Source organism: Cupriavidus basilensis, from assembly GCF_000876015.1.
Classification (GTDB): domain Bacteria; phylum Pseudomonadota; class Gammaproteobacteria; order Burkholderiales; family Burkholderiaceae; genus Cupriavidus; species Cupriavidus basilensis_B.
Genome location: NZ_BBQM01000030.1, coordinates 55,927 through 109,315, shown reverse-complemented (window position 1 = coordinate 109,315; position 53,389 = coordinate 55,927). Strand labels below are relative to the sequence as shown.

62 protein-coding genes and 3 tRNA genes (1 of these 65 cut by a window edge) are annotated in these 53,389 nt (G+C 65.8%); 48 read left to right on the top strand and 17 right to left on the bottom strand.

All coding sequences use genetic code 11. The features are described from left to right. Positions 1-76: 76 nt before the first annotated feature. The 5 genes from plsX to acpP all read left to right on the top strand — a co-directional run bounded on the left by plsX (position 77) and on the right by acpP (position 4,380). Complete coding sequence (gene plsX / locus KF708C_RS31130) at positions 77-1,153, top strand: phosphate acyltransferase PlsX (RefSeq protein ID WP_029044050.1); 1,077 nt, start codon at positions 77-79, stop codon at positions 1,151-1,153. Positions 1,154-1,212: 59 nt separating this feature from the next. Beyond that, on the top strand, positions 1,213-2,193 hold the full coding sequence (locus KF708C_RS31125) for a beta-ketoacyl-ACP synthase III (RefSeq protein WP_020205104.1): 981 nt from the start codon (positions 1,213-1,215) through the stop codon (positions 2,191-2,193). A gap of 71 nt (positions 2,194-2,264) precedes the next feature. Continuing rightward, on the top strand, positions 2,265-3,200 hold the full coding sequence (fabD, locus tag KF708C_RS31120) for an ACP S-malonyltransferase (protein ID WP_020423891.1): 936 nt from the start codon (positions 2,265-2,267) through the stop codon (positions 3,198-3,200). Positions 3,201-3,220: 20 nt separating this feature from the next. Next, a complete protein-coding gene (gene fabG, locus KF708C_RS31115; RefSeq protein WP_020205106.1) occupies positions 3,221-3,970 on the top strand; it encodes a 3-oxoacyl-ACP reductase FabG in 750 nt (249 codons plus the stop codon). 170 nt (positions 3,971-4,140) lie between these two features. Then, positions 4,141-4,380: an acyl carrier protein gene (acpP, locus tag KF708C_RS31110; RefSeq protein ID WP_008644813.1), complete on the top strand. Its 240-nt coding sequence runs from the start codon at positions 4,141-4,143 to the stop codon at positions 4,378-4,380. Here acpP and KF708C_RS36825 read toward each other — a convergent pair. Continuing rightward, a complete protein-coding gene (locus KF708C_RS36825) occupies positions 4,370-4,711 on the bottom strand; it encodes a hypothetical protein (protein WP_231586647.1) in 342 nt (113 codons plus the stop codon). The two genes, acpP and KF708C_RS36825, sit on opposite strands and share 11 nt — an antisense overlap. Here KF708C_RS36825 and fabF point away from each other — a divergent pair. The 16 genes from fabF to nagZ all read left to right on the top strand — a co-directional run bounded on the left by fabF (position 4,622) and on the right by nagZ (position 19,137). Next, on the top strand, positions 4,622-5,815 hold the full coding sequence (gene fabF, locus KF708C_RS31105; protein WP_231401673.1) for a beta-ketoacyl-ACP synthase II: 1,194 nt from the start codon (positions 4,622-4,624) through the stop codon (positions 5,813-5,815). The two genes, KF708C_RS36825 and fabF, sit on opposite strands and share 90 nt — an antisense overlap. Positions 5,816-5,879: 64 nt before the next feature. Next, on the top strand, positions 5,880-6,338 hold the full coding sequence (locus KF708C_RS31100) for a hypothetical protein (protein ID WP_059415485.1): 459 nt from the start codon (positions 5,880-5,882) through the stop codon (positions 6,336-6,338). 129 nt (positions 6,339-6,467) lie between these two features. Continuing rightward, positions 6,468-7,067, top strand: coding sequence for an RNA polymerase sigma factor RpoE (gene rpoE, locus KF708C_RS31095; RefSeq protein WP_020205109.1), 600 nt, complete (start codon positions 6,468-6,470; stop codon positions 7,065-7,067). Between the two features lie 165 nt (positions 7,068-7,232). Continuing rightward, the gene (locus tag KF708C_RS31090; RefSeq protein ID WP_043367076.1) at positions 7,233-7,862 is read left to right on the top strand and encodes a sigma-E factor negative regulatory protein; all 630 of its coding nucleotides are present in this window, start codon (positions 7,233-7,235) and stop codon (positions 7,860-7,862) included. Between the two features lie 8 nt (positions 7,863-7,870). Next, positions 7,871-8,947 carry a MucB/RseB C-terminal domain-containing protein gene (locus KF708C_RS31085; protein ID WP_029044052.1) on the top strand — a complete coding sequence of 359 codons (1,077 nt, stop codon included), beginning with the start codon at positions 7,871-7,873 and terminating at the stop codon, positions 8,945-8,947. Positions 8,948-9,102: 155 nt separating this feature from the next. Then, positions 9,103-10,563: a DegQ family serine endoprotease gene (locus tag KF708C_RS31080; protein ID WP_370552885.1), complete on the top strand. Its 1,461-nt coding sequence runs from the start codon at positions 9,103-9,105 to the stop codon at positions 10,561-10,563. Positions 10,564-10,572: 9 nt separating this feature from the next. After that, positions 10,573-10,851, top strand: coding sequence for a glutaredoxin family protein (locus KF708C_RS31075; RefSeq protein WP_059415483.1), 279 nt, complete (start codon positions 10,573-10,575; stop codon positions 10,849-10,851). 169 nt (positions 10,852-11,020) lie between these two features. Continuing rightward, complete coding sequence (gene lepA / locus KF708C_RS31070) at positions 11,021-12,814, top strand: translation elongation factor 4 (protein WP_020205114.1); 1,794 nt, start codon at positions 11,021-11,023, stop codon at positions 12,812-12,814. 99 nt (positions 12,815-12,913) lie between these two features. Then, a complete protein-coding gene (lepB, locus tag KF708C_RS31065; RefSeq protein WP_059415482.1) occupies positions 12,914-13,813 on the top strand; it encodes a signal peptidase I in 900 nt (299 codons plus the stop codon). Between the two features lie 50 nt (positions 13,814-13,863). Beyond that, positions 13,864-14,271, top strand: coding sequence for a DUF4845 domain-containing protein (locus tag KF708C_RS31060; protein WP_059415480.1), 408 nt, complete (start codon positions 13,864-13,866; stop codon positions 14,269-14,271). Between the two features lies 1 nt (position 14,272). After that, positions 14,273-15,043 (top strand): ribonuclease III, encoded by a 771-nt coding sequence (gene rnc / locus KF708C_RS31055; RefSeq protein ID WP_020205117.1) that lies wholly within the window; start codon positions 14,273-14,275, stop codon positions 15,041-15,043. Continuing rightward, complete coding sequence (gene era / locus KF708C_RS31050) at positions 15,040-15,975, top strand: GTPase Era (protein WP_020205118.1); 936 nt, start codon at positions 15,040-15,042, stop codon at positions 15,973-15,975. Before rnc ends, era begins: the two co-directional genes overlap by 4 nt. Next, positions 15,968-16,846, top strand: a complete 879-nt coding sequence (gene recO, locus KF708C_RS31045; protein WP_059415478.1) for a DNA repair protein RecO — start codon at positions 15,968-15,970, stop codon at positions 16,844-16,846. The genes era and recO overlap by 8 nt, the downstream gene beginning before the upstream one ends. 10 nt (positions 16,847-16,856) lie before the next feature. Then, positions 16,857-17,639 carry a pyridoxine 5'-phosphate synthase gene (pdxJ, locus tag KF708C_RS31040; protein ID WP_059415476.1) on the top strand — a complete coding sequence of 261 codons (783 nt, stop codon included), beginning with the start codon at positions 16,857-16,859 and terminating at the stop codon, positions 17,637-17,639. Continuing rightward, positions 17,636-18,088, top strand: coding sequence for a holo-ACP synthase (acpS, locus tag KF708C_RS31035; protein ID WP_059415474.1), 453 nt, complete (start codon positions 17,636-17,638; stop codon positions 18,086-18,088). Before pdxJ ends, acpS begins: the two co-directional genes overlap by 4 nt. Further along, entirely contained in the window at positions 18,085-19,137 is a 1,053-nt protein-coding gene (nagZ, locus tag KF708C_RS31030) for a beta-N-acetylhexosaminidase (RefSeq protein ID WP_059415471.1), read from the top strand. The genes acpS and nagZ overlap by 4 nt, the downstream gene beginning before the upstream one ends. Positions 19,138-19,236: 99 nt before the next feature. Here nagZ and efp read toward each other — a convergent pair whose 3' ends face one another. Together efp and earP are read right to left on the bottom strand one after the other, a co-directional pair. Next, entirely contained in the window at positions 19,237-19,797 is a 561-nt protein-coding gene (gene efp, locus KF708C_RS31025; protein WP_020205123.1) for an elongation factor P, read from the bottom strand. 217 nt (positions 19,798-20,014) lie between these two features. After that, positions 20,015-21,280 (bottom strand): elongation factor P maturation arginine rhamnosyltransferase EarP, encoded by a 1,266-nt coding sequence (gene earP / locus KF708C_RS31020; RefSeq protein ID WP_059415469.1) that lies wholly within the window; start codon positions 21,278-21,280, stop codon positions 20,015-20,017. Between the two features lie 129 nt (positions 21,281-21,409). Here earP and uvrC point away from each other — a divergent pair, with 129 nt between their 5' ends. The 6 genes from uvrC (at position 21,410) to ybaL (ending at position 26,582) form a co-directional block, all read left to right on the top strand. Then, a complete protein-coding gene (uvrC, locus tag KF708C_RS31015) occupies positions 21,410-23,440 on the top strand; it encodes an excinuclease ABC subunit UvrC (protein WP_059415468.1) in 2,031 nt (676 codons plus the stop codon). Between the two features lie 94 nt (positions 23,441-23,534). Beyond that, complete coding sequence (pgsA, locus tag KF708C_RS31010; RefSeq protein ID WP_020205126.1) at positions 23,535-24,137, top strand: CDP-diacylglycerol--glycerol-3-phosphate 3-phosphatidyltransferase; 603 nt, start codon at positions 23,535-23,537, stop codon at positions 24,135-24,137. 165 nt (positions 24,138-24,302) lie between these two features. After that, positions 24,303-24,378: transfer RNA gene (locus KF708C_RS31005), tRNA-Gly, on the top strand. A gap of 86 nt (positions 24,379-24,464) precedes the next feature. Next, positions 24,465-24,540: transfer RNA gene (locus KF708C_RS31000), tRNA-Gly, on the top strand. Positions 24,541-24,647: 107 nt separating this feature from the next. Continuing rightward, positions 24,648-24,721: transfer RNA gene (locus KF708C_RS30995), tRNA-Cys, on the top strand. Positions 24,722-25,346: 625 nt separating this feature from the next. Further along, a complete protein-coding gene (gene ybaL / locus KF708C_RS30990) occupies positions 25,347-26,582 on the top strand; it encodes a YbaL family putative K(+) efflux transporter (protein WP_020202254.1) in 1,236 nt (411 codons plus the stop codon). An 87-nt stretch (positions 26,583-26,669) separates the two neighbouring features. On the opposite strand, the gene KF708C_RS30985 is transcribed toward ybaL, so the two are convergent. Then, entirely contained in the window at positions 26,670-27,584 is a 915-nt protein-coding gene (locus KF708C_RS30985) for a LysR family transcriptional regulator (RefSeq protein WP_059415466.1), read from the bottom strand. Positions 27,585-27,713: 129 nt separating this feature from the next. On the opposite strand from KF708C_RS30985, the gene KF708C_RS30980 reads away from it, so the two are divergent. The 8 genes from KF708C_RS30980 to KF708C_RS35210 all read left to right on the top strand — a co-directional run bounded on the left by KF708C_RS30980 (position 27,714) and on the right by KF708C_RS35210 (position 34,045). Beyond that, on the top strand, positions 27,714-28,805 hold the full coding sequence (locus KF708C_RS30980; RefSeq protein WP_059415463.1) for a YeiH family protein: 1,092 nt from the start codon (positions 27,714-27,716) through the stop codon (positions 28,803-28,805). 247 nt (positions 28,806-29,052) lie between these two features. Further along, positions 29,053-30,255, top strand: coding sequence for a tyrosine-type recombinase/integrase (locus tag KF708C_RS30975; protein WP_011805818.1), 1,203 nt, complete (start codon positions 29,053-29,055; stop codon positions 30,253-30,255). A 139-nt stretch (positions 30,256-30,394) separates the two neighbouring features. Continuing rightward, positions 30,395-30,778: a type II toxin-antitoxin system RelE/ParE family toxin gene (locus KF708C_RS30970; protein ID WP_011805819.1), complete on the top strand. Its 384-nt coding sequence runs from the start codon at positions 30,395-30,397 to the stop codon at positions 30,776-30,778. Next, positions 30,762-31,064 (top strand): helix-turn-helix domain-containing protein, encoded by a 303-nt coding sequence (locus KF708C_RS30965; protein ID WP_011805820.1) that lies wholly within the window; start codon positions 30,762-30,764, stop codon positions 31,062-31,064. Before KF708C_RS30970 ends, KF708C_RS30965 begins: the two co-directional genes overlap by 17 nt. An 88-nt stretch (positions 31,065-31,152) precedes the next feature. Then, complete coding sequence (locus tag KF708C_RS30960; RefSeq protein ID WP_013721787.1) at positions 31,153-31,620, top strand: TIR domain-containing protein; 468 nt, start codon at positions 31,153-31,155, stop codon at positions 31,618-31,620. Further along, entirely contained in the window at positions 31,620-32,246 is a 627-nt protein-coding gene (locus KF708C_RS35220; protein WP_011805822.1) for a hypothetical protein, read from the top strand. Before KF708C_RS30960 ends, KF708C_RS35220 begins: the two co-directional genes overlap by 1 nt. Before the next feature lie 3 nt (positions 32,247-32,249). After that, entirely contained in the window at positions 32,250-33,386 is a 1,137-nt protein-coding gene (locus KF708C_RS35215) for a nucleoside triphosphate pyrophosphohydrolase family protein (protein ID WP_015014842.1), read from the top strand. After that, positions 33,383-34,045, top strand: coding sequence for a uracil-DNA glycosylase (locus KF708C_RS35210; RefSeq protein ID WP_011805824.1), 663 nt, complete (start codon positions 33,383-33,385; stop codon positions 34,043-34,045). Before KF708C_RS35215 ends, KF708C_RS35210 begins: the two co-directional genes overlap by 4 nt. Before the next feature lie 16 nt (positions 34,046-34,061). Here the strand turns inward: KF708C_RS35210 and KF708C_RS35205 are convergent, their stop codons facing one another. Genes KF708C_RS35205 through KF708C_RS35195 form a run of 3 tightly spaced genes read right to left on the bottom strand, consistent with a single transcriptional unit; the run spans position 34,062 to position 36,322 of the window. Next, positions 34,062-34,547, bottom strand: coding sequence for a TIR domain-containing protein (locus tag KF708C_RS35205; protein WP_011805825.1), 486 nt, complete (start codon positions 34,545-34,547; stop codon positions 34,062-34,064). Between the two features lie 41 nt (positions 34,548-34,588). Further along, the gene (locus tag KF708C_RS35200; protein ID WP_043565517.1) at positions 34,589-35,176 is read right to left on the bottom strand and encodes a hypothetical protein; all 588 of its coding nucleotides are present in this window, start codon (positions 35,174-35,176) and stop codon (positions 34,589-34,591) included. Positions 35,177-35,179: 3 nt separating this feature from the next. Further along, a complete protein-coding gene (locus KF708C_RS35195; RefSeq protein WP_013721785.1) occupies positions 35,180-36,322 on the bottom strand; it encodes a toll/interleukin-1 receptor domain-containing protein in 1,143 nt (380 codons plus the stop codon). A 412-nt stretch (positions 36,323-36,734) separates the two neighbouring features. On the opposite strand from KF708C_RS35195, the gene radC reads away from it, so the two are divergent. Together radC and KF708C_RS30945 are read left to right on the top strand one after the other, a co-directional pair. Continuing rightward, the gene (radC, locus tag KF708C_RS30950) at positions 36,735-37,241 is read left to right on the top strand and encodes a RadC family protein (protein WP_013721784.1); all 507 of its coding nucleotides are present in this window, start codon (positions 36,735-36,737) and stop codon (positions 37,239-37,241) included. Positions 37,242-37,522: 281 nt separating this feature from the next. Beyond that, positions 37,523-37,873: a DUF2958 domain-containing protein gene (locus KF708C_RS30945; protein ID WP_013721783.1), complete on the top strand. Its 351-nt coding sequence runs from the start codon at positions 37,523-37,525 to the stop codon at positions 37,871-37,873. Between the two features lie 30 nt (positions 37,874-37,903). On the opposite strand, the gene KF708C_RS30940 is transcribed toward KF708C_RS30945, so the two are convergent. Continuing rightward, a complete protein-coding gene (locus tag KF708C_RS30940; RefSeq protein ID WP_013721782.1) occupies positions 37,904-38,572 on the bottom strand; it encodes a DUF6988 family protein in 669 nt (222 codons plus the stop codon). Between the two features lie 527 nt (positions 38,573-39,099). Here KF708C_RS30940 and KF708C_RS30935 point away from each other — a divergent pair. Beyond that, entirely contained in the window at positions 39,100-39,924 is an 825-nt protein-coding gene (locus KF708C_RS30935) for a DUF932 domain-containing protein (protein ID WP_015014844.1), read from the top strand. Between the two features lie 78 nt (positions 39,925-40,002). After that, positions 40,003-42,063, top strand: coding sequence for a ParB/RepB/Spo0J family partition protein (locus tag KF708C_RS30930; protein ID WP_059415459.1), 2,061 nt, complete (start codon positions 40,003-40,005; stop codon positions 42,061-42,063). A 207-nt stretch (positions 42,064-42,270) separates the two neighbouring features. Here KF708C_RS30930 and KF708C_RS30925 read toward each other — a convergent pair whose 3' ends face one another. The 8 genes from KF708C_RS30925 to KF708C_RS30890 form a co-directional block, all read right to left on the bottom strand. Then, positions 42,271-42,789, bottom strand: coding sequence for a GNAT family N-acetyltransferase (locus KF708C_RS30925; protein WP_023980163.1), 519 nt, complete (start codon positions 42,787-42,789; stop codon positions 42,271-42,273). A gap of 17 nt (positions 42,790-42,806) precedes the next feature. Continuing rightward, complete coding sequence (gene chrA, locus KF708C_RS30920; protein ID WP_003107233.1) at positions 42,807-44,036, bottom strand: chromate efflux transporter; 1,230 nt, start codon at positions 44,034-44,036, stop codon at positions 42,807-42,809. Continuing rightward, positions 44,033-44,335: a PadR family transcriptional regulator gene (locus KF708C_RS30915; protein WP_003107234.1), complete on the bottom strand. Its 303-nt coding sequence runs from the start codon at positions 44,333-44,335 to the stop codon at positions 44,033-44,035. Before KF708C_RS30915 ends, chrA begins: the two co-directional genes overlap by 4 nt. Positions 44,336-44,433: 98 nt before the next feature. Then, a complete protein-coding gene (arsC, locus tag KF708C_RS30910; protein WP_013721779.1) occupies positions 44,434-44,856 on the bottom strand; it encodes an arsenate reductase (glutaredoxin) in 423 nt (140 codons plus the stop codon). Positions 44,857-44,873: 17 nt separating this feature from the next. Then, a complete protein-coding gene (gene arsB, locus KF708C_RS30905) occupies positions 44,874-45,959 on the bottom strand; it encodes an ACR3 family arsenite efflux transporter (RefSeq protein WP_013721778.1) in 1,086 nt (361 codons plus the stop codon). A gap of 10 nt (positions 45,960-45,969) precedes the next feature. Next, positions 45,970-46,467 (bottom strand): arsenate reductase ArsC, encoded by a 498-nt coding sequence (locus KF708C_RS30900; protein ID WP_013721777.1) that lies wholly within the window; start codon positions 46,465-46,467, stop codon positions 45,970-45,972. A gap of 12 nt (positions 46,468-46,479) precedes the next feature. Further along, the gene (locus tag KF708C_RS30895; RefSeq protein ID WP_003107243.1) at positions 46,480-46,950 is read right to left on the bottom strand and encodes an ArsI/CadI family heavy metal resistance metalloenzyme; all 471 of its coding nucleotides are present in this window, start codon (positions 46,948-46,950) and stop codon (positions 46,480-46,482) included. Between the two features lie 13 nt (positions 46,951-46,963). Further along, positions 46,964-47,311, bottom strand: coding sequence for an ArsR/SmtB family transcription factor (locus KF708C_RS30890; protein ID WP_003107245.1), 348 nt, complete (start codon positions 47,309-47,311; stop codon positions 46,964-46,966). A 767-nt stretch (positions 47,312-48,078) separates the two neighbouring features. On the opposite strand from KF708C_RS30890, the gene KF708C_RS30885 reads away from it, so the two are divergent. Continuing rightward, entirely contained in the window at positions 48,079-48,393 is a 315-nt protein-coding gene (locus KF708C_RS30885) for a DUF736 domain-containing protein (RefSeq protein ID WP_015014848.1), read from the top strand. 63 nt (positions 48,394-48,456) lie between these two features. On the opposite strand, the gene KF708C_RS30880 is transcribed toward KF708C_RS30885, so the two are convergent. After that, positions 48,457-48,762, bottom strand: coding sequence for a helix-turn-helix domain-containing protein (locus KF708C_RS30880; protein WP_013721774.1), 306 nt, complete (start codon positions 48,760-48,762; stop codon positions 48,457-48,459). A 240-nt stretch (positions 48,763-49,002) separates the two neighbouring features. Between KF708C_RS30880 and KF708C_RS30875 the strand changes: the two genes are divergently transcribed. Then, a complete protein-coding gene (locus KF708C_RS30875; RefSeq protein ID WP_015014849.1) occupies positions 49,003-49,353 on the top strand; it encodes a DUF2958 domain-containing protein in 351 nt (116 codons plus the stop codon). A 309-nt stretch (positions 49,354-49,662) separates the two neighbouring features. Then, complete coding sequence (locus tag KF708C_RS30870) at positions 49,663-50,436, top strand: DUF2285 domain-containing protein (protein ID WP_013721772.1); 774 nt, start codon at positions 49,663-49,665, stop codon at positions 50,434-50,436. Between the two features lie 84 nt (positions 50,437-50,520). Beyond that, complete coding sequence (locus tag KF708C_RS30865) at positions 50,521-50,802, top strand: helix-turn-helix transcriptional regulator (protein ID WP_013721771.1); 282 nt, start codon at positions 50,521-50,523, stop codon at positions 50,800-50,802. A 26-nt stretch (positions 50,803-50,828) separates the two neighbouring features. Next, a complete protein-coding gene (locus tag KF708C_RS30860) occupies positions 50,829-51,686 on the top strand; it encodes a replication initiator protein A (RefSeq protein WP_015014850.1) in 858 nt (285 codons plus the stop codon). Positions 51,687-51,939: 253 nt separating this feature from the next. Next, positions 51,940-52,578: a ParA family partition ATPase gene (parA, locus tag KF708C_RS30855; protein ID WP_015014851.1), complete on the top strand. Its 639-nt coding sequence runs from the start codon at positions 51,940-51,942 to the stop codon at positions 52,576-52,578. Further along, the gene (locus tag KF708C_RS30850) at positions 52,575-52,859 is read left to right on the top strand and encodes a hypothetical protein (protein WP_015014852.1); all 285 of its coding nucleotides are present in this window, start codon (positions 52,575-52,577) and stop codon (positions 52,857-52,859) included. The genes parA and KF708C_RS30850 overlap by 4 nt, the downstream gene beginning before the upstream one ends. Further along, on the top strand, positions 52,856-53,389 hold the full coding sequence (locus KF708C_RS30845) for a DUF2840 domain-containing protein (RefSeq protein ID WP_015014853.1): 534 nt from the start codon (positions 52,856-52,858) through the stop codon (positions 53,387-53,389). Before KF708C_RS30850 ends, KF708C_RS30845 begins: the two co-directional genes overlap by 4 nt. Beyond that, positions 53,386-53,389: the 5' portion of a S26 family signal peptidase gene (locus tag KF708C_RS30840; protein WP_043565518.1), read on the top strand. The gene runs 593 nt beyond the window's last position; the window shows 4 of its 597 coding nt (coding positions 1-4); the start codon lies at positions 53,386-53,388; the stop codon falls past the right edge of the window. The genes KF708C_RS30845 and KF708C_RS30840 overlap by 4 nt, the downstream gene beginning before the upstream one ends.

The window sequence follows — 53,389 nt, the reverse complement described above, 5'->3', positions numbered from 1 at the left end:
GCGCGCTCGCAGCGCACCGCAGTGCAGGCTTCCGGCCTTCAAGTCATGCCGATAGGCGCTTGTGCACCAGGAAACAATGACGATCAAACTAGCTATCGACTGCATGGGTGGCGATCACGGCGTTGACGTGACGATCCCGGCAGCGATCAGTTTTCTCTCCAGCCACAGCGACGCCGAGGTGGTGCTGGTGGGCCTGCGCGACAGCATCGAGGCGCAGCTCGCCAAGCTGCAAGCGCTCGATCATCCGCGCGTGCGCGTCGTGGCCGCGACCGAAGTCATTACGATGGACGACCCGGTCGAGGTGGCGCTGCGCAGGAAGAAGGATTCCTCGATGCGCGTGGCCGTGACCCAGGTCAAGGAGGGTCTGGCCGACGCCTGCATCTCGGCGGGTAACACCGGCGCGCTGATGGCGGTGTCGCGCTACGTGCTCAAGACGCTCGAAGGCATCGAGCGCCCGGCGATCGCCACTTCCATTCCCAACGAGCAGGGCTGGGGCACCACGGTGCTCGACCTCGGCGCCAACGCCGACTGCGGGCCCGAGCACCTGCTGCAGTTCGCGCGCATGGCCGAGGCGATGGTCGCGGTGGTGGACCACAAGGAACGCCCCAGCGTCGGCCTGCTCAACATCGGCGAGGAAGTGATCAAGGGCAACGACGTGGTCAAGCGCGCCGGCGAGCTGCTGCGCGCTTCCGAGCTCAATTTCTACGGCAACGTGGAAGGCAACGACATCTTCAAGGGCACCACCGACATCGTGGTGTGCGACGGTTTCGTCGGCAACGTCGCGCTCAAGAGCAGCGAAGGCCTGGCCAAGATGATCGGCAACATGATCAAGGAAGAATTCACGCGCTCGTGGTTCACCCGGCTGCTGGCGGGCCTGGCCATGCCGGTGCTCAAGCGCCTGTCCCGGCGGCTCGACCCCGCGCGCTACAACGGCGCATCGCTGCTGGGCCTGCGCGGGCTGGTGATCAAGAGCCACGGCTCGGCCGACGCGCACGCTTTTGAGTGGGCCATCAAACGCGGGTATGATGCGGCCAGTAATGGTGTGATCGCTCGCACCATTCAGGCTTTCGCCAACAAGTCAGGTAACAGCACTCCGGCTTCCGGCCCGCAGTCAGGTGCCCAGGATCCTAGTCCAAGCCCGTACGCCGCCTGAGGTTCTGATGCAGATGCCGCGGGCGACGACCCGTGGCCACACGATCGATCCGACACTACATGACAAGCTACGCAAAAATCATCGGGACCGGGAGCTATCTGCCTCCGCGGCGTGTCACCAATCAAGAACTCGCGGCGCAACTGGCTGAGAAGGGCATCGAGACCAGCGACGAATGGATCTTCTCGCGCAGCGGCATCTCGGCGCGCCACTGGGCCGAGCCGGACGTCACCAGCAGCGACCTGGCCGTCAAGGCCGCCGAGCGCGCGCTGGAAGCCGCCGGCATCGACCGCCAGAGCATCGACCTGATCATCGTGGCGACGTCCACGCCGGATTTCGTGTTCCCGAGCGCCGCCTGCCTGGTGCAGCAGAAGCTCGGCATCACCAACGGCTGCGCCGCGTTCGACATGCAGGCCGTGTGCTCGGGGTTCGTCTACGCGCTGTCCACGGCCGAGAAATTCATCCGCAGCGGCTCGCACCGCAACGCGCTGGTGATCGGCGCGGAAGTGTTCTCGCGCATCCTCGACTTCAATGACCGCACCACCTGCGTGCTGTTCGGCGACGGCGCCGGCGCGGTGGTCCTGTCGGCGTCCGAGGAACCCGGCATCCTGTCCGCGGCGATGCATGCCGACGGCAGCCACGTCGACATCCTGTGCGTGCCGGGCAACGTGTCGGGCGGCAGCATCACCGGCAATGCGTTCCTGCACATGGACGGCCAGGCGGTGTTCAAGCTCGCGGTCACGGTGCTCGACAAGGTTGCCCGCGAGGCGCTCGCCGGCGCGCAGTTCCCGGCCGAGAAGATCGACTGGCTGGTGCCGCACCAGGCCAACATCCGCATCATGCAGAGCACCGGCAGGAAGCTCGGCCTGCCGCCCGAGCGCATGGTGGCGACCGTGCACGAGCACGGCAACACCTCGGCCGCCTCGATCCCGCTGGCGCTGGACGTGGCGGTGCGCGACGGCCGCATCCGCCCGGGCCATCACGTGCTGATGGAAGGCGTGGGCGGCGGCTTCACCTGGGGCGCGGTGCTGGCGCGCATGTGACATCCGGCGGCGCCGCTGCGCCGCCACGCCGCTGCGTTTTTCGCGGTGTTCCTCTTTAAGATTCGATTGCGATGAAATTTTCCTTTGTATTCCCCGGCCAGGGCTCGCAGGCGGTCGGCATGCTCAATGCGTTCGCCGACAACGCCGTCGTGCGCGCCACGCTGGAAGAAGCCTCGGCCGCGCTCGGGCAGGACCTGGGCCGTCTGATCGCCGAAGGCCCGGCCGAGGAACTGAACCTCACTACCAATACCCAGCCGGTCATGCTGACCGCGGCCGTGGCGATCTACCGCGCGTGGATCGACGCGGGCGGCGCGGCGCCGGCGCTGGTGGCCGGCCACAGCCTCGGCGAGTATTCCGCGCTGGTGGCCGCCGGCGTGATCCCGTTCGCCGAGGCGGTGCCGCTGGTGCGCTTCCGCGCGCAGGCGATGCAGGAAGCCGTGCCGGTGGGCGAGGGCGGCATGGCCGCCATTCTCGGCCTGTCCGACGACGACGTGCGCGCCGCCTGCGCCGAGGCTTCGGCCGCGGGCGTCGGCGTGGTGGAAGCGGTGAATTTCAACGCGCCGTCGCAGGTGGTGATCGCCGGCAACAAGGCGGCCGTGGAGAAGGCCTGCGAACTGGCCAAGGCGCGCGGCGCCAAGCGCGCGCTGCCGCTGCCGGTGTCGGCGCCGTTCCACTCGTCGCTGCTCAAGCCGGCGTCGGACCGCCTGCGCGAGCGCATGGCCGGCATGGCCTTCGGCGCGCCCGCCATTCCCCTGGTCAACAACGTGGACGTGGCCATCGTCAGCGACCCGCAGGCGATCAAGGACGCGCTGGTGCGCCAGGCCGCGGCGCCGGTGCGCTGGGTCGAGTGCGTGCAGAAGATGGCCGCCGAGGGCGTCACCCACGTGATCGAGTGCGGCCCCGGCAAGGTGCTGGCGGGCATGACCAAGCGCATCGACGGCAACCTGACCGGCGGCGCGATCTTCGATCCGGCCTCGCTGCAGGACACGCTGGCGCTGCTCAAGTAAGGCAAGAAAGGACCAACGCTATGACGAAAACTCTGGAAAACCAGGTCGCGCTGGTAACGGGCGCCTCGCGCGGCATCGGCCGCGCCATCGCGCTCGAGCTGGCTGCCCAGGGCGCCACCGTGATCGGCACCGCCACCAGCGAGGCGGGTGCGGCCGCCATCGGCGAATACCTGGCCGCGGCCGGCGGCACGGGCCGCGGCGCGGTGCTCAACGTCAACGACGCCGCGGCGTCCGAGGCGTTGATCGACGGACTGGTCAAGGCGCACGGCGGCCTCGGCATCCTCGTCAACAACGCGGGCATCACGCAGGACCAGCTCGCCATGCGCATGAAGGACGAGGACTGGAGCGCGGTGATCGAGACCAACCTGACCGCGGTGTTCCGCCTGTCGCGCGCGGTGCTGCGCCCGATGATGAAGGCGCGCGGCGGCCGTATCATCAATATCACCTCGGTGGTCGGCTCGACCGGCAACCCGGGCCAGATGAACTACGCCGCCGCCAAGGCCGGCGTGGAAGGCATGAGCCGCGCGCTGGCGCGCGAGATCGGCAGCCGCAACGTGACCGTGAACTGCGTGGCGCCGGGCTTCATCGACACCGACATGACCAAGGTCCTGTCGGATGAGCAGCACGCGGCACTGAAGACCCAGATCCCGCTGGGCCGCCTCGGCCAGCCGGAAGACATCGCGCATGCGGTGGCTTTCCTGGCTGGCCCCCAGGCAGCCTACATTACCGGTACGACGCTCCATGTGAATGGTGGCATGTACATGAATTGATCACGTTTCACGGCGGACGGTTTCGAGGGAGAAGCCGGTAGATGCCGTGTGAAGTGGTTGTTTTTTGAACTGAACGGGCGCGGTTCTTGCAATGGAAGGCGGGTGGGATTTTTATGGTCCAAACCTGCTAAAATGCGCCCACTTTTTGTCGAACTTCCCTGGAGGGTTACATGGACAATATCGAACAACGCGTCAAGAAAATCGTGGCAGAGCAACTCGGCGTGGCCGAGGCTGACATCAAGAACGAATCCTCGTTCGTGAACGATCTCGGTGCGGATTCGCTGGACACGGTTGAGCTCGTGATGGCGTTGGAAGATGAATTCGGCATGGAAATTCCCGATGAGGAAGCCGAAAAGATCACGACCGTGCAACAGGCCATCGATTACGCCACCGCACACGTCAAGGCCTGAGCCTGTCGTATCTGGATTCCGAGCCACAGAAAACAGGCGGACTGGCCGCAGGGTCGTCCGCGCTGTTTTCTGTGGCTTTCGTCTGTTCGAAGAAGCACAATCGGATATGCCGCGCCGTGACCGGCGTGGCCTGGCGCAAGGCTGTCATGGCCGGCGCCGGTCGTCGTTCCGGTTCTGCTTCACGTACCCGTAGGAAATCATAGTGAGCCGTCGTCGCGTCGTCGTCACTGGGCTTGGCCTTGTGTCTCCGGTCGGAAACACGGTTGCCGAGGGCTGGGCCAATCTGGTTGCCGGTCAGTCTGGCATCGCCACCATCACCAAATTCGATCATTCCGCGCTAGCCGTGCACTTCGCCGGCGAAGTGAAGGGTTTCAAGGCCGAGGACTACATCCCCGCCAAGGAAGCCCGCCACATGGATACGTTCATCCACTATGGCATCGCAGCGGGGACGCAGGCGCTGAAGGACAGCGGCTACGTGGTGTCCGAAGCCAATGCCGACCGCGTCGGCGTGCTGGTCGGCTCGGGCATCGGCGGCCTGCCGATGATCGAGGATACCCACGCCGAGCTGACCAACCGCGGTCCGCGCCGGATCTCGCCGTTCTTCGTGCCGGGTTCGATCATCAACATGATCTCGGGCCACCTGTCCATCTATCACGGACTCAAGGGCCCGAACCTGGCCGTGGTGACGGCCTGCACCACCGGCCTGCACAGCATCGGCCTGGCGGCCCGCCTGATCCAGGCCGGCGATGCCGATGCCATGCTCGCGGGCGGCGCCGAATCGACCGTGTCGCCGCTGGGCATCGGCGGTTTCGCCGCCGCGCGCGCGCTGTCGACCCGCAACGACGATCCCGCCGCCGCCTCCCGTCCGTGGGACAAGGACCGCGACGGTTTCGTGCTGGGCGAAGGCGCCGGCGTGATGATGATCGAGGAGTACGAGTCGGCCAAGGCGCGCGGCGCCAGGATCTACGCGGAACTGATCGGCTTCGGCATGAGCGGGGACGCCTACCACATGACCGCGCCCAACATGGACGGCCCGCGCCGCTGCATGGTCAACGCGCTCAAGGACGCCCGCATCAACGCGGACGAGGTGGGCTACCTGAACGCGCACGGCACGTCGACCCCGCTGGGCGACAAGAACGAAAGCGAAGCCATCAAGCTGGCCTTCGGCGACCACGCCTACAAGATGGCCGTGAATTCGACCAAGTCGATGACCGGCCACCTGCTGGGCGGCGCCGGCGGCCTCGAATCCGTCTTCACCGTGCTGGCGCTGCACCACCAGGTCTCGCCGCCGACCATCAACATCTTCAGCCAGGATCCCGAATGCGACCTGGACTACGTGGCCAACACGGCACGCGACCTGAAGATCGACGTCGCGGTGAAGAACAACTTCGGTTTCGGCGGCACCAACGGCACGCTTGTCTTCCGCCGCGTCTGAACCCGGCAGCCGCCGGGTGACGCTCCTCCGGACTTCGCTCGGGACCCATCGCCTGCGGTGGGTCTTGGCGCTGTTCCTGGCTGGCGAACTGGCGGCGCTTGCGCTGCTCGCGCGCGAGGCCGCGTGGAGCCTGGCGCGTTCTCCCGAAGGCTGGGGCCTGGCGCAGTGGCTGCCGGCGCTGGCCGCGGCGGCAGCCGGCGGCTGGCTCCTGAGCCACTGGCCCGCGCTCTGGCGGGCCGCCGGCTGCACCTATGCCGGACTGGCGCCGGGGCACGGCGGTGCCGCGGGACGGCCCGCCATCCTGGTCCGCCTGCATACCGGCGCCGATGCGGTGGCGCGGGTCGCCGGCAGTTGGGACCTGGGCGGCCTGGCGCTCGTGCTGGCGCTGGAGCCGGCCAGCGGCACGCCGCCACGGACATTGATCATCGGCCCGGGAGCCGCGGCTTCCGATTCCCTGCGGGCACTGAGGCGCGCACTCGGCGCGGCGCGGCGCGAACAGGCGCCGGCGCGCGAGGCAGCATGAGCGGCGCCGCGCTGCAACCATTCGTCACAAAATGCGTTGCAACGCACTGACCGTGCGCCGGCTACGTAGGTAAAATACAACGTTTGTCGTGAAGACGATACCAAGAGATACACTGCAGGTGAACCATTCGTGAGCGAACGCGAAGCCGATCAGCTCCTCGTTGAACGCGTCCAGAAGGGCGATAAGCGGGCCTTTGAACTGCTGGTGGCCAAATACCACCGCAAGATCATCAGGCTCATTTCGCGCTTGGTGCGGGATTCGGCGGAAGTGGAGGATGTGGCACAGGACGCCTTCATCAAGGCGTATCGTGCCTTGCCGCAATTCCGCGGCGAGTCGGCGTTCTACACCTGGTTGTACCGGATTGCGGTGAACACGGCAAAGAACTACCTGGCAACCCAGGGGCGCAGGCCGGAAGCCACCAGCGACATCGATGCCGAAGAGGCTGAAACTTTTGCGGATGGCGAGCAACTAAGAGATATCAATACGCCGGAGTCGATGCTCCATACCCGACAGGTGGCCGAAACGGTCAACCGGGCGATGGAAGCCCTGCCGGAAGAACTGCGCACGGCAATCACGCTTCGCGAAATCGAGGGCCTCAGCTATGAGGAGATTTCCGAGGCGATGGGGTGTCCGATCGGAACGGTCCGATCACGCATCTTCCGGGCGCGCGAGGCGATCGCCGAGAAATTGCGTCCGCTGCTGGGAACGGCAGAGGGCAAGCGGTGGTAAGCGGTAAATCGGCGGCAAGTCAGTGGTAAACGGTAAGTAGCAAGACGGCGGTAAGTGGTAAGAAAATGTCGTGCGGCCAGCGTTGCAGCCTATTCCTGCATCGATAAACGACAAAAGCAGTCAGACGGGATTGTCGGTGTTCAATGGTTTTTCTAGGGGTGGGAAATGGGTCAGGCTCATAAGCAGTCGGTTCATGTAGTGGAAGCAGCGGAGCAGATCTCCGCGCTGATGGATGGCGAGCTGGCGCCGCACGAAGTCAACGCCGTACTGGATCTCGCCAAGGGCGAGGACGGCATGGCAAGCTGGACCACGTTCCAGCTGATCGGCGATGCCCTGCGTTCGGAAGAACTGACGCATGCCGGCTCGACCGACGATTTCCTCTCCCGTTTTTCCGCGCGTCTCGACAGCGAACCGCACGTGCTGGTGCCCGCCGTGGCCCAGCAGGCGGCGGCGCATCGCATGCTGTTCAAGCCTTCGTGGGTGCGCCGGGTGATGCCGGGCACGGCCATCGCCGCCGCCGTGGCGGCCGTGAGCTGGGTCGTGGTGCCGCAGATGCGCGGCACCGGCGACGTGGGCGCGCCCGATGCCGTGGTGGCGCGTGCCGAGCAGCCCGCCGTGCCCAAGGCCGGTGGCATCGTGACCGTTTCCGCCGACAGCGCGCAGATGATCCGCGATCCGCGCCTTGACGAATACCTGCGTGCCCACCGGGTGTCGGTGGCCACCGACGCGGTCGTCCCGACCATGCGCACCGTTGTCAACAGTGCAAACTTTTCTCAGGACAATTCGCAGGAATAATGCCGGACATGCATAAAGGATGGTCGCCCGCCAACGTAGCGGGCGCACGCAGAATAAGGGCCCTTCGCAGGTCCTTTTTTCTGGCCTTGTGTCTGACTGCGGCTGCGGCAGGCGCGCAGCCGGCGGACAATACCCTGGCCCGGCGGGATGCGACGGCCTGGCTCAACAAGATCCACCGCGCGGCCCAGCGCGAGAATTATGTCGGCACGCTGATCTATCAGCGTGGCAGCGTGATGCATGCCTCGCGCATCCAGCACTACAGCGACCTGGTCAACAACGAATACGAACGGCTGGAAACGCTGGACGGCAAGCCGCGCGAAGTGCTGCGCCAGAACGACGTCGTGCACAGCCTGATCCCCGAGGCCAAGCTGGTGGTGGTGGAAAAGCAGGAAGCGAAGGACCGCTTCCCGGCCCTGCTGGCGACCAACAAAAGCGATGTCCTCGACATCTACGAGATGCGCAAGCTGCCCGGCGAGCGCGTCGCCGGGGTCGAATGCGAAGTGTTCTCGCTCGATCCGCACGATGCCGCGCGTTATGCCGTGCGGCTGTGGGCCGAGAAGAACTCCGGGCTGCTGATGCGCGCCCAGACCGTGGGCGAGGGCGGCAAGGTGCTCGAGCAGGTCGCGTTCTCGCAGGTCGAGATCGGCGTGCCCTCGGAAAAGCAGCGCATTCTCACCGCCATCAAGAACGCCAGTTCCTGGAATCACTACGAAGTCACCAACCAGCCGGCCAACATCGCCGACGAGGGCTGGAGCATCGGGATTCCGGTCAAGGGCTTCATGAAGATCCGCGAGGTCCGCCGCCCGCTCGGCGAACTGCGCTCGCCGCAGGCCAACCCGCGCGGGCAGGTCTTCGAGGTGCTCCAGATCGTCTACAGCGACGGGCTGACCGGGCTGTCGGTGTTCATCGAGCCGGTTTCCGAGCAGCGCGTGCGCCGCGAAGGCGTCGCCTCGCTGGGCGCCACCCAGGTGGTGGTGCGGCGCGTCGCCGATTTCTGGATCACCGTGGTGGGCGAAGTGCCGCCCGCCACCGTCCGCCAGTTCGCCTCGGCGGTAGAATACAAGCCACCGCCGAAGGCGCACTGAGCCGGCCCGCGCTCCGGGCCGCCGGTGGCGCCGCGGCTCCCCGCCGCGGGCGCGCCGCGCTACGGCCCCTCCGAAGCCCCGTTTCCTTCCTTTTTGCCGATTTCCGGGAGTCGATGATGTCACCAAGATCTCCAGCCTTGGCTCGGACCGTGCTCATGGCTGCCATTCTCGCGTTTGCGCCGCTGGTCGCAGAAGTGAGCCATGCGCAGGCCGCCGCGCAGTCCTACGGGCTGCCCGATTTCACCGATCTGGTCGACAAGACCGGGCCGGCCGTCGTCAATATCCGCACCACCGAGCGGGTGCGCGCGCGCGGCAACGGCAGCCCCGACGACGATGAAATGGCCGAGTTCTTCCGCCGCTTCTTCGGCGTGCCGATGCCCGGCGCGCCGGGCACGCCCACGCCGCCGGGCGCGCCGCGCCGCGGCCAGCCGCCGCAGGGCGAGGAGCAGAGCCGCGGGGTCGGGTCCGGTTTCGTCATCAGCCAGGACGGCTATGTGATGACCAACGCGCACGTGGTGGCCGACGCGGATACCATCTACGTCACGCTGCCCGACAAGCGCGAATTCAAGGCCAGGCTGATCGGCTCGGACAAGCGCACCGACGTGGCGCTGCTCAAGGTCGACGCCACCGGCCTGCCCAAGCTCACGCTCGGCGACTCCGACAAGGTGCGCGCGGGCGAGTGGGTGCTGGCGATCGGCTCGCCGTTCGGCCTCGACAACAGCGTGACCGCCGGCATCGTCTCCGCCAAGGGGCGCGACACCGGCGATTACCTGCCGTTCATCCAGACCGACGTGGCCGTCAACCCCGGCAACTCGGGCGGCCCGCTGATCAACCTGCGCGGCGAAGTGATCGGCATCAATTCGCAGATCTACAGCCGCAGCGGCGGCTACATGGGCATTTCCTTCGCGATTCCCATCGACGAGGCGATGCGCGTGACCGAGCAGCTCAAGGCGAACGGCAAGGTCACGCGCGGACGCATCGCCGTGGCCATCGGCGACGTGACCAAGGAAGTCGCCGACTCGCTCGGCCTGGGCCGCGCGCGCGGCGCGCTGGTGGGCAGCGTGGAGCCGGGCGGGCCCGCCGAGAAGGCCGGCATCGAGGCCGGCGACATCATCCTGAAGTTCAACGGCCGCGACATCGAGAAGGCTTCGGACCTGCCGCGCATGGTCGGCGACATCAAGCCGGGCACGCGCGTGCCGCTGCAGTTGTGGCGCAAGGGCGCGACGCGCGACGTCAACATCACCGTGGCCGAGCTAGACGCCGACACCAAGGTCAAGGCGCGCAACGGCAATGCGCCGCGCGACGACGGCGCCGCGCAGGCGGCCAAGCCCAACGCGCTGGGGCTGATCGTCAACGAGATCCCGGACGCCAAGCTCAAGGAGCTGAAGATCAAGTCCGGGGTGGAGGTCGAGCAGGCCGACGGCCCGGCCCAGCGCGCCGGCATCCGCCCGGGCGACATCATCCTGCGTCTGGGCGACAGCGACGTGACCAGCCCGCGCCAGTTCAACGAACTGGTCAAAGGCCTGGACAAGGGCAAGATCGCCGCGGTGTTCGTCAGGCGCGGCGACGCCACCCAGGTGCTGACGCTGCGGCCGGGCACGGTTTCCTCGCGCTAGCCCGTCCCCATGACCGCGCTCACGCTGTATGGCAGGACCTACTGCCATCTGTGCGAGGACATGAAGATCGCGCTGGAGCCGCTCCGGCGCGATTTTTCCTTTGTCCTGCACGAGGTGGACGTCGATGCCGACGCCGCCACCGAGGCCCGCTTCGGCGAGCTGGTGCCGGTGCTGATGACCGGCACGCCCGCGGGTGCCGGCGGCGAGCTGTGCCACTATTTCCTCGACGTCCCGCGGGTGCGGGCGTGGCTGGCGGCGCAAGCCATCTCGCCATACGGAAGTCCTTGAAAGTACGGTAAAATCGCGCTTTGGCGCAAAATCCGCGCCACCAACCTTGCGGCCCGGAACGGCGCGTGCCCGGCAGGGTGCCGGTTCCAGGCCGTTCATAGCCGCTGCGCCGTCCGGCGTGCCCTGGCGGGCACCTCCAGGCGAGAAAAGGCGCACCCCTGAACATCCGATGGACCATATCCGCAACTTCTCGATCATCGCCCACATCGACCACGGCAAATCGACCCTGGCCGACCGCATCATCCAACTGTGCGGAGGCTTGTCCGATCGCGAGATGGAGGCGCAGGTGCTCGACTCGATGGACATCGAGAAGGAGCGCGGCATCACCATCAAGGCCCAGACCGCGGCGCTGAACTACAAGGCGCGCGACGGCCAGATCTACAACCTGAACCTGATCGACACCCCGGGGCACGTCGACTTCAGCTACGAAGTGAGCCGCTCGCTGTCCGCCTGCGAAGGCGCGCTGCTGGTGGTGGACGCCTCGCAGGGCGTGGAAGCGCAGACCGTCGCCAACTGCTACACCGCGATCGAGCTCGGCGTGGAAGTGGTGCCGGTGCTCAACAAGATCGACCTGCCGCAGGCCGACCCGGAAAACGCCATCCGCGAGATCGAGGAAGTGATCGGCATCGACGCGCAGGACGCCACGCCGTGCTCGGCCAAGACCGGCGTCGGCGTGCAGGACGTGATCGAGGCCATGATCGCGCGCGTGCCCGCGCCCAAGGGCGACGCGGCCGCGCCGCTGCAGGCGCTGATCATCGACTCGTGGTTCGACAACTACGTCGGCGTGGTGATGCTGGTGCGCGTGGTCAACGGCACGCTGCGCCCCAAGGACAAGGTGCTGCTGATGGCCACCGGCTCGCAGCACCTGGTCGAGCAGGTCGGCGTGTTCTCGCCCAAGTCGCTGCAGCGCGAGGCGCTGACGGCCGGGCAGGTGGGCTTCGTCATCGCCGGCATCAAGGAACTGAAGGCCGCCAAGGTGGGCGACACCATCACCAACATGGCGCGCAAGGCCGCCGCGCCGCTGCCGGGCTTCAAGGAAGTCAAGCCGCAGGTGTTCGCCGGCCTGTACCCGGTCGAGGCCAACCAGTACGAAGCGCTGCGCGAATCGCTCGAGAAGCTCAAGCTCAACGACGCCTCGCTGCAGTACGAGCCCGAAGTGTCGCAGGCGCTCGGCTTCGGCTTCCGCTGCGGCTTCCTCGGCCTGCTGCACATGGAGATCGTGCAGGAGCGCCTGGAGCGCGAATTCGACATGGACCTGATCACCACCGCGCCGACGGTGGTGTACCAGGTCAAGATGCGCGACGGCACCATGCTGACCGTGGAGAACCCGGCCAAGATGCCGGACCCGAGCCGCATCGAGGACATCCTCGAGCCGATCGTCACGGTCAACCTGTACATGCCGCAGGACTACGTCGGCTCGGTGATCACGCTGTGCACGCAGAAGCGCGGCACGCAGATCAACATGAGCTACCACGGCAAGCAGGTGCAGCTCACGTACGAGATCCCGATGGCGGAAATCGTCATGGACTTCTTTGACCGGCTCAAGTCGGTGTCGCGCGGCTACGCCTCGATGGACTACGAGTTCAAGGAGTACCGCGCCGCCGACGTGGTCAAGGTCGACATCCTGATCAACGGCGACAAGGTCGACGCGCTGTCGGTGATCGTGCACCGGAGCAACTCGCAGTACCGCGGCCGCGAGGTGGTGTCCAAGATGCGCGAGATCATCCCGCGCCAGATGTACGACGTGGCCATCCAGGCCACCATCGGCGCGAACATCATCGCGCGCGAGAACGTCAAGGCGCTGCGCAAGAACGTGCTGGCCAAGTGCTACGGCGGCGACATCTCGCGCAAGAAGAAGCTGCTCGAGAAGCAGAAGGCGGGCAAGAAGCGCATGAAGCAGGTGGGCACGGTGGAAATTCCGCAGGAAGCCTTCCTGGCGATCCTGCAGGTGAGCGACAAGTAAGGCGGGCAGGGTAGCAAGGCAACAAGGCAACCGGGCCGGGCTTGCGCCTGGCCGCGGGCGAAGCGGACTCTAACAAAACATCACCACGATCTAGCCGTCATGAATTTTGCACTGATCCTTTTTGTGCTGGTGGTCATCACGGGCATTGCCTGGGTGGCCGACAAGCTGGTGTTCGAAAAGCAGCGGCGCTTGTCCGCGCAGGCCGCGCTCGCCGAGTTCGATGCGCGCAGGGCCGACCTCCAGGGCCGCTACGGCACCGGCGAGATCGACACCTCGCGCAGCCGCCTGGCCGAGGAAAAGCTGCGCCAGCCCTGGTGGCTGGAATACTCGGCGAGCTTCTTCCCGGTGATCCTGGCGGTGTTCGTGCTGCGCTCGTTCGTGGTCGAGCCGTTCAAGATCCCGTCCGGCTCGATGATCCCGACGCTGCTGATCGGCGATTTCATCCTGGTCAACAAGTTCGACTACGGCATCCGCCTGCCGGTGGTGAACCAGAAGATCATCCCGGTGGGCGAGCCGCAGCGCGGCGACGTGATGGTGTTCCGCTACCCGAAGGACCAGTCGCTCGACTACATCAAGCGCGTGATCGGCGTGCCGGGCGACGTGGTGAGCTACCAGGACAAGCGCCTGACCATCAACGGCAAGCCGGCGCAATACGCGCCGCTGCCCGACTACCTCGACGAAGAGCGCCTGTCGTACTCCAAGCATTTCGACGAGACGCTGCCGGCCGGCCCGGTCCACGGCATCCTCAACGACGCCGACCGGCCGGCCTTCATCGCCGGCGCCGACCCGGATTTTCCGTTCCACGAGAACTGCACTTACAATCAGCAAGGGCTGATCTGCAAGGTGCCGCCAGGTCACTATTTCGTGATGGGCGACAACCGCGACAACAGCCTGGATTCACGTTACTGGGGTTTCGTCCCCGATCAGAACATCGTCGGCAAGGCGTTCCTGATCTGGATGAACCTCGGCAATATCGGACGCGTGGGATCGTTCAAGTAGCATCCCCGCGGCGCGAATAACCACTCCGGTCAAGCGAGGGAAAGCGCATTATGGGTCAATCGGAACGAATTGGCGGTGCCGTCGGGGGACGGCGGCAGCGCCTGGCGAGGCACAGCGGGCAGCGCGGATTTTCGCTGGGCAGCCTGCTGGTGGTCATCCTGGTGGTGGTGGGCGTGGTCATTCCCGCGATCCGGGCGATACCGAGCCTGCTGGAATATTTTTCGGTCAAGCGCGCGGTCAGCTACGCCAAGCAGCAGGCGGGCAACCGGCGCGAAGTGGCCGACTATTTCAACAAGCAGGCGCAGATCGACCGCATCACGGCCGTGCGCAGCGACGATCTGGATATCCACGAGGATGACAACGGCACCATCCGCTCGGTGGGATTCTCCTACCGCAACGAGGTGCCGCTATACGGCCCGCTGAGCCTTTTGATTACCTACTCGGGAACGCAGTACTGACATGAACCTCGACGCCTTGCAGCAACGCCTCGGCTACCGCTTCAGCAAGCCAGAACTGCTGCAGCAGGCGCTGACGCACCGCAGCCACAGTGCCTTGCATAACGAACGCCTGGAATTCCTCGGCGATTCGGTGCTCAACTGCGCCGTGGCCGACATGCTGTACGGCATGTTCAGCAAGCTCGACGAAGGCGACCTGTCCCGCGTGCGCGCCAACCTCGTCAAGCAGCAGGCGCTGTACGAGATCGCGCAGATGCTGCAGTTGTCCGAGGCCCTGCGCCTGGGCGAGGGCGAGCTCAAGAGCGGCGGCTTTCGCCGCCCCTCGATCCTGGCCGACGCACTCGAGGCCATCGTCGGCGCGGTGTTCCTCGACGCCGGCTTCGAGGGCGCGCGCACCCTGATCCGCAAGCTGTACATCCCCATCCTCGAGCAGGTCGATCCGCGCACGCTGGGCAAGGATGCCAAGACGCTGCTGCAGGAGTACCTGCAAGGCCACAAGATAGCGCTGCCGCAATACAACGTGATCGCCACCCACGGCGCGGCGCACAACCAGCAGTTTGAAGTCGAGTGCACCGTGCCTAAACTGGAAGTGCGGGTGTTCGGCACCGGCGCGTCGCGCCGCGCCGCCGAGCAGGCCGCCGCCAAGCTGGCTCTCGACGAGGTGCAGAAGCTCGTGCCCCAGTTGCTCAAGCGCAGCCGGGCCGAGCGTACCGGCAAGACCCGCAAGCAGCCGGTGCCGCCCGATCCCCAGTTGTCTCTCAGGTTGAAGGAATGACCGAATCACTCGATCCGCGGCAAGATGCCGCGGGTACCCCTTTCGCGGCGTTCCGCTGCGGCACCGTGGCCATCGTCGGGCGTCCCAACGTCGGCAAGTCCACGCTGATGAACGCGCTGGTCGGCCAGAAGATCAGCATCACCTCGCGCAAGGCGCAGACCACGCGCCACCGCATCGTCGGCATCCAGACCACCGACGACGCGCAGTACGTGTTCGTCGACACCCCGGGCTTCCAGACGCGCCACGCCAGCGCGCTGAACCGTTCGCTCAACCGCGCCGTCACGTCCACGCTGTCGAGCGTGGACCTGGTGCTGTTCGTGGTCGAGGCCGGCCAGTACGGCCCCGACGACGAGAAGGTGCTGGCGCTGCTGCCGAAGAAGGTGCCGGTGCTGCTGGTCACCAACAAGCTCGACCGCCTCGGCGCGGACCGCGCCGAGGTGATGATGCCGTTCCTGGAAAAGATGGGCCACCAGTTCCAGTTCGCGGAAGTGGTGCCGATGTCGGCCAAGACCCATGACCACATCGCGCGCCTGCTCGGCATCATCCGGCCCTACCTGCCGGAAGGCGAGCCGATGTACGACGCCGATTCCATGACCGACCGCAGCGAGCGCTTCCTCGCCTCGGAGATCATCCGCGAGAAGGTGTTCCGCTGGACCGGCGACGAGCTGCCCTACACCAGCACGGTCATCATCGAGAAGTTCGAGACCGAAGGCCGGCTGCGGCGCATCTTCGCCACCATCCTGGTCGAGCGCGAAGGCCACAAGGCCATGATCATCGGCAACAAGGGCGCCAAGCTCAAGACCATCTCCACCGAAGCCCGCATCGACATGGAAAAGCTGTTCGACGGCAAGGTCTACCTGGAGATGTTCATCAAGGTCAAGAGCGGCTGGGCCGACAACGAAGCCGGATTGCGCGCCTACGGCTATGAATGACAGAGCGGGCGGGCCGGCACTGAAGGCCCGCCGCATCGACCCGGTGGCGGAAGAAGCCGCTGAACTGCTGGACAGCCACGCCGTGCCCGGCATGGAGGTGGCCGAGCAGCGCGCCATGATGGACCGCGCGCTGCGCATCGCGCCGGCGCGCAGCGAGCTGCGCGTGGCCAACCAGCCCGGCTTCGTGCTGCATGCCTGGCCCTACCGCGAGACCAGCCTGATCCTCGACGTGTTCACGCGCGACCACGGCCGCGTGGCGATGGTCGCCAAGGGCGCCAAGCGGCCGCATTCCGCGCTGCGCCCGGTGCTGCAGCACTTCCAGCCGGTCTCGCTGTCGTGGAGCGGGCGCGGCGAGGTCAAGACGCTCACGCGCGCGGAGTGGGTCGGCGGCTTGCTGCCGCTGGCCAGCGACGCGCTGCTGTCGGGCTTCTACCTCAACGAGCTGCTGCTGCGCTTCTGCCCGCGCGAGGACGCCCACGTGGCGCTGTTCCGCCAGTACATGGAAACGCTGGCGCGGCTCGCGCACGGCGAGCAGGCCGGCCTGGTGCTGCGCAGCTTCGAGCGCGTGCTGCTGCAGGAAACCGGCTTCGCCGTGGCCTTCGACGAATGCGCGAACTCGGGCGAGGCGGTGGAGCCGGAGCACGACTACGTGTACCAGCCGGAGCGCGGCGTGCGCCGCGCGCAGCCGAGCGATCCGTCCTCGTGGCCGGTGGTGTCCGGGCAGACCCTGCTCGACATGTCGCAGGACGACTACCGCCGGCCCCAGACCGTGACGCAAAGCCGTGCGCTGATGCGCTTCCTGCTGCATTATTATCTGCAAGGCGCGCCGCTGAAGACGCGCCAGATCCTGATCGACCTGCACTATCTCTGAGCCTGCCCGCATGATTTTCCACGCGCATCCCGGCGTCATCGACCTTGGCGTCAACATCGACCACGTGGCCACGCTGCGCAACGCGCGCGGCACGGTCTACCCCGATCCCATCCAGGCCGCGCTGCAGGCCGAGCAGGCCGGCGCCGACCTGATCACGCTGCACCTGCGCGAAGACCGCCGCCACATCCGCGACGCCGACGTGCACGCGCTGCGCCCGCTGCTGGCCACGCGCATGAACCTGGAATGCGCGCTCACCCAGGAGATGCTCGACATCGCCTGCGCGATCCGCCCGCAGGACGTCTGCCTGGTGCCCGAGCGCCGCGAGGAAGTCACCACCGAAGGCGGGCTGGACGTGGCCGGGCGCTTCGAGCAGGTCAAGGCCGCCTGCCGCCAACTGGCCGATGCCGGCATCCGCGTGTCGCTGTTCATCGATGCGCAGGCCGAGCAGATCGAGGCCGCCGCCGCCTGCGGCGCGCCCGTGATCGAGCTGCACACGGGCCGCTATGCCAACGCGCACACGCCGGCCGAGCAGGCCACGGAATTCCGGCGCGTCGCCGACGGCGTCGACGCCGGCGTGCGGCTCGGGCTGGTGGTCAACGCCGGGCACGGCCTGCACTACACCAACGTGCAGCCCATCGCCGCGCTGCCCGGCATCAAGGAACTCAACATCGGCCACGCCATCGTCGCGCACGCGGTCTTCGCCGGCTGGCAGAACGCGGTGCGCGAGATGAAGGCCATCATGGTGGCCGCGCGTCTGGGCACCACCTATCCGCGCCCGGACGCCGCAGCGTGATCTACGGCATCGGCACCGACATCATCCAGATCGAGCGCGTGCAGGGCGTGATGGAGCGCACGCGCGGGCGCTTCGCCGAGAAGGTGCTCGGGCCGCAGGAACTGCTGAAGTACCACGCGCGCCGCGCGCGCTCCGAGAAGCGCGGGCTGGCCTTCCTGTCCACGCGCTTCGCCGCCAAGGAAGCCTTCTCCAAGGCCATCGGGCTGGGCATGCGCTGGCCGATGACGTGGCGCGCGATGGAACTGCTGAACCTGCCTTCGGGCGAGCCCTATGCGCTCTGCCACGGCGAGCTCGATGCGTGGCTGCGCGAGCGCGGCGTCACGGTGCGGGTCACGGTCAGCGACGAACACGATTACGCGGTCGCCTTCGCGATCGCCGAGCTTGGCGGCGCCGCTCCCCGCGGCGGCGGCGCGCCGCTCGCTTCCCAGCCTAGTGAAGAACCCAAATGATCAACAAGACTTCCGGCAAGCGCCCGGGTCCCGTGGTGCTCGACGTCAAAGGCAAGCAGCTCGACGCGGAGGACGTCCGGCGCATTTCCCATCCGCTGACCGGCGGCGTGATCCTGTTCGCGCGCAACTTCGAGTCGCGCGTGCAGCTGCAGACGCTCACGCAGGACATCCGCGCGGTGCGCGAGGACGTGCTGATCTGCATCGACCATGAAGGCGGCCGCGTGCAGCGCGCCAGGACCGACGGCTTCACCCACCTGCCGGCGATGGCGCGCCTGGGCGAGCTGTGGGACCGCGACGTGCTGGCCGCGACCAAGGCGGCCATGCAGTGCGGCTACGTGCTCGCGGCCGAGCTGCGCGCCTGCGACATCGACCTGAGCTTCACGCCGGTGCTGGACCTCGACTACGGCCGCAGCGCGGTGATCGGCGACCGCGCCTTCCATGCCGACCCGCGCGTCGTGACCATGCTGGCCAACCACCTGACCCACGGGCTGCTGCTGGCCGGCATGGCGAACTGCGGCAAGCATTTTCCCGGCCACGGTTTCGTCGCCGCCGACTCGCACGTGGCGGTGCCGGTGGACGAGCGCGGCCTCGACGAGATCCTGGCACAGGACGCGCGGCCCTACGAATGGATGGGCATGGCGCTGTCGTCGGTGATGCCGGCGCACGTGATCTACCCGAAGGTGGACCCGAGTCCGGCCGGCTTCTCGCGCTTCTGGCTGCAGGACATCCTGCGCACCCAGCTCGGCTTCGAGGGCGTGATCTTCAGCGACGACCTGAGCATGGAAGGCGCCAGCGTGGCCGGCACCGTCACCGAGGCCGCGCGCGCGGCGCTCGGCGCGGGCTGCGACATGGTGCTGATCTGTAACAGCCCGGAGCGCGCCGACCAGTTGCTCAACGAGCTCGATGCCGGCGTCGCCGAAAAGGCCTCGCAGCGCCGCATCCGCAAGCTGTTCGGCCGCCGCAAGCCGCTGCCCTGGAACAAGCTGATGCAGGACCCCGACTACGCCGGCGCGCTGCGCGAGCTGAAAGGGCACGGCCTGATCGCGTGACGATGCGCCCGCCGGGCGGCAGGCAAAGGAAAAGGGCAGCCGAGGCTGCCCTTTTTTCCGTCGCGCCACCCGTGGCGGGCGGCAGCGGGCCGGCTGCGCTCAGTTCGCGCGGCTGCGGTATTCGCCGGTACGGGTGTCGATTTCGATCTTGTCGCCGATATTGCAGAACAGCGGCACTTGCAGCTCGAAGCCGGTGTTGATCTTGGCGCCCTTGAGCACCTTGCCCGACGAGGTGTCGCCCTTGACGGCCGGTTCGGTGTAGATGATCTCGCGCACCAGCGTGGTGGGCATTTCCACCGAGATGGCTTTGTCGTTGTAGAACACCACTTCGACGTTCATGCCGTCTTCGAGGTAGTTCAGCGAGTCGCCCATGCTGTCCTGCTCGACTTCGTACTGGTTGTAGTCGGCGTCCATGAACACGTACATCGGGTCGGCGAAGTACGAGTAGGTGCACTCCTTGCGATCCAGCATCACGACTTCGAACTTGTCGTCGGCCTTGAAGACCGATTCGCCCGGGGCTTCGGTCAGCAGGTTCTTGTACTTCATCTTGACCACGGCGGAGTTGCGGCCCGACTTGTTGTACTCGGCCTTCTGCACGACCATCGGGTCGGTGCCGATCATGAACACGTTGCCGACGCGGAGTTCTTGTGCGGTTTTCATCTGAACTGTTTTCCTGAAAAAGAATGTCTCGGAATTCGGTGTGGCGAAGTATGGCGAAGGCGCGTTGCCGGCGCATGGCACCGGCCATCCATACGCGGTCCATCCAGTTACGCCCGGGTACCGCAGGATGCCGTGGCGCGCATGCCTTGGGGCATGCCGCGCGGGATCCTGCCGCGGTACCGCCGTTTTCCGGCCCGGTCGCCATCAAATCAACCGACTATTTTACCTGATTTTCGCAGAAGGCCACGAGATTTGCCGCCAGATCGCCGAGGTGCTGCAGGCTGCGCTGCCACCGCTCGGTGGCGTCGCGCAGCGCCGGCAGATGTGCCCGCAGGGCCGCCCAGTCGAGCGGCTTGCCGGGCTCGTTCCACGCATGCCAGAACGCGACCAGCGCGGCGGCCGCCGGCGCCTGGCCGGTGTGCTCCAGCCGCTTCACGAAGAGGTCGAGAAAGGCGTCGAGCTTGATCAGGTGCGCGGCCTCTTCCTGCGGATAGATGTGCCAGACCAGCGGGCGCCCGGCCCACTGCGCGCGCACGAACGAGTCCTCGCCGCGCACGAAGTTGATGTCGCACAGCCACAGGAGTTCGTCGTAGTGCTCCTGGCGCACGAACGGCACCACGTGCATGGTCAGGCTGCCGGCTGCCATGACCCGGCCCGGCGCGGCATCCGGCGCGCCGAACCACGCACTTGCCTGCTGTGCGGCGAGGCCGGCCGGGACCAGGCACTGCACCGGCTCCGCGCCGTCGCGCCACTGCGCCAGCAGCGCGGGCAGGGCGGGGTTGGGGTAGGCGAACAGGCTGGCCTTCAGCGCGCCCTCGCTGGGCCGCACGCCCAGCCGGTGCCACAGCGCGGCCTGCGCCGCGGGGCTTTCGCGCAGGTGCTCGCGCTGCAGGCCCAGCATGGACTCGCGCAGCAGCCCGCCCGTGCCGGACTCGAAGCCCGGGAAGAAGAAGTACTTCACCAGCGGCAGGCGCGGATGGGGCGAGCTCATGCGGTGGTGCTCCCGCACCCACGGCTCGGCGCTCAGGTATTCGAGGTTGATCCAGACCGGCCGCGGCGCGCGCGCCGCCATCGCGGCGAGGAAGGGCGCCGGCAGCTCGCAGGCGAACGACTCGATCACCACGTCGTGCGGTACCACGCCGGCGAAGCGCGCGGCGCCGTCCTGTTCGCTGTCTTGTCCGCTCTCGTGGCCGCTTCTTTGATCGCCTCCCTGGCCGGGGCGCCGCCACGTGCGCACCTCCACGCCCGCCAGCACCTGCCGCGCGGCATCCACGTCGAGTCCCGGCGCCAGCCGCGCGAAGCTGTGCAGGTCGTCCACCCACAGCCGCACGGCGTGGCCGTGCTCCTGCGCGAGCTGCCGCGCCAGCCGCCAGCAGACGCCGATGTCGCCGAAATTGTCGATGACGGTGCAGAAGATGTCCCACGAGCGGACGGTGCGGCCGGCCTGGCTGGCTTGGCCGGTGGGATCGGGACGGACGGGCATGGTGGCGGGAGTCGGCAACGATTTGCTCTAAACTTGCGATTTTAGAGCCTGTCGCGCCGCCGCCGTCCGCCGGCCGGGCGCGGACTGGCCGCGCCCACACGGTCGATGCCCTCCCGCGATTCCTCCCCGATGTCCCAGCCGGAACCCGAAATCCACAACCCAGGCACGCCCGCCGAGCCCGGCCCCGAGGCCGCGCCGCCGTTCGACCCCAAGGCGGTGATCGCCCAGTTGCCCGGCCTGCCGGGGGTCTACCGCTACTTCGACGCGCAGGGCAACGTGCTCTACGTGGGCAAGGCGCGCGACCTGAAGAAGCGCGTCTCGAGCTACTTCAACAAGAACCTGCCGTCGCCGCGCATCGCCATGATGGTGGCCAAGATCGTGCGCATCGAGACCACCGTGGTGCGCACCGAGGCCGAGGCGCTGCTGCTGGAAAACAACCTGATCAAGGCCTTGGCGCCGCGCTACAACATCCTGTTCCGCGACGACAAGTCCTATCCGTTCCTCAAGCTGACCAGCCACCGCTTCCCGCGCATGGCTTACTACCGCGGCTCGACCGACCGCAAGCACCAGTACTTCGGGCCGTTCCCGAGCGCGCACGCGGTGCGCGAGAGCATGCAGATCCTGCAGCGCGTGTTCCAGCTGCGCACCTGCGAGGACACCGTTTTCGCCAACCGCACGCGGCCGTGCCTGCTGCACCAGATCCACCGCTGCACCGCGCCGTGCGTCAAGGCCATCAGCGAGGAGGACTACGCGCGCGACGTGGGCAATGCCGCGCGCTTCCTGCAAGGCCGCCAGAGCGAAGTGCTCGACGGCCTGCAGGCCAAGATGGAGGAGCATGCCGGGCGGCTGGAGTTCGAGCAGGCCGCGGCGGTGCGCGACCAGATCGGCGCGCTGTCCACCGTGCTCAGCCGGCAGGCCGTGGAGGAAGTCGGCGGACAGGCCAGCGACATCGACGTGCTGGCGGTGGCGGTGGAAGGCGGCCGCGCCTGCGTCAACCTGGCGATGGTGCGCGGCGGCCGGCATCTCGGCGACAAGGCTTATTTTCCCGCCCACGTGGAAGAGGGCGCGATGATCGTCGGCGAGGAGGATGCGGGCGCCGACGCCGGCGGCGAGTCCAGCGCCGGCATCGCGGCCGAGCGCATCGCCGCCGAGGTGCTGGCCGCCTTCATGGCGCAGCACTACCTCGACCAGGCGGTGCCACCGGTGCTGGTGGTGAGCCACCTGCCCACGGACAAGACGCTGCTGCAGGCGCTGTCGATGCAGGCCGGGCGCAAGGTCACGCTGGTGCGCCAGCCGCAGGGGCAGCGCCGCGCCTGGCTCGAGATGGCGCAGCAGGGCGCCGCGCTCGCGCTGTCGCGCCGGCTCGCCGAGCAGGGCAGCCAGCAGGCCCGCACGCGCGCGCTGGCCGAGACCATCGGGCTCGACCTGGAAGACCTCGCGCTGCTGCGCGTGGAGTGCTTCGACATCAGCCACACCGCCGGCGAGGCGACGCAGGCGTCGTGCGTGGTGTTCCATCGCCACGAGATGCAGAACGCCGAATACCGGCGCTACAACATCCAGGACATCACGCCCGGCGACGATTACGCCGCCATGCGCCAGGTGCTGACGCGGCGCTACCAGAAGCTGGTGGAGATGCTGGAGCAGGCGCAGGAGGCCGGCGGCGGCGAGGCCGGGGAGAGTGGCGGCCAGAGCGAGGCCTCCGCCGCGCTGGCGCTGGTGCCCAACATCGTGCTGATCGACGGCGGCAAGGGCCAGGTCGAGGTCGCGCGCCAGGTCTTCGAGGAGCTTGGCCTCGACATCGGCCTGCTGGTCGGCGTGGCCAAGGGCGAAGGCCGCAAGGTCGGGCTGGAGACGCTGGTGTTCGCCGACGGACGCCCGTCGCTGGAACTGGGGCAGGGCAGCGCGGCCCTGATGCTGGTCGCGCAGATCCGCGACGAGGCGCACCGCTTCGCCATCACCGGCATGCGCGCGCGCCGCGCCAAGGTGCGCACCACCTCGCGGCTCGAAGAGATCGAGGGCGTCGGCGCGCGCCGGCGCCAGAAGCTGCTGACCCGCTTCGGCGGGCTGCGCGGCGTGATGGCGGCCAGCATCGACGAACTCGCCAGCGTGGACGGCATCTCGCATGCGCTGGCCGAGGAAATCTACCGCCAGTTGCATTGATTCTGGCGCGCGCGGCGCGAAATGCTCGGACGGCGTTGAAATAAGCGACAATCGCGGAATTGCTTACCGCCATTGTCTCGTCCCGGGCCCCCCAATGCCGCTGAATATACCGATCCTGCTGACCTGGCTCCGCGTTGCCATGATTCCTCTCGTGGTGGGGGTGTACTACCTGCCCGAGGCATGGCTGCCGATGCACGCCAAGAACATGACGGCCGCCGGTTTCTTTATCGTGGCGGCGGTCACCGACTGGCTGGACGGCTTCCTGGCCAGGCGCTGGAACCAGACTTCGTCCTTCGGCGCCTTCCTCGACCCCGTGGCCGACAAGCTGATGGTGGCGGCGGCGCTGCTTTCGCTGCTGGCGCTGGGCCGGGTCGCCGACCTGATCGCGCTGGTCATCATCGGCCGGGAGATCACCATCTCGGCGCTGCGCGAGTGGATGGCGCAGATCGGCGCGTCCAAGAGCGTGGCCGTCAATTTCCTCGGCAAGCTCAAGACCACTTTCCAGATGATCGCCATCCCGCTGCTGCTGTTCAACGACAGCCTGCTCGGCATCGTCGACGCTTCCGTGCTCGGTACGTGGATGATCTACGTGGCGGCGTTCATGACGCTGTGGTCGATGTTCTATTACATGAAGCTCGCGTGGCCGCAGATCCGCGAGCGCAGCGGCATGGGTGGACAGGCCACCGTACAAAAATGATGTTTCGGTGAAAATATGCTTGACGAGGATGTTCCGGTTTGCAATAATCCTGTTCTCGCTTCTGACGAAACAAACCGAACGAAGCGAAATACGGCAAGAACGCATCGAGATGGCAGCAGTATCGGCACAGAAGTTGCGTTTTAGCCAAGAAGTCGGCAGGAACATGCGGGAGTAGCTCAGTTGGTAGAGCGCAACCTTGCCAAGGTTGAGGTCGCGAGTTCGAGACTCGTCTCCCGCTCCAGTTTTTGCGATGTTCGCCAGCGTGGGTGTATGCCGCGCGATGGTCGGCAGGCTTCGGCAGTACGGCAGTAATCAGCAGTATCCAATGCGGGAGTAGCTCAGTTGGTAGAGCGCAACCTTGCCAAGGTTGAGGTCGCGAGTTCGAGACTCGTCTCCCGCTCCAGGTCCCAAAGGGAAGCGCCGCTTCCCTTTTTGTTTGTGATGGTGGCGCGTGGCGCGGCCCCGGCAGGGTCGGTCGATAGCGGCTACAATCCAGCAGCAAAGTCACCCGGCGGGGTGGCAGAGTGGTCATGCAGCGGCCTGCAAAGCCGTGTACGCCGGTTCGATTCCGACCCCCGCCTCCAGCATCCAGCAGTCCAGTAGTCCAGCACAAGAGCGCTGCCCTCACCGGTGGCGCTTTTTGCTTTCCGGGCGCCGCCGCCCCGCGATCCTCCGGCTCGCTTCTTCCTCTTTCCCGTTCATCCCGTTCCTGTGTTGCCCGCTCGCGCACTCTGTGGGCGCGTGTTTTCGTCTTTCTGGAAGCGCAGTCGCGCAGGCTGCACGACACGGTGGCGACGTTCCGCCCGGCGCCTCCGCGGCCTTGTTGCCGACCGCGTCGCGGGCCTTGTCGTGGAGCCTATGGGGGCACAATGCACGTCGATTCCGCGCTTTGCCGCGCGGATGATCGTGTTACATTGCATGCGTAGTCTTCACGGGGTGCCCGGCGCAGTCCGGTCCGGGCCGCGCGCCATTGCCGCATCATTGCCGCATTGTCGTGCGCGCCGGCCGGCGCCGCGTTGCCGCCCCGGGACTGCTGCAAGACTTCCGTTCCCGTTCTCCCTCGATCAGCGTGATATCTCCTTGGCCTCCCGGCGCCGACGCCGCCGTGGCGTGCGTGAGGTTTCGCGTCCCCGGCGTGCCGACCGCTTAGGGGGTGGGCGGGCCGTCCGGCCAATGCCGTCATGGCAACCCACGAGGAACCCACCACGCATGCATCACGCTACCCCGCTCATCAGCACCATCGTCGGCGGTCTTGTCCTGGCATTCATCCTTGGCGCCCTGGCCAACCGGCTCAAGCTGCCTCCGTTGATCGGCTATCTGTGCGCCGGGATCGTGGTCGGGCCGCATACGCCCGGCTACACCGCGGACCAGGCGCTGGCGCCGGAGCTGGCGGAGCTGGGCGTGATCCTGCTGATGTTCGGAGTCGGCCTGCATTTCTCGCTGAAGGAGCTGATGGCGGTGAAGAGGATCGCCATCCCGGGCGCGGTGGTGCAGATCGCCATCGCCACGGCGCTCGGCATGGGCGCGGCGTGGGGCTTCGGCTGGCAGTGGGGGCCGGGGCTGGTGTTCGGGCTGGCGCTGTCGGTGGCCAGCACGGTGGTGCTGCTCAAGGCGTTGCAGGAGCGCGACCTGGTGGCGTCGCCGCAGGGGCGCATCGCGGTGGGCTGGCTGATCGTGGAGGACCTAGCGATGGTGCTGACGCTGGTGCTGCTGCCCGCGGTCGCCGGGCTGCTGATGCCGGTGGGGGAGGGTGCCGAGGCGGTGGCCGCGCCGAGCTCCGGCGAGATCCTGTTTACCGTGTTCTCCACGCTGGGCAAGGTCGCGGCGTTCGTCGCGGTGATGCTGGTGGTGGGTCGCCGCTTCATTCCGTGGATGCTGGAGCGCATCGTCTGGACCGGCAGCCGCGAACTGTTCCGGCTCGCGGTGCTGGCCACGGCGCTGGGCGTGGCGTTCGGCGCCTACTCGCTGTTCGGCGTGTCGTTCGCGCTCGGCGCGTTCTTCGCCGGCATGGTGCTGGCCGAATCGGAGTTCAGCCACCGCGCGGCCGAGGAGTCGCTGCCGCTGCGCGATGCGTTCGCGGTGCTGTTCTTCGTCTCGGTCGGCATGCTGTTCGATCCCGTGGTCCTGATCAACGACCCGTGGGGCGTGCTGGCCACGCTGTTCATCATCGTGGTGGGCAAGTCCGTGGCGGCGCTGTGCATCGTGCGCGTGTTCGGGTATTCCACGCGCACCGGCATGACCATCGCGGTCAGCCTGGCGCAGATCGGCGAGTTCTCGTTCATCCTCGCCGGCCTCGGCGTCTACCTGAAGATCCTGCCGGAACGCGGCCAGGCGCTGATCCTGGCCGGCGCGCTGCTGTCGATCGTGCTCAATCCGCTGCTGTTCCACCTGCTCGACCGCTATACCGCGCGGCAGCAGGACGAGGGCGATCCGCAGCCGGCCTGATGGCCGGGCGATCGCTGGGCCGATCGTCCAGCTGACAGTGGGGCCGATAGCAGGGCCGATGGCCGGGCCGACGATCGGGCTGGCCTGCTAACCCGCGGCGGCTTGCCCCGGGGCGGCCGCGCGGCGCAGGTATTCGGTGAAGGCCAGCAGGCCCTGCGTGGGGTATTTGTCCTGGTGCACCACCAGTTGCAGCGGCCTGACCACCTCGGGCAGCCCGTCGCGCAGCGCCACCAGGGTGCCGTGCTTCAGTTCGTCTTCCACCACCTGCAGCGACAGGCAGCTGACGCCGTAGCCGCTCATCACGGCCCGCTTGATCGCCTCGGTATTGCCCAGCTCCAGCGCGAAGCGCAGCTCGCCCAGCAGCGGCGCGAGCCGCTGCTCGATGATCTCGCGCGTGCCCGAGCCGGGCTCGCGCACCACCCAGTCCGCGTCGCGCAGGGCGGCCAGGTCGCCCGGCTTGCCGGCCAGCGGATGCGCCGGGCTGACCACCACCGCCATTTCGTCGTCGCGCCAGTGCGCGCTGCGCAGGTCGCGCTCGTGGCAGGTACCTTCGATCAGGCCGATGTCCGCCTCGAAATGCAGCAGGGCCTGCAGCACGTCGCGCGTGTTGCCGATGCGCATGTCCAGCGCGCACGGCCCGCTCTGCGCGTGGCGGAAGCCCGCCAGCAGGCCGGGCAGGATGTAGCTGCCGATGGTGTTGCTGGCGGCGATGCGCAGCTGTATGCCGGGTTGGACCGTGAAGTGCTCCAGCTCGTGGGCCTGGTCCAGCAGCGAGAGCGCGCGCGGGAAGAACAGCCGGCCCGACTCGTTGATGCTGAGCCGGCGCGCGACGCGGTCGAACAGGGCGCCGCCCAGCGCGGCTTCGAGGTCCGCCAGCGCCGCGCTGACGGCCGACTGGGACATGGCCAGCGCCTCGGCGGCGGCCACGGTGCTGCCATGCTGGGCGACGGCGACGAACACGGAGAGCTGGCGCAGGGTCAGCCGGAGCGGGCGCTGGTTCATATCTGGAATTCAGGTAAGGTATAACGATATTACCCGTTTTACAGGTTTGTGGCGGCTACGTACTCTGTGGACATCATCCACCAGCGCCCCGCCGCCACCCGGCGGCAGGGGCGGAGAGCCCCGCCCGCCATGTCGCCCACGCCTTCGACCGCAACCGCCAACCTCGGCGCCATGCCGCCTTCCTGGGCCGCGCGCCTGCTGACGCTGGTGCCGCTCGGCTTCATCGCCTGGCTGGCGATGGTCTTTTCGGCGCATCCCGCGGTGTCCCACCTCGGCATGAGCGCGCTGACGCTGGCGATGTTCGCCGGCATGGTGGCCGGCAATACCTTGCCGCAGCGCTGGCTGGTGCCGCTGGCGCCGGGCATGCAGGTGGCCCGGCATCACCTGCTGCGGCTCGGCGTCGCGCTGTACGGCCTGCGCCTGACCTTCGGCGCCATCGCCGATCTCGGCGTGGCCGGGGTGCTGGTGCCGCTGGCCATGCTGGTGGCGACGCTGCTGGTGGGGGTCTGGGCCGGCACCGCGCTGCTGGGCCTGAGCCGCCGCGAGGCGATCCTGGTGAGCGCGGGCAGCGCGGTCTGCGGCGCCGCCGCGGCCATCGCGGTGGCGTCGGTGGTGCGCACCGACGACCGCCAGACCGCGGTGGCCGTCGCCACCGTGGTGCTGTTCGGCACGGCCGGCATGCTGCTCTATCCCTACCTGTTCGAGGTCGCCACGCGGCATCTGCACTGGGCCGTCAGCGAGCGCACCTTCGGCATCTACACGGGCGCCACGCTGCACGAGGTGGCCCAGGTCATCGCCTCCGGCAAGATGGTCAGCGATGCCACCGCCGACGCCGCCGTGGTGGCGAAGATGGTGCGGGTGCTGGCGCTGGGCCCGCTGCTGCTGGTGCTGGCGCTGTGGCCGAAGCTGCATGCCGAGGGCGAAGGCGAGCGCGCGGGCGGCGCGCGCCCGTGGCGCGCGATCCTGAAGGCCGTGCCGTGGTTCGCGGTGGGATTCGTGGCGGTGATGGCGGCGCATTCCGCCGGGCTGGTGCCGCCGGCGTGGAAGCCCGGCCTGCTGTCCCTGGACAACTGGCTGCTGGCCTGCGCGATGCTGGCGATCGGCCTGCACACGCGCATCGGCACGCTGCTGCATGCCGGGCGCAAGCCGCTGGTGCTGGCGGGCCTGCTGTTCCTGTTCCTGATGGCCGGTGGCGCGGCGCTTTGCGCGGCAGTCGCCTGAGCCGGCGCTGTGCTGCTGGTGCGGCCGACGGGGGTCGAACCCGTAAGCCCGTAAAGGCGGCAGATTTTAAGCCAGAGCATGGCATCCGCACCGGGCTAACGATGGACTTGGATGAGGCTTGCTGTAGCAGGTTTTCCCCGAGGCCAGTGCCTTCGATCATATCCCGGTGCGCGATGCAAACCGCCCCGGTTCCCCTCCGCCTGGCTCCTAGCCGGCCCCTGGAATCGGGGCCTTTCAGGAGCACCTCATGGCGAAGATCAAACTCACCAAGTCCGTCGTTGACACGGCGCAGGCGCAAACCTGCGATGTGGAACTCCGGGATACGCTCGTTCCGGGCTTCTTGTGCAAGATAACACCAACGGGCCGCAAGGTCTTCATGGTTCAGTACCGCACGAACTCCGGCGTGCGGCGCAAGCCGGCACTCGGCCAGTTCGGCGAGCTGACGGTCGAACAGGCCCGGTCGCTGGCCCAAGACTGGCTGGCCGAAGTCCGGCGCGGGGGCGATCCCGGACTCGACAAGGCCGAAGCCCGCAAGGCGCCGACGGTCAAGGAACTGTGCGGCCGGTTCATGGATGACCACTCCAAGCCGCACAACAAGCCCAGCACCCAGGCCAGCTACCAGTACCAGATCGACAACTTCGTCATCCCAGCCTTCGGCAGCAAGAAGGTTCACGAGGTCACGCGCCACGACATCACCGCGCTGATGAAGCGCATGGAGAGGTCCCCCACGCAGGCCAACCGCGTACTGTCGCTCGTCCGCAAGATGTTCAACCTGGCCGAACTGTGGGGCTACCGGCCCGATGGCTCCAATCCTTGCCGTCACGTACCCAAGTACCCGGAGAAAGGCTCGACCCGCCTTATCACCGACGAGCAGATGGTCAGCCTGTTCGCCTACTTGGACAAAGCCGAGGCCGAGGGCCTGGAACATCCCATCTATCTGCTGGCCGTCCGGCTGCAATTCGAGTTCGCGGCCCGCATGTCGGAGATCCTGCTGTTGCAGTGGGATTGGCTCGACTTGCCCAATGGCCGGGTTGTCTGGCCGGACAGCAAGACGGGCGATATGTCCAAGCCGTTGAGCGAGGAAGCCCGCCGGTTGCTGACGAATGCACCTCGCTACGGCAATTCGCCCTACGTATGCCCGGCCATCCTCGACCATGACAAGCCGCTCGGCCCCCATTCCTACTATCAGGCGTGGCGCCGAATCCTTGATCGCGCCGGCGTGCCGAAGGTTGGCACCCACGGCATACGCCACCGCTCAGCGACCGACATTGCCAATTCCGGCATCCCCGTCAAGGTCGGCATGGCGCTAACCGCGCACAAGACCGTGGCGATGTTCATGCGCTACGTCCACACCGAGGACGACCCGGTGCGTAAGGCAGCCGAGTTGGTAGCCAGCCGGCGCAAGTCGGTCGTCGGCACGCGGCAAGAACCCAAAGAGGTGACCGCATGATCGGTGACCAGTGCCTCGGCATGTCGGCCCTGACTGCCGTGTCGCCGTTACGCCAATCGGTTCGGCAGCCCTCCCCGCCCGTGCATCGCACTGGGGACTGGAAAAGTATGCCCGTTACGGGTATAGTTTGGAGGTCAAGATGACCCACGTCCTCAAGCGGAAGGACTTTGCACGGTGGCAGGCGGGCGAAAAGCTGCCTGATGCTGCCTTGTGCAAGGCGGTTCAAGAGATGGAAAGCGGTCTGATTGACGCGGACTTGGGCGGCTTCCTCTACAAGAAGCGGGTTGCCCGATCCGGCGGCGGCAAGAGCGGCGGCTACCGCACGCTGCTGTCGGCCCGGATCGGCAGCCGCTACGTATTCCTGCATGGGTTCCCCAAGAGCGACAAGGCGAATATCACGCAGGACGAGAAGAAGGCGCTGCAATTCGCCGGCAAGGTGTTCCTGGAACTGTCCGCCGAGGCTTTGTCGAAGGCGTTGCACTCGGGCGTGTTATTGGAGGTGCATTGTGAGCAAGATCATTGAATCCCTGCGTGGCGACCTGGCTGCGCTCCACGAAGCGGGAGCGATCGGCAAGGTGACGATGCGCGAGTTCGACGCGATCTGCCCGCCGCCGGTGCGGGAGTTCAGTGCTGCCGACATCAAACACCTGCGCGAACGGTTGAAGTTCAGCCAGCCGGTGTTCGCACTTCACCTGCACACCACCGCGTCGACCGTGCGAAAGTGGGAGCAAGGCGAAACCCATCCCACCGGGCCGGCCCTCAAGCTGCTCAACGTCATCGCCGACAAGGGTTTGCAGGCAATTATTTGATCAAGGCAAACGGGTCAGCATTTCCTGCCACAGCGGCCGAAAACACAGTTACGATCTTCAAACCATGTAAGAACAATGGAGGTGACAGGTGGCAGAGAAAAGGAACGTGTTCATCAGCCATGTCCATAAGGACGATCACGGACTCCAGAAGCTGAAGGATCTGTTAGCTCCAAAAGGGATCGAGGTCAGGGATTCCTCCATCCATACAGGGAAGTTCAACAATGCCACCGATGAGCACTACATAAAGACGCAGATCCTTGCCCCTGCCATCAACTGGGCTGGAGTGTTCATTTGCTACGTTTCGCCCCAGACCAAGAATAGCGATTGGGTGAACTGGGAAATCGAATATGCGGCCAAACAGGGCAAGCGCATTGTCGGTGTTTGGGAGCATGGCGAGAAGGAATGCGACCTTCCAGAGGCCCTGAAAGAATATGCCGACGCCTTGGTTGGGTGGAACGGCGATGCGATCATTGACGCGATCAACGGGAAGGACTCGTGGGAAAAGCCAGACGGTGGTGCCTGCGACCCGGTTCCACTCAAGCGGCATCCCTGCTGATGGCTCGCATTCACTCCTATGTGGTGCGATACGACAGTGGTTTCGCGCCCAACCCTTTCTATGGCTACTGCACGCTTGCGACCTGCAAACCCAATATCCGCCGATCCGCTGACATCGGTGATTGGGTGGTCGGCAGTGGCAGCAATGATAGAACTGTCCGACGTGGCGGGCGTCTCGTGTACGCGATGCGCGTTACCGAGGCGATGACATTCGACGAATATGGCGCAGATCCACGGTTTGAATACAAGATGCCGTACCGCAATGGGAGTCGGAAGCAAAGTTGCGGGGACAACATCTACTTCAGGGCCGCGCCTGGAGCCGCTTGGCAGCAGCGAGACTCATTTCATTCCCGCCCCAATGGCACGCTCAACCCGGACCATGTTGCCCGTGATACGGGCGTCAACAGGGTCCTGATCAGTAATGATTTTGTGTACTTCGGGGGCGAGGGTCCGGAATTTCCCGAGGAACTGAAAGACCAGCAAGATCGGCCCTTATGCAAAACGGGAATAGGTCTAACCACCTTTGACGATGCGCAACTGATTGCGAACCTTGAGAAATGGATTCGCAGCTTTGACGTGAGCGGTTATCAGGGCGCTCCATTCGAATGGCTGACTCTTCGCAGGTGACCGATGAAAAAGGAAGGCTCCCTCTTGCTCTCGGATTACGCTGCGGAAATTGCAGCCACAGACGTACTCAACCCGAATGACTTCAATCCTGTCCTCCAAGGTCTATACGGAGAAGTCGGCGGCATAATGGCTACGGCCAAGAAAAGTGTTCGAGAGAGAACGGCTTACCCGGGTTTCAAGAAGGCGGCAGAAGAAGAGTTTGGCGACACCCTCTGGTATTTGGCTGCAATCTGCAGGCGCCTGCAGATTCCTCTCGAAGAGATATTCTCGGAAGCTGCGAACCACGGAAACTTCAAGAATGTGGGCGCTGCAAGTGACATCACCGAAGGTGCGTTAGCCTATATCGCTGTGCCTGTCGCCGCGACTGCTTCGTTGGATGCCACCTTGGTGCGTTTGGGGCAGTCAGCGGCAGCGCTACTTGGAAGTACGCCTGCACGCGCAGACTTGATTGCTTTCGCACGGGCTTACCTGGATGCAATTCATGCGGCCGAACTTGCGTTCTCTGAGGTGGCTCGCGGAAATCTCCGGAAAGCTCGCGGCGCGTTCTTGGAGCCGCAGGCAGAAGACCTGGCTGGCCTTGATTTCGACAGTGAGTTTGGAATTGAGGAACAGCTACCCAGGGATTTCAAAATCCGGGTCAATCAGCGAGGCAGTGGCAAGAGTTACCTCCAATGGAAGGGCGTATTCATTGGAGACCCTCTGACGGACAACATTGCCGATCGCGATGGCTACCGGTTCCATGATGTCTTCCACTTTTCTTATGCAGCAATCCTGCACTGGTCACCTGTGATGCGGGCATTGATCAAGCACAAGCGAAAGAGCAATCCGAAATACGATGAAGAGCAGGACAGTGGTCGGGCCATCGTCGTGGAAGAAGGGCTTTCAGCGTGGATTTTCTCCAGAGCCAAGGAGCTGAATTTCTTCGAGAATCAGGAAAAGGTCTCACTTGGGGTTCTCAAGACCATTGGTGAGTTCGTGAGTGGTTACGAAGTGGAGAAATGTCCGCTAAAGCTCTGGGAAAAGGCAATCCTGGATGGCTATGCTGTCTTTCGCCAGCTCAAGGAAAATCAAGGCGGCTGGATCATTGGAAACCGAGAACAACGCACCATCAAATACATGCCACTTGAGTCTGAAAAATGAAGATCCACCCGTTCGTTGATGCAGTTGCTTCTCTGCAGTTCGAAGACTGCTTCAATCCGTATTCGGATCGTTGTGAAGTTCATGATCGACGCGATGCACCACGTCGCCGTGCTGCTGCACTGTCCGCCATGTTGCGTCGTGCAACCGAGGAACCCGTAGACGCGATATGGATTGGACGAGACCTCGGATATCGCGGAGGACGCCGCACTGGGTTAGCCCTGACCGACGACCTTCACATAAGCCAGCACGCTAGGCGTTGGAATCTCGACCAGGTCGCCGAACGGCCGACGATAGGCAGTGCTGTGGCCGAACGAACCGCCGCGGTCATATGGGGCATGCTGGAACATATTGATGCCCGCATCTTCCTCTGGAACGTTTTCCCTCTGCATCCGCACGAATCAGGAGATCCGTTCACCAACCGGCAGCACAACGCGCGTGAGAGGCGAGCCGGCGAAGAACTGCTCCAACAGCTCATTGTCTTGCTACGTCCCTCTCGCATCGTCGCCATCGGCAACGATGCCGCCGCTGCGGCCCATCGCATCACGGATTCCGTACCCGTGATTTGCGTGAGGCATCCTAGCTATGGAGGACAGACCCAGTTCCAGAGGCAAATCTCGGAGCTCTATGGGCGCCCCATGAGCACTGGGTCGTTGTTTTGACGAGAGGCTTGGCTTCTTAGCGCGCAGCGATCGCCGCTTCAATCCAGCCCGACAGGTTGTCACTGATGTGGTTATAGGCCGCACTGCTCGTGGCCCCTGGTGGATCGTACATGCGGACGACGGTGGATAGCTTTCTACCGTCGTTCAAGGTAAATGAGTCAAATGGATTGGCCCCGGCAACTGATGGTTGCTGGTTGTGGTCCAGCAGCTTATGGACTCGTATCCCCAAGAGTCCCTTGCCACTATTCCATGACTGCTCAATCTCATATCGAATCCAGGGGCGATTCGCCGTTTCGGCTCCGACCAGAACAATTGTGCATGTCCGTCCTTGCAGCTGATCGTCGATCCAGCGCTTGATTGCGGCCTCGCCGCCTCGCTTCACTTCTTCCCATTTGTTATCGCTTGCTGGTTGGTTGCCCTCAACAACACCAATATTCCGTATCTTGGAGGCGCGCCAACTGTCGCGTTGATAGTGGAAGCTATAGAAGATTTTCCGTGGCATGGCGAGTCCTTTGTTGGATCATGTAAATCTGCAGAGGAGACTCAACTCGCTGCACCTTGAATGTTCAATGCGAGGTGCGTGTGAAAGAGTTGCGCGAAGTCCACATCACCAAGATCCGCATCGGCGAAATAACCTTGATCTTTGGCCAAGTTCAAGGCCGCCCCGCCTGGCGACGGTACGGGCAGAACTTTGGCGGCGGGGTGGAATTTCCTGAAGAGTTCATGCTCGGCTTCCACTCCTTCCATGCCGCCGATGAAAACAGCGGCAACGAGATCATCGCGCGACAGCATTTCTTCCCGCATTAGCAGCAGGCTCGCCTCTCTGTCACCGGCAACTGCATTGGTGAATACTACATTGTGAAAACGGTCGTTTTCTTCCGGGTAACGATCCTTGAAGAACGTGCTCTGATACAGAACCACGGCCCCAGAATAATCGACACCCAAATCCTCACAAATGCTCCAGATCATAGGCGTGATAGCGGGATGGCCTCCCCACACGATCTTGTGCTGACGAATGACGGCCATGACCAGTTCCCTCACAGCGCATTGGATGAGGAATGGATTGGCGGTCTCGTGATACGAGCCGCGGCCGACAAGTGGGACACTGGCTGAAAGGAAGATTGCGCTCACGATTCAGGCCTCCCAGTCCGCAAATTGCCATCCAGCCTCGCTGGCTTTGACCCACCGCGCAGAGTGGATATGCTGGCCCAGCCAGTCCAAATGCCCCAGCCACCGGGGATGCAAGCCAACATGATCGTAAACGACGGCAACCGATTGATCTGGCGAATTGGTGGATGCGTCATGCAACGTGGTCGACGTGGGGACACCAACTGTTGGGTAGACGACGACATTCCGGCCATCCGGCAGTCGGATATAGACCGCCTTGTTCGGTCCAACGCCGACAAGTTGACCGCCAATCGTTTGAATAGCGTTGCGCAAATTGCTCACTAGATTGACGGAACGGACCGCATGGCTTTGGCTGCGAACTTCTTCGAGCTGTAGACAGATTCGCTCCACAGCGCTGTCCGCGAGGCGTCCTGTGGCCGCATCCACTTCGTCGGGCAACAATTCTGCGCGACTGGCGGTGGCTGTTCGCGCAGATGGCGTGCAGTCTGGCCAGCCAACCCGTAAGACGCTGATGCCTTTCGCCAGAGCGCGTCCGAACTCTGCGCTTGTCCAGCGGCTTTCAAAGTAGCCTGGCGTGTCAAGCATCACAAGAACGTCGGAATCGCAAAGGCGATGCCATAGCATCGTCTGAAAATCTTCCGCAGGTGGAATCCCATGCGTATCGAGAAACACATCGAATAGCCGAGCAGATAAGGCGTCAAAGAGCTGCAAGGCTGCCTCACGGGCTTCGCCCCGGCGGTAACTTACGAACACTCGACGCTGGCGAGGTAGCAACCCCGCACACTCAAGTAAAGCGGTCGCGACACGCTGTGACCCGTTGGCGGCATAGGCTAAGCAGTTGAGAGGTCGCAGTAATTCAGGAATCTCTGCGTTAACTCGATTGACGTCGGATGCTATCGGCAGTAGCGGGATGCCTCGCTCCAGCAACTTCGCCACGTTGGCGAGAGGTGGATTGTCGCCCCCGAAAAATACTGCAGCGGATGAGCGCTGTTGGTCGGGGTTAAACGCTTCCGGGCGCACCTCCCATCCAACTTCATGTCCTAGTCGCAAGTTGAACATGCCTACGGCAGTTCCGACGATTTCTTCAAGCTCAGAAATCTGGGCGTCGGTTGGCGAACCAAGCACTGCAAGTTGATAGAGGGCGGCCATGCTCTTCCTTGTGATTTCAGTGTTCTCGCCTATCTGACCTTACGAAACCCAATGCGGGAATCTCCTTCAAAGATAGCCGATTTCGGGCGTCCCCGGTCGGGCCGCGCTGTCGTGCTACGCATCAAGCCCCGCTGCGCGAGTCTCGCCCCTGCGGGCTTCCATCGTTCCCTCGCGACGCTCGGCTGACGCCTCCGGCCCTGCTGGGCCTGCGCGCTCCGCTTGCCAGGGTTCGTGTATGGCATGGGGCGGTCTTGCTGTTTCCCTTCACCGTACCACGGCGTTCTCGCCGTCAAGGGCGGCGCGCGCCATGCGCGCTTGCGTCCTGGCGGCCGTCTGCGACCCCTGACTGCTTGCGCTGCGCCGTGCTGGCACCGGTTCCGGGCAATTCCGCCCGAGCAACCGGAGCACGATCATGTCGCAACTGACCCTCACTCTCGACACCCCGCTGATGGTGCGCGATGGCCGTGGGCGCTATCGGCTGGCGGACGCCGACCAGATTCTGGAAGCCGCGCGCCAGGTCATCGAACAGAAGATGCAGCGCGGCGAGGCGTTCACTTCGCCGGAGGCGGTGAAGGACTACCTGCGCGCCAAGCTGGCCGGCTTCGAGCACGAAGTCTTCGCGGTGTTGTTCCTCGACACGCGCCATCGGCTGATCGACTACGTGGAGATGTTCCGCGGCACGATCGACGCCGCCGAGGTGCATCCGCGCGAGGTGGTGAAGCAGGCGCTGCGGCTCAATGCGGCGGCGGTCATCGTTTCGCACAACCATCCGAGCGGAAACTCCGAGCCGAGCGCGGCCGACAAGGCGATGACCTCGCAGCTTCGGCAGGCGCTGGCGCTGGTGGACATTCGCACGCTGGATCACGTCATCGTTGCGGGGACTCGCACCACGTCATTCGCCGAACGCGGCCTGCTTTGACCATTGGGGGCTTCGGCCCCCTTTTTGCTGCGCCCGGCGGCGCAACTCCGGCCCTCGCGGGCCTGCGCGTGCTGCGCACTTGCCGAAAACCCGGGTGCGTGGAGGTGCGAGGGAGGCGGTCTTGCTGTTCCCTTCATCGTGCCACGGCGTTCTCGCCGTCAAGGGCTGCGCGCCGATGGCGCTTGCGTCCTGGCGGCCGTCGTTGACCCCTGACTGCTTGCGCTGCGCCGTGCCCCGGAAGGGTCGGGCAATTCCGCCCGGCTTCCTTTCAGGAGTTCACCATGAACAACGCACTCATCACCGACGAGCAGCGCATCGTGTTGCTGGCCAACGGCCGCGAATCCTTGGAGAACCCGGACTTCGATCCGGCCCCCGTGGTCAAGCTGTTCACGCCGGACGCCGGCGCGACCTGGCTGCTGACCGAGATTGATCCCGATGACCACGACCACGCCTTTGGGCTGTGCGATTTGGGCCTGGGGATGCCGGAAATCGGCTGGGTCAGCCTGCAGGAGCTGGCGGCCGTGCGCGGGCGGCTCGGGTTGCCGGTCGAACGCGATCTGCACTTCCGTGCCGAGAAGCGCCTGAGTGCCTATGCGCGCGATGCGCGGCTGGCCGGGCGGATCATCGAATGATTTCGCGCGGGGCGTCGCAAGATGCCTCGTTCAAGGTTTCAGGAGATCCGGCAGGCAGTCGGCGAATGCCGGCTGGATCTTACTCACGGGCTTGGCCACGGCCTCGTCGCCGGTGAGGACTGCCATCGTCATGCCGGTCATGGTCGTCAGACCGTTCGAGCTGCGCAGTACCTGTAGCGCAAGATCGACCGGGAAGCCGTCGGCACTGCGCCGCAGTGGATGAATGCCGCCATGCACGAACGAGTTCATGCCGTGCCAGGTCACATCCTTGAAATGCGAAAGCATTTGGTGCGCAGCCGCCGGCGCGCCTTGTCCGACTCGCTTGCCGATCTGCTCAATCATTTCGCTGGCGCCAGGCAAGTTCTTGGCCGCCTGTTCGCTCTGCAGCGTCAGTGGCGCCAGCAGCTTGTCGATCGCTGCGTCGCTGGCTGCGTAGAGCAGCCACATTGCCCGCGTCAGGGCCTCGAACTGCAGGCGCATGAGGCCGACGGCGGACGAGGGTAGTCGCAGCGCCATCAATGCTCGCATCGCTGTTGCATGCTCCATAGCGACCAGGCACATGCCAAGAGCTGACTCGCCACGGGGCGATCCATCGAAATCGGCGTCGCCCAGTAGTTCATCCAGACGTTCGTGCAAGGCATTGGAGCGGTGGAGCATGTGCTCCAAACGATCGTCGTTGTTGATGATGGTTTCCTCCATAGAGGGATCGTAGGACAGTCGTGCGTCCCCGGCCAAGAAACATGGCCGGTCGCGCTGTCGTGCTGCGCATCGAGCCTCGCTACGCGAGTCTCGCCCCCTTCGGGCTTCCATCGTTCCCTCGCTCCGCTCGGCTGACGCCTCCGGCCCGGATTCCTAGATCCGGGCCTGCGCGCTTCGCTTGCCGTGCGGTCGGCGTATTGAGGGGCCGTGGCCATGTCCAGCCGTCTCCCCTGACTTCATCACCTTCACCGCGACTGTAGCCCGCGGCCGTGTGCCGTCAAGGCGCGCAGGGCCGTGTCCTCGGCTGCGCCTGCGGGCCGCACCCACCCTGCGCTTGCCTCCTTGACGGCCCCCGTCCGCGCGCTCCTGACCGTCGCGGGCGATGAACTCAGGAAAGACGGTGGCAACAGGGCCAACCGGGTTCCTCGTGCCGACCGCACCGAACAGCCGAAAGGCTGGGCTTCCGAATCTAGGAATCCGGTATGCGGTGAACAGCAAACCCTTTTTTCTTTGTCAGGAGAAATGCCATGCAACTCGCATCCCGCTTCGCTTCCCGTTCCCCGGTGCTGCGTTCGGAACGTCCCTTGTCCGATGACCAAATCCGGGCCGTGGCCCCGTCCATCTACGCGGAAGCCCCGCACGAAAGCCGCTCCGAGCGGTACAGCTACATCCCCACCGCCACCGTGCTGCAAGAACTGCGCGGGGAAGGCTTCGAGCCTTTCATGGTGACGCAAACCCGCGTGCGCCACGACGACCGCCGTGACTACACCAAGCACATGATCCGGCTGCGCCACGCCAGCCAGATCAACGGCCGCGAGGCCAACGAAATCATCCTGCTGAACTCCCATGACGGCACCAGCAGCTATCAGATGCTGGCCGGGATGTTCCGCTTCGTTTGCAGCAATGGCCTTGTCTGCGGTGACACCGTGGCCGACGTGCGCGTACCGCACAAGGGCGACGTGGCGGCGCAGGTGATCGAAGGCGCTTACGAAGTCCTGCACGGCTTCGACCGGGCGCAGGAATCGCGCGATGCCATGCGCGCGATCACGCTGGACGCCGGGGAATCGGAAGTGTTCGCCCGCGCTGCGCTGGCGTTGAAGTACGACGAGGACAAGCCCGCGCCCATCACGGAATCGCAAATCCTGAGGCCGCGCCGCCATGACGACGACCGCCGCGACCTGTGGAGCGTGTTCAACCGCACGCAGGAGAACTTGACCAAAGGCGGCCTGTCCGCCCGCGCCGCGAATGGCCGCCGCCAGACCACCCGGCCCGTGCAGGGCATCGACCAAAGCGTGCGCCTGAACCGCGCCCTGTGGCTGCTGGCCGATGGCCTGCGCCAGTTGAAAGCCTGAATCCCCACGCGGCAGGGGCAGGCAGCAGCCCTTGCCGCTTCTCTCGCTGCTGCACCCCAACCGCAAGGAGTTATCACCATGAACGCCGTACTCAAAACCGAAGCCGTCGCCATCGAAGCCGCCGCACCGCTGGAAGTGGCCGACCCGACCAAGAACCTGATCTTGGTCCCCCTCTCGCAGTTGTTGCCGCGCCGCTCCAAGCGCAACGTCCGCACGACCCCGCGCCAATCCATCCCCGAACTGGCCGCGAGCATTGCCCGCATCGGCCTGCTGCAAAACCTGATCGTCATCCTCGCCGCCGATGGCGAGCAATACGAAGTCGTCGCAGGCGACCGTCGCCTGACCGCCTTGAAGCTGCTGGCGAAGAAGAAGCGCATCCCCGCCGACTACGAAGTGCCGTGCCTGCTGGTGGCCGATGCGTCCGCCCGCACCGTCAGCCTCGCGGAGAACGTGCAGCGCGAGAACATGCACCCCGCCGACCAGTTCGCGGCCTTCGCCGCGCTGGTCAAGGAAGGCCGCTCGGTGGAGGACATTGCCGCAGACTTCGGCGTGTCCCCGCTGGTGGTGCAGCGCCGCTTGAAGCTGGCGAACGTCTCGCCGCGCCTGCTGGCCGATTACCGCGCCGGAGCCGCGACGCTGGAACAGTTGATGGCCTTGACCATCACCGACGACCACACCGCGCAGGAAGCCGCGTTCTATGGTGCGCCGGAATGGCAGCGCAGCCCGTCCAAGCTGCGCGAGCGCCTGACCGAGCGCGAAATCGACGCCGCGCACGCGCTGGTGCGCTTCGTCGGGCTGGACGCCTACCGGCAGGCAGGCGGCGGCATCCGCCGCGACCTGTTCGCAGAAGGCGATGCCGGAACCTACCTCACCGATACCGCAGTGCTGGAAACGCTGGTGCGCGACAAGCTGGCAATGCTGGCCGAGGACGTGCGCGCCGAGGGATGGGCATGGGTGGAGGCCGTGCCGCATCTGGCCTACGAGGAACGGCAGGCGTTCCAGAACGCCCCGCGCCACCGCCGCGAGCCGACCAGCCGCGAGGCTCGCCGCATCGCCTCGCTGGAAACCCGCCTCGAAAAGATCGAAGCCGAACTGGAAGAAGCCTGCCAAGTTGAAAGCAGCGAGGACGAGGCCAAGGCCGAGAAACTGGAACAGCGGCGCGATCAGGTGGTCGGGGAACTGCAAGACGCGGAGGACGCCTTACAAGGCTATGCCCCCGAAGTGCGCGAGGTGGCCGGTGCCATCGTCACCATCGACCGCAGCGGCGAGGCCGTCATTCATCGCGGCCTGCTGCGCGAAGCCGAGGCGAAGGCGCTGCGCACGCTTGAAAAGCTGCGGCGCGGTTTCGGCAGCACCGAAGGCGAAGCCGCCAACGACGAGCACGAGGACGCCGACGACGCGCCCAAGGCCGCGAGCCTGTCCGACCGGCTGGCGCAGTGGTTGAGCGCCCATCGCACGGCGGCGCTGCAAATCGAAGTCGCACGGCATCCGCACGTCGCGCTGGCCGCGCTGGTGCATGGCATGGTGCAGAAGGTCTTGCAGCCCGACGCCTACGGCGATGGACTGCCACTCGGCGTGCGCCTCACGGCGCAAGACCGGCTGGAAGGCATGGCCCCGGACTGGCCGGAATCGCCTGCCGCCGTGGCGCTGCGCGAACTGCAACAGGTAGCCGGTGAAGCCTTGCCGGAGGACAGCGCCGAACTGTTCGCCGCGCTGCTGGCGAAGTCGCAAGACGAACTGGTGCGGCTGCTGGCCGTGTGCGTGGCTTCCATGGTGGACGTGGTGACGCCCCGTGCCACGCCGCACCAGCCCGGCAAGGAACTGGCGCAGGCCGTGGGCCTCGACATGGCCGCATGGTGGAAGCCGACCGCAGAAGGCTACTTCAAGCACGTTTCCAAGGCCGTGATTCTGGATGCCGTGGGCGCGTTTGCACCGGAATTCGTCACCCGGCTGGCGAAGCTCAAGAAGGCCGACATTGCCAGTGAGGCCGAGCGGCTGGCCGATGGCACCGGCTGGATGCCCGCCATCTTCAAGGCCGAAGGCCCGCAGGAGGCCGCGCAGGAAGAAGGCCCGGAGCAGGACGCCCCGGAGGATACCGAGGCAATGGCGGATGAACCCGCCGAGGCACTGGCCGCTTGACCCGCGCCGAAGGCAAGCGCCCCGGCCTCGACCGGGGCGCTTCGCTTTGTGTGGTGGCGCATCGAGACGAAGGAATAACCGCGATCAGCACCGCGCCCAGGCCGTTCCGCCCTGGGCGCGGTGGACGCGAAATCCGGGTGCGACAGTGGCCGCGCCCGGTGTTCAAGGCCAATAGCCGAATTAAAACGCCGCCGCCTTCGCGCTGGCTCAGGCGGCGGCGTTGAAGGCATCGCTGTAGTGCGCGATGCCTTCCGGCACTGTCCCATGCAGGGCCAGCGCCATGAAATAGCCGGGCGGCACGCCCGGCAGTTGCAAGCCCGCATGGGCCTGGAAGCCAAAGCGCGTGTAGTACGTTGGATCTCCCAGCAGCACGCAGCCTGCGGCCTGCATAGCCCGCAGTTCAGACAGCGCCTGTTCCATCAGGCGCGAACCGATGCCTCGCCCCTGCCTTGGCGGCAGGACGGAGATCGGCCCCAACCCATACCAGCCCTCGGTCTTTCGCCTGTGCTCATGGGTGATCGTTACTGGCGACAGCGCGACGTGACCGACGACGCGCCCATGTTCTTCGGCCACGATGGAAAGCGTCAGTTCGTTGGCGGCACGCAAGGCGCGCACGATGAATTGCTCGGTGTGGCTGGTGTGTGGTGCATCAGCGAAGGCGGCGGTCGTGACCGCTTCGATGGCGGCAATGTCGTCGGCGGTTTCGTGTCGGAGCTGGATGGTCAGGGTGTGCCACATGAGATTCAGACGCCCATTGCCATGACCCAGCCCACCAGCCCGGCTAACAGCACCACGAGCGCCGGCGGCACGCGCCCCACCGTCAGCAGTCCGAACGAGAGCAGCGCCAGCCCAAAATCCGCCTTGCTGTGGATGGCACTCGTCCATACCGGGTCATAGAGGGCGGACACCAGAATACCGACCACGCCGGCGTTGATGCCGGCCATGGCCGTCTGGATGCCCGCGCGGTGGCGCAGCCCTTCCCAGAACGGCAGTGCACCGACCAGCATGAAAAAAGCGGGGAGGAAGATCGTGCCCAGGAGTGCCAGCCCGCCGATCCAGCCATGCAGCGGTCCGTGGGCGACCGCGCCGAGGTAGGCCGAGAAAGTGAACAGCGGCCCCGGCACGGCCTGCGCCGCACCGTAGCCGGCCAGGAAGTCGGCATTGCTCACGACGCCGCTGGGCACCACCGAGGCCTGCAGCAGCGGCAGCACAACGTGTCCACCGCCGAAGACCAGTGCACCGGAGCGGTACACCCCTTCCAGCAGGGCTATCGTGGACGAGTCCGTGGCTGCCGCCCACAGGGGCAGCCCGACGAGCGGTGCGGCAAACAGCAGCAGCGCCACGATGCCCAGCTTGCGCGAGACGGGGTAGCTGTGGGCGTGGCCGCCGCCGGGTTGCGCGATCTTCAATGTCCACCAGCCCAGCAGCCCTGCCACCGCGATGGCGGCAAGCTGTCCCGCGGCCGAGGGCAGGACCATGGTCAGCAGCGCCGCCAGAATGGCCAGCGCGGCGCGCGGCCGGTCCGGGCACAACGACTTGGCCATCCCCCAGACCGCTTGCGCCACGATGGCCACGGCGACGACCTTGAGCCCGTGCACCCAGCCGGACTGGGCCAGCCCCTGGTACTCGGCGATGCCAAAGGCGAACAGGATCAGCGCAATCGCCGATGGCAAGGTGAATCCGGCCCAGGCCGCCAGCAGCCCCAGCCAGCCCGCGCGGCCCAACCCCAGCGCCATACCGACCTGGCTGCTGGCCGGCCCCGGCAGGAACTGGCACAGGGCGACCAGATCGGAGTAGCTGCGGTCATCCAGCCAGCGGCGACGCTCGACGAACTCCGAGCGGAAATAGCCCAGATGCGCGATCGGCCCGCCGAAGGAGGTCAGCCCCAGCTTGAGGAAGGCGCCGAAGACTTCGACGGGTGAGCCGCGCGCGGCAGCGGCCTCATGCTGCAAGGTGTTGGTGGAATCTGTCATTTGTGCATCGCCTCCCCGGTGAACTCCCGGATGCGGTCCTTGGCCAGCGCCAAGCCTTCCTTGCCCTTGGGCGTGATCGTGTAGAGCTTGCGCACGGTGCGCCCTTCACGCTCCTGGCGGGAGACGAGGTAGCCGTCGCGCTCCATCTTGTGCAGCATCGGGTACAGCGTTCCGGGGGAGAGGCGGTAGCCGTGGTGGGCCAGCTCGTCGATCATCCATTGCCCGTAGATCTCCTGCTCGGCTGCGTGGTGCAGCACATGCAGGCGGATCAGCCCCGACAGCAGGTCGTGGTGCTCCATGGCACGTGGAGTAGGTTTCTCTTTCATATCGAATATCGATAACGAAATTCGATAATACCAGCCTCACTTCAGATTGCCTGCCGCTTGTGCGGGAGGTCTCAGACCCTGCGACCCTCCGCATCCACCACGGCTTCGCCGTCTTCCTTGCGGAACGCGCCGCGCTGCGGCTGCGGCAGGATGTCCAGCACGGCCTCCGAAGGCCGGCACAGGCGCGTGCCCAGCGGCGTGACCACAATGGGCCGGTTGATGAGGATGGGATGCTGGAGCATGAAGTCGATCAACCGGTCATCGCCCCACTGCGGGTCGCCCAGGCCCAGTTCGGCATAGGGCGTGCCTTTCTCGCGCAGCACGGCGCGCGCCGATACGCCCATTGCGGCGATCAGCACCATCAGCGTCGCCCGATCGGGCGGGGTCTTCAGGTACTCGATGACCGTGGGCTCCTCGCCGCTGTTGCGGATCAGGGCCAGCACGTTGCGCGAGGTGCCGCAGTCGGGATTGTGGTAGATCGTGACGGTGCTCATGGGAGTGACCTGGTTGGTTATCGGGTGGCGGAGTTCGGGCCGCATTCGTACCAGCCGCGCGAGCGGTTGACCACGCGCACGACCAGCAGCATCACGGGTACCTCGATCAGCACGCCGACCACGGTGGCCAACGCCGCGCCGGACTGGAAGCCGAACAGGCTGATGGCGGCGGCCACGGCCAGCTCGAAGAAGTTGGAGGCACCAATCAGCGCCGAGGGACAGGCAATGTTGTGCTGCTCGCCCAGCCGACGGTTGAGCCAGTAGGCCAACCCGGAGTTGAAGAACACCTGGATCAGGATCGGCACCGCCAACATGGCGATCACCAGCGGCTGGCGGATGATGGCCTCGCCCTGGAAGGCGAACAGCAGCACCAGCGTGAGCAGCAGCGCCGCGATCGACAGAGGGCCGATGCGCTCCAGCGCCCGGTCGAAGGCGGCTTGGCCCTTGCTCAGCAACGCGCGGCGCCAGAGCTGGGCCAGGATGACCGGAATCACGATGTACAGACCGACCGATACCAGTAAGGTGTCCCACGGCACCGTAATGGACGATAAGCCCAGTAGCAGGCCCACGATTGGGGCGAAGGCGAAGACCATGATGGTGTCGTTCAGCGCCACCTGCGACAGCGTGAACACAGGATCGCCCCCGGTCAGCCGGCTCCAGACGAACACCATTGCCGTGCAGGGTGCGGCGGCCAGCAGGATCAGGCCCGCGACATAGCTGTCGAGCTGGTCGGAGGGCAGCCACTGCGCGAAGACCTGGCGGATGAAGATCCAGGCGAGTAGCGCCATCGAGAAGGGTTTGACGGCCCAGTTGACGAACAGCGTCACGCCGATGCCGCGCCAATGCTGCTTGACTTGGCCGAGAGCGCCGAAGTCCACCTTGAGCAGCATGGGAATGATCATCACCCAGATCAGCAGGCCCACCGGCAGGTTGACCTGCGCGATCTCCATGCGGCCGATGGCATGGAACACGCTGGGCGCGAACTGGCCGAGCGCGATACCGGCGACGATGCACAGGAGTACCCACACGCTCAGGTAGCGCTCGAAGACGCTCATGGTGGGGGCGGCCGGCACGCGGCTGGCCGTTTGGGTTCCAACACTCATCGCGCAGACCTCACTTCGTGCCGATGCTGCGCAGCTCGTGCTGCAGCGACATGGCATCCAGGCGTTGCATCGGCAGCGACAGGAATAGCTCGATGCGCCGGCGCAAGGTCAGCGCCGCATCCGTGAATGCCTTGCGCTTCTGTTCGTCGGTGCCCTCGACGGCTGCGGGATCAGGCACACCCCAATGCGCCGACATCGGGCGTCCCGGCCACACGGGGCAGACCTCGCCGGCGGCGTTGTCGCAGACCGTGAAGATGAAATCCAGCTCCGGCGCACCGGGCGCCGCGAACTCGTCCCAGTTCTTGCTGCGGTAGCCGGCGGTCGGCATGTGCAGCCGCTCCAGCGTGGCGAGCGCCAGTGGGTGGACTTCGCCCTTGGGGTGGCTGCCCGCCGAGTAGGCGCGAAAGCGCCCCTGGCCCAATTCATTGAGGATGCCTTCGGCCAGGATGGAGCGGGCCGAGTTACCCGTGCAGATGAACAGGGCGTTGTAGGTCTTGTCGGTGGTCATGGGTATCTCACATCAGCAGCAGGAGGAAGCCGGCTTCACCGCAACGCCCACCGGCTTGCCGCGCACCGGGGTACAGCACGCTGCGGCGGAAGTCGCTGCAGGCGCCGCTTCGTTAAAGACCGGAATGTTGCCCAGCGTGTGGAAGTGCTCCCAGGCCACGCCCTGCGGATCGGTGATCCAGTGCTTCTCGCTGCGCGCGTAGCAGCAGGTCGTGGTGCCCTCGTCCAGCAGCGTCATGTCGGCCGCCTCGGCGCGGGCCTTCAGCACCGCCAATTCCTCGGCATCGTCGGTCTGGATACCCAGGTGGTCGATGCCCGGCTTGTTGCCACGTGTGGAGATGGCGAAGTTGACCGGCGGGTCTTCGAGCATCCATTTGGCGTAGTCGCCTTCGACGCGCGCGGGCTGCGCGGCGAACAGTTGGGAATAGAAGCCGATGCTGCGGTTCAGGTCATCGACGTGCAGGTGGACGTGAAAGCGCTTCATGGGGGTGATCCTTTCAGCAGGAAGTACAGGCAGAGGAGGATTCGGTGACCTCGCACGCGCCGCCCTGGCAGCAGTGCTCGGTCAGATAGCCGAGCAGCCCATTCATCTGGGTGAAGTCGGCGCGGTAGATCAGGTTGCGGCCCTGCTGCTCGATGGTGACCAGGCCGGCATGGGCCAGTTCTTTCAGGTGGAAGGACAGGGAGTTGCGGGCCACGTCGAGCTGGTCGGCGAGGACGCTGGGTGTCAGCCCTTCGGGGCCGGCGACCACCAGGGCGCGGAACACGCGCAGCCGCTGGGTATGGGCCAGGGCGCCGAGGGCGGAAATGGCTTGGGTCTCGTTCATGATTCGATAATACAACATTTATTGAATCATTGGCAAAACGCTTCAATTGAATGGAGCCTGCGCGCTTGCGAGGCTTGACTTTCAAGACAGTTGCTCACGCCTTCGCGCCTGCGGCGCTGCGCGCTTCGCTTGCCTCCAGGGGAAAGCCCTGCGGGCTATCCCCGCCGCGCGCAGCTTGGCGCCCCTCGATGTGGCCGAACCGGCTGCGCCGGATCGGCCCGTCCAGCGCCCCGCCGCGATGAACGGGGCGCTGGCGAACACGCTGGCGCTTGCTGCGGCAGGTTGTGCAGGTGCGTGCCGTCCTCAACGCTGGCGGTTCCTGCCCATCACGTCACGAAGGACGGTTCACGGACAACCCGCCCGGCATCGCTATGGAGCTTCCACGCCACGCCTCAAGACCGGCGCCGCAAGGTGTGGTGGAGGCGTTCTCGCCTGTCGTTGCGGGGTTGACCTCGCCCGCGTCAGCGGGCGAGCCGGAGAAGCCTTCGAGCGGGGATGCCGAGCAGGCCCTATCTCCTTTCGGAGCGGTTCGACCCAAGGCGTCCTTGTCTCGTTGTGAATCCTGGCGGTGGCGCGGCTGCGCCTCGGGCTTCATGGCTGCAACCGTCCGGCGAAAACAATTTCCCCGCCGCTGCACGGCTTCCTCGCGCAGCAAATTCTTTTCGCCTCCCGGCTCTCCACTGCGTTTCGACCGCAAGCGGTGCGGCCAGCCCGTCCCCTGCCGGCCGGATCACAACAAGGACGCGATGGGCGCGAACCTTGTTCAACCGAAAGGAGAAAACATCATGGCCAACATCGGCACCTTCACCGCAGACAAAGACGGCTTCACCGGCACGCTTCGCACCCTGACACTCAACGTCAAGGCCAAGCTGGTTCCCAACGACAAGGGCAGCAGCGAGAACGCCCCCGACTTCCGCCTCCAGGCCGCCGGCCACGACATCGGCGCGGCGTGGAAGAAGACAAGCGAGGCCGGGCGCGATTACCTGTCCGTGACCCTCGACGATCCTTCGTTCCCGGCTCCGGTCTATGCCCGCCTGATCGAAGGCGAGGACGGCACGCACGACCTTATCTGGTCGCGCAGCAAGCCCCAGGCGGCGTGACCGCCGCAGCGCCCCGCCCATCGCGGCGGGGCGCTGTGCTGCTGGTCGCAGCACATCACAACGTCACGCGCGCGGCTTCGCCGCGTCGCGTTCCTTCAACACCGCCTCCAGCTCCTGGCGCACCTGCGCCAGCAGTTCGTCGGCCTTGTGCGGGCTATTGCCCGCATAGGCCAGCGTCAGCAGTGTGAGCGGGTGGATCTCCATCACCTCGCACAGCTCGGCCAGCTTGTTCAAGGTCGGGCTTTTCAGGTCGCGTTCGAGGGTACTCATATAGGTACGGCTGGACACGTCAGAGAAGGCTTCCTGGCTCAAGCCACGGGCCTTTCTAACTGTCTTCAACGCCTTCGCCAATGAGTTCCCAGCCGCCACCTATGGTTTCCCTCGAAAAACCAAGATGACAGCCCATTGCGTCCTATAGAGCTACAATCTATAGTGTTCATTTGGTGTTCTACGTTTTTGTGCCTTTACGGAAATCCGCATCGGCGGGTTCCAGCAAAGCCACGCAAGCGCATCCGCGCTTGCGCACGAAGGCGTAAATCCGGTTTGGCGGTTCTGCGCTTGGGCGTGAAACCGCATCCGTGCATCATTGGATTTGTGGGATTGCCGACCATGCCCCAGCCACTCGCCACCGTCCCGGAGCGCGCGCAACTGCTCGCCAACGGCGAGGCCCGCGCCGCTGGCCGGGCCATCGACCCGGTGCCCGTGGTGCGGCTGTTCACGCCGGACGCGCATGTGACCTGGCTGCTGGCTGCGCTCGATCCCGCCGATGGCGACACCGCCTGGGGCCTCATCGACCTGGGAATCGGAATGCCGGCGCAAGGAACCGTCAAGCTGTCCGAGCTGGCTGGCATCGTCGGGCCGCATCAGCAGCCCGTGATGCGCGACCTCTATTTCCGCCCCACGCGCACGCTGTCGGAATACACCCGGCTGGCCGAGCGCGACGGGGCCATCCCGGACTGAGTACGGCCTACTGTGGCTTTCTCAGTCTGGTGTCATGCCGGATAGGTCTTAATCGGCACTCTTGCGGCATACCCCGGCAAATCTGATCGAAACAGTCATGATGTCCGGCCTGGGCTGCGGCAGGCTGGCCTGTACGGCGTCCCACGGTCGGGGCGCTGCCACTGCCACATTGAGACGGAAACCGCAACGCATCGGAGCCAATTGGTCTTGACAACCCGAGCCACAATTTTTACCCATGACGTTCTGACGATGGCGATGTAGCGCGTAGCCCGGCCGTGGCGGCGATTCCTGTTCCCAGGAGGTTGCGTCATGGCCGATCGCGCCGCCGAGTCTTGGTATCCGACTGCCGCGTATCTGTACGTGCTGCATCTGGACAGCCTTGCGCTCGCCTGGGAGTACCTGCGCAGGCACCCCGACTACCGGCTCGATTGGCTGCGCCATCGTCGCCGGTCACAGGCAGCACAGGACGCGGCGCATCGCTGGGGCCTGCGCCTGCTGGAAGACCCGGCCCTGGATGCGCGCGACGCGCATCCGGCCTGGCAGCCCGGCCACGCTGCCGTGGTGCAACTCTACCCCGATGCCGATCCGCCCGTGGATGCCGAATCCTTCGCGTTCTGGCGTATCCCCGGCCATAAGCAACTGCTCCACGATGGCAAGGGGCTGGCGCTCACCGCACGCAGCCCCGGCCATTGCCTGCGCTTCGCGCTCGCGCCTGGACTGGAAGACGGCATGGCCGTCGCCTATGCCCACCGCGGCGGCGCTGCCGCGCCTGCGCGCGGTCATGTGTTCGGCGCGGCACTGGCCGATGCCAGACGTAGGCCGACACCTGCCGCGCTGCTGGAACTGCACACCTTGCAGGCGCTCGACGCGACCCTGGCGGGTGCGTCCTTGCGCGACGTGGCCGAAGGTCTGTTCGGCGCCGATGCCGTGGCCGCCGACTGGCACGCCGATGGCGATCTGCGTGCCCGCGTGCGCCGCCTGGTGCGGCGCGGCGATGCGTTGATGCGCGGCGGCTACCGCCGCCTAGCACAACTGTCGCCGCTTGAGAAGGGACGTTTTGATGGAGACGCAAAACGTCCCTGAGCAGAGCAGCTTCGTTTTCTGAGACTGGCTTCCATCCGGTTGCGCTGTGTGGCCGGAGCTTTGCAACCGATGGAGGTTCATCTCATGCGTCCCGCTCCTTTGCGGCCTGCCGCCGCTGTCTCAACTGCTGCCGCGCAGCCCCAACGCTATCTGACCAACGACGAAGCCGCCGAATACCTGCGCCTGTCGCCGCGCACGCTGGAAAAGCAGCGCGTGATCGGCGGCGGCCCGCGCTTTCGCAAGTTCGGCCGGCGCGTCATGTACGCCGTGGCCGACCTCGATGCCTGGGCCGCCGACCGCAGCTTCGAGACGACTTCCGATCCCGAATACGCCGAGCACCACTCGGCCGACAGCCGTGCGCGCTGACCACTGGAGCGCGGGAGGCCATCGCCATGTCCAGCCCTGCGCTGCCGTCCCGGCAGCGGCCGTTGCAAGAGCGCGAACAGCTCGACCTGTTCCGCGCCTTGCCCGGCGACATGGCGCCGCGCGACAGCCAGGACTTGATGGCCTTTCCGTTCTTCTCGCTGGCGAAGTCGCGGCGCGTCGCGCCGATCGACTTCCGGGCGGGGAACGTCACGATCCGCGTGGAAGGCACGGCCGAGCATGGCATCGCCACGATTTGGGACGCGGACGTGCTGATATGGGCGGCCTCGCAGATCGTGGAAGCCCGCGACGCGGGCTTCCGCTCGTCGCGGCTGATGCAGGCCACGCCCTACGAGATCCTGCGGTTCATCGGGCGCGGTACGTCGCTGCGCGACTACCAGCGCCTCAAGGCCGCCCTCGACCGGCTGCAATCGACCACGGTGGCCACGTCGATCCGCGAGACGACCGGACGGCGCCTGCATCGCTTCTCGTGGATCAACGAGTGGAAGGAACTGGCCGATGCCAAGGGCACGCCCTTGGGGCTGGAGCTGATCTTGCCGGACTGGTTCTATGCCGGCGTCATGGACGCCGCCCTGGTGCTGACCATCGACCCGGCGTATTTCCGGCTGACGGGCGGCATCGAGCGCTGGCTGTACCGGCTGGTGCGCAAGCACGGTGGCCGACAGCCGGGCGGCTGGCAGTTCGATTTCCGACACCTGTATCGGAAATCGGGCAGCGCTACGCGCTTCTCGGACTTCGCCTACGACCTGCGCACGCTGGTCGCGCGGCAGTCGCTGCCGGGCTACGCCCTGGGCATCGAGCGGATGCCGGACAACGGCGCCGAGCTGCTGACCTTTCGGCCCGTGCCATACACGGCACGGGGATAAACGGTGCGCAACTTGTGGACGGGCTCGTGCTATCAGGAGTACGAGGTATCGTGCTATCGGGAGTACGGCTATCGTGCTATCAGGAGTACGAATCGGCCGCAAAGCCAATAACGGCGCGGGTTTGCGGCCCCTCTAACTTCCCTAACTTAAAACCTCTAACTGGTAGTAGAAGCGCCGCGCCACGGTGGACAACCGCCACGCGGCACGAAGCGCAGCGGCAACAGCCCGGCTTTCCAACACGGAGGGCCGCGCCATGATCGTTGCTCTGCTCAACCAGAAAGGCGGCGTGGGCAAGACCACGCTCGCCACGCACATCGCTGGAGAGTTGGCGATGCGCGGCCAGCACGTCGTGCTGCTGGATGCCGACCCGCAAGGCTCATCGCTGGACTGGACGCAGCGCAGAAGCCAGCAAGGCTTGCCAAGGCTGTTCAGCGCCGTGGGCCTCGCACGCGAAACGCTGCATCAGGAGGCGCCAGAACTCGCCTGGCGGGCCGATCACGTCGTCATCGACGGGCCGCCCAGGATCGCCGCCTTGGCGCGCTCCGCGCTGCTGGCGGCCGAGCGCGTGCTGATTCCGGTGCAGCCCAGCCCCTACGACCTGTGGGCCAGCGCGGAGATGGTGGCGCTGATCCGCGAAGCGCAGGTGTTTCGGCCTGCGCTGCGCGCGGCCTTCGTCATCAATCGGCGCGTCAGTACCACCGTGATCGGACGCGAAGCGCGCCAGGCACTCGCCGACCAGCCGCTTCCTGCGCTGCGCGCGGAAGTGCATCAACGCATCGTGTTCGCCGACAGCGTGGCCGCTGGACGGCTTGCACGCGAGACGGCGCCGGACAGCGCCGCCGCGCGCGAAATCACCGCGCTGGTGGACGAACTGTTGCGGTGGACGCCATGACCGCAAAGCCGCCACCGAACGGCAAACGCTCGGTCAAGCGCGTCGGCATCGGCGCGCGTCCGCCCGCGAATCCGCACGCCGAGGCGTGGATTCGCCAGGGCGACGCCGATGCGCTGGGCAAGGGCGACCTCTACACCGCCCGCCTGACCCTCGACATCACGCCCGCGATGCGGGCGCGCATCAAGGTGTCGGCCTTCACGCAAGGCGTGACGGTGGCCGATCTGCTGCGCGGCCTGCTTGAGCGCGAGTTTCCAGAACACCGCAGGGAAAACACCCCATGACCACATCCGCTTCGCCTGTCGCTGGCGCGGCCACGGCTGCGCTCGCAGCATCTTTCGGCCAGCCTGCCAGCGCACCGCTGACGCGCGTGGCGCTGGCCTACATCGAACCGCGCTTCAAGCTCTACCTGCGCTTCGGCGAACCTGCGCGCACGCTCCAGCTCGACCGCTGGCGGCGCTGCGCGGTGTTCCTGCCGGGTGCCATGTTCTGCCGCATCCGCTGGCATGCCAACGACTACGGCACGATCCGCTGGCAGCTCATGGTGATGCAGGCTTGCACGCCGTTCGATGCGGCGCAGCGCATCCCCGGCGTGCAGCCTGGCGCGCGCCTGCTGCTGCACGCCGAAGGGGAGAACCAGGTGCGCGCCGTGCTGGAGCGCATCGACTCCATCGAGGCGCTGGGCATCGCGCCTATCGGTGCGTCGCCCGCGTACTGGCGCACGCTCGCCAACCGGCTCGCCGCGCGCCTGCCGTTGCCCGAATACACCGCCGAGCGGCACGCCGCCTGGCTGACCGGGAGGGCGCTGCCATGA

Excerpts from the sequence above, each read along its gene's own strand:
- efp (WP_020205123.1), bottom strand. The coding sequence starts at position 19,797 with ATGAAAACCGCACAAGAACTCCGCGTCGGCAACGTGTTCATGATCGGC.
- KF708C_RS30985 (WP_059415466.1), bottom strand. The coding sequence starts at position 27,584 with ATGAACCAGCGCCCGCTCCGGCTGACCCTGCGCCAGCTCTCCGTGTTC.
- KF708C_RS30930 (WP_059415459.1), top strand. The coding sequence starts at position 40,003 with ATGAACGCCGTACTCAAAACCGAAGCCGTCGCCATCGAAGCCGCCGCA.
- rnc (WP_020205117.1), top strand. The coding sequence starts at position 14,273 with ATGAACCTCGACGCCTTGCAGCAACGCCTCGGCTACCGCTTCAGCAAG.
- arsB (WP_013721778.1), bottom strand. The coding sequence starts at position 45,959 with ATGAGTGTTGGAACCCAAACGGCCAGCCGCGTGCCGGCCGCCCCCACC.
- KF708C_RS30940 (WP_013721782.1), bottom strand. The coding sequence starts at position 38,572 with ATGGAGGAAACCATCATCAACAACGACGATCGTTTGGAGCACATGCTC.
- era (WP_020205118.1), top strand. The coding sequence starts at position 15,040 with ATGACCGAATCACTCGATCCGCGGCAAGATGCCGCGGGTACCCCTTTC.
- KF708C_RS30895 (WP_003107243.1), bottom strand. The coding sequence starts at position 46,950 with ATGAAGCGCTTTCACGTCCACCTGCACGTCGATGACCTGAACCGCAGC.
- nagZ (WP_059415471.1), top strand. The coding sequence starts at position 18,085 with ATGATCAACAAGACTTCCGGCAAGCGCCCGGGTCCCGTGGTGCTCGAC.
- KF708C_RS30845 (WP_015014853.1), top strand. The coding sequence starts at position 52,856 with ATGACCACATCCGCTTCGCCTGTCGCTGGCGCGGCCACGGCTGCGCTC.
- parA (WP_015014851.1), top strand. The coding sequence starts at position 51,940 with ATGATCGTTGCTCTGCTCAACCAGAAAGGCGGCGTGGGCAAGACCACG.
- KF708C_RS31085 (WP_029044052.1), top strand. The coding sequence starts at position 7,871 with ATGCATAAAGGATGGTCGCCCGCCAACGTAGCGGGCGCACGCAGAATA.
- radC (WP_013721784.1), top strand. The coding sequence starts at position 36,735 with ATGTCGCAACTGACCCTCACTCTCGACACCCCGCTGATGGTGCGCGAT.
- KF708C_RS30900 (WP_013721777.1), bottom strand. The coding sequence starts at position 46,467 with ATGACCACCGACAAGACCTACAACGCCCTGTTCATCTGCACGGGTAAC.
- pdxJ (WP_059415476.1), top strand. The coding sequence starts at position 16,857 with ATGATTTTCCACGCGCATCCCGGCGTCATCGACCTTGGCGTCAACATC.
- KF708C_RS30890 (WP_003107245.1), bottom strand. The coding sequence starts at position 47,311 with ATGTTGTATTATCGAATCATGAACGAGACCCAAGCCATTTCCGCCCTC.
- earP (WP_059415469.1), bottom strand. The coding sequence starts at position 21,280 with ATGCCCGTCCGTCCCGATCCCACCGGCCAAGCCAGCCAGGCCGGCCGC.
- ybaL (WP_020202254.1), top strand. The coding sequence starts at position 25,347 with ATGCATCACGCTACCCCGCTCATCAGCACCATCGTCGGCGGTCTTGTC.
- KF708C_RS35220 (WP_011805822.1), top strand. The coding sequence starts at position 31,620 with ATGGCTCGCATTCACTCCTATGTGGTGCGATACGACAGTGGTTTCGCG.
- KF708C_RS30980 (WP_059415463.1), top strand. The coding sequence starts at position 27,714 with ATGTCGCCCACGCCTTCGACCGCAACCGCCAACCTCGGCGCCATGCCG.
- KF708C_RS35210 (WP_011805824.1), top strand. The coding sequence starts at position 33,383 with ATGAAGATCCACCCGTTCGTTGATGCAGTTGCTTCTCTGCAGTTCGAA.
- fabG (WP_020205106.1), top strand. The coding sequence starts at position 3,221 with ATGACGAAAACTCTGGAAAACCAGGTCGCGCTGGTAACGGGCGCCTCG.
- KF708C_RS31075 (WP_059415483.1), top strand. The coding sequence starts at position 10,573 with ATGACCGCGCTCACGCTGTATGGCAGGACCTACTGCCATCTGTGCGAG.
- KF708C_RS31090 (WP_043367076.1), top strand. The coding sequence starts at position 7,233 with ATGGGTCAGGCTCATAAGCAGTCGGTTCATGTAGTGGAAGCAGCGGAG.
- KF708C_RS30945 (WP_013721783.1), top strand. The coding sequence starts at position 37,523 with ATGAACAACGCACTCATCACCGACGAGCAGCGCATCGTGTTGCTGGCC.
- KF708C_RS30935 (WP_015014844.1), top strand. The coding sequence starts at position 39,100 with ATGCAACTCGCATCCCGCTTCGCTTCCCGTTCCCCGGTGCTGCGTTCG.
- uvrC (WP_059415468.1), top strand. The coding sequence starts at position 21,410 with ATGTCCCAGCCGGAACCCGAAATCCACAACCCAGGCACGCCCGCCGAG.
- KF708C_RS30915 (WP_003107234.1), bottom strand. The coding sequence starts at position 44,335 with ATGGAGCACCACGACCTGCTGTCGGGGCTGATCCGCCTGCATGTGCTG.
- acpP (WP_008644813.1), top strand. The coding sequence starts at position 4,141 with ATGGACAATATCGAACAACGCGTCAAGAAAATCGTGGCAGAGCAACTC.
- recO (WP_059415478.1), top strand. The coding sequence starts at position 15,968 with ATGAATGACAGAGCGGGCGGGCCGGCACTGAAGGCCCGCCGCATCGAC.
- KF708C_RS30850 (WP_015014852.1), top strand. The coding sequence starts at position 52,575 with ATGACCGCAAAGCCGCCACCGAACGGCAAACGCTCGGTCAAGCGCGTC.
- KF708C_RS31060 (WP_059415480.1), top strand. The coding sequence starts at position 13,864 with ATGGGTCAATCGGAACGAATTGGCGGTGCCGTCGGGGGACGGCGGCAG.
- KF708C_RS30970 (WP_011805819.1), top strand. The coding sequence starts at position 30,395 with ATGACCCACGTCCTCAAGCGGAAGGACTTTGCACGGTGGCAGGCGGGC.
- lepB (WP_059415482.1), top strand. The coding sequence starts at position 12,914 with ATGAATTTTGCACTGATCCTTTTTGTGCTGGTGGTCATCACGGGCATT.
- KF708C_RS35195 (WP_013721785.1), bottom strand. The coding sequence starts at position 36,322 with ATGGCCGCCCTCTATCAACTTGCAGTGCTTGGTTCGCCAACCGACGCC.
- KF708C_RS35215 (WP_015014842.1), top strand. The coding sequence starts at position 32,250 with ATGAAAAAGGAAGGCTCCCTCTTGCTCTCGGATTACGCTGCGGAAATT.
- lepA (WP_020205114.1), top strand. The coding sequence starts at position 11,021 with ATGGACCATATCCGCAACTTCTCGATCATCGCCCACATCGACCACGGC.
- fabD (WP_020423891.1), top strand. The coding sequence starts at position 2,265 with ATGAAATTTTCCTTTGTATTCCCCGGCCAGGGCTCGCAGGCGGTCGGC.
- arsC (WP_013721779.1), bottom strand. The coding sequence starts at position 44,856 with ATGAGCACCGTCACGATCTACCACAATCCCGACTGCGGCACCTCGCGC.
- KF708C_RS30860 (WP_015014850.1), top strand. The coding sequence starts at position 50,829 with ATGTCCAGCCCTGCGCTGCCGTCCCGGCAGCGGCCGTTGCAAGAGCGC.
- KF708C_RS30865 (WP_013721771.1), top strand. The coding sequence starts at position 50,521 with ATGCGTCCCGCTCCTTTGCGGCCTGCCGCCGCTGTCTCAACTGCTGCC.
- KF708C_RS30885 (WP_015014848.1), top strand. The coding sequence starts at position 48,079 with ATGGCCAACATCGGCACCTTCACCGCAGACAAAGACGGCTTCACCGGC.
- KF708C_RS31080 (WP_370552885.1), top strand. The coding sequence starts at position 9,103 with ATGGCTGCCATTCTCGCGTTTGCGCCGCTGGTCGCAGAAGTGAGCCAT.
- KF708C_RS30875 (WP_015014849.1), top strand. The coding sequence starts at position 49,003 with ATGCCCCAGCCACTCGCCACCGTCCCGGAGCGCGCGCAACTGCTCGCC.
- KF708C_RS30975 (WP_011805818.1), top strand. The coding sequence starts at position 29,053 with ATGGCGAAGATCAAACTCACCAAGTCCGTCGTTGACACGGCGCAGGCG.
- plsX (WP_029044050.1), top strand. The coding sequence starts at position 77 with ATGACGATCAAACTAGCTATCGACTGCATGGGTGGCGATCACGGCGTT.
- pgsA (WP_020205126.1), top strand. The coding sequence starts at position 23,535 with ATGCCGCTGAATATACCGATCCTGCTGACCTGGCTCCGCGTTGCCATG.
- KF708C_RS36825 (WP_231586647.1), bottom strand. The coding sequence starts at position 4,711 with ATGATCGAATTTGGTGATGGTGGCGATGCCAGACTGACCGGCAACCAG.
- KF708C_RS35205 (WP_011805825.1), bottom strand. The coding sequence starts at position 34,547 with ATGCCACGGAAAATCTTCTATAGCTTCCACTATCAACGCGACAGTTGG.
- chrA (WP_003107233.1), bottom strand. The coding sequence starts at position 44,036 with ATGACAGATTCCACCAACACCTTGCAGCATGAGGCCGCTGCCGCGCGC.
- KF708C_RS30870 (WP_013721772.1), top strand. The coding sequence starts at position 49,663 with ATGGCCGATCGCGCCGCCGAGTCTTGGTATCCGACTGCCGCGTATCTG.
- KF708C_RS31125 (WP_020205104.1), top strand. The coding sequence starts at position 1,213 with ATGACAAGCTACGCAAAAATCATCGGGACCGGGAGCTATCTGCCTCCG.